This is a genomic window from Streptomyces sp. NPDC104106 (genome assembly GCF_055584345.1).
This window is the reverse complement of the sequence record NZ_JBVJMF010000031.1, coordinates 1-55,885: the sequence shown is the minus strand read 5'-3', so window position 1 is coordinate 55,885 and position 55,885 is coordinate 1. Positions and strand designations below refer to the sequence as shown.

Here is a 55,885-nt window from a genome sequence, read left to right as displayed (position 1 = left end):
CGTCGGTGTCGTGGCGCTCGCCTATCTGCCGTACCTGCTGGCATCCGGTTCCGCGGTCCTGGGTTATCTCCCCGGCTATCTGCGCGAGGAGGGGTACCAGCCAGGTGACGTTGGCCGGTTCGCGTTGCTGCGGCTGGCGCTGCCGGACGCGTGGGCCGGTCCGGCCGCCGTCGCACTGGTGGCGCTCAGCGCCTGGTACGTCCTGCGGCGCGGCGATCCGGAGCGGCCGTGGCACGGATCGCTGCTGGTCACGGGTACTGCGCTGCTGCTCACCTCACCCGCGTACTACTGGTATGCGCTGCTCGTCGTGGCCCTCGTGGCAATGGGCGGCCCGTGGGAGTGGCTCGCCATCGCTGCCGCGGGCACCGTGCTGTATGTCGCGGACGCACTGCAGTGGCACGGCGTTCAGGTCTCCGCGTACGCGGTGGCCGCCGTGACGGTGCTCGCTGGTGCAGTCGTCCGGGCGCGGGCGCGTGGCCGCGTAGACAGGCGGCAGGACGGTGCGTGAGCGCGGGTGCCGGCCCCATCGGGACGAGGGGTCATCGGTGGCGGCGTCTGAAGACGACCATCCGCAAGACGGTGAAGCGCACCACGGTCACCAGCGCGAAGCTCGGCCCGAGCACCAGGGTCTCCGCCGCTGGTGAGGCGGTGGGCCGGTAGTGGCGGAAGAGCAGGACAGCGCCCGAGGTGACCAGATACGCCAGGACGAACAGGCCACCCGCGGCCAGATGCGCCGGCAGGGCCCGGACCGCGGACCCGCGAAAGGTCAGCCGGCGGTTGGCCTCCGTGTTGAGGACGGTGACGACAAGAAGGGAGGCGAAATTTGCCAGGATGGGCGGTGACCAGTGGCGCAGAACCCAGTACAGCAGGGCCTGGGCCGCCGTGGAGGCGACACCGATCACGACGAACCAGAGCACTTGTCTGGTCAGCGTGGTGCGGCCGGGCCGGGGGAAGGCGAAGGCGCTGTGCCGTGCGCTGGGGCGTCGCACCCCACCATCATGAGGCCACCGTGCGACGCGTCGAGCCGTGCGCAGCGCCGGTTCAACCGTCCGGCTGGCGACGGACACTGCATGCACGTCAGGTGCCGGAAGCCGACCCTATCTGTGTCACTTTATGGCTGACGACCTGACAGGCACCGACGGCGCGGTGGGATTCGATCCACCCCTTTGGAGGTCGGCCCGGAACAGAGGAGGCGGCGGCCGATGGACAGTGGCGGACGGCCGATGGCCCCGGGCTCCGGCGGGCCGCAGGGCCCGAGATCGGACGAGGGCCATGCGCACAGGCGCCTCGAGCGGGTCCGCGCTGCCGCGGCGGCGCGGGCAGCCAAGGGGGCCGCTCGTGCCCGGGCCCTTGTGCGGCGGGTCGAGCAGACTCCTGCGCCCCCGGGGCCGTTCCGTCCCGGCTTCTGGCGCAGTCCCCTGCGCGGGCCCTGGCTGACGTCCGTGTTCGGCCTCGTGCTGCTGATCGGCATCCCGCTGCTCTTCGTCACCGGGATGCTCTCCTACGCTTCTTACAACCCGGGCCTCGGCGCGCTGAACGACCAGACCTCGGATAAGGGCCTGCTGGGCTTCTACGTCTTCGCCTGGCCCACCCATCCTTACTGGCTGTACCGGCTGACCCAGGGCGTGCACGTGACGCTCGGCGTGGTCCTCGTGCCCGTACTGCTGGCCAAGTTGTGGTCAGTGATCCCGAAGCTGTTCGAGTGGCTGCCGGTCCGCTCCATCGCCCACGGGCTGGAGCGGTTGTCCCTGCTCATGCTGGTCGGCGGGGTGATCTTCGAGTTCGTCACCGGCATCTTCAACATCCAGCTCTTCTACGTCTTTCCCGGCTCCTTCTACACCCTGCACTTCTACGGCGCCTGGGTGTTCATCGCCGCCTTCGTCGTCCACGTGAGCCTCAGACTCCGCCGGATGACCCGCGCCCTGCGCTCCCGCAGCCTGACAGCGGAACTGCGCACCGACCTCGCCCACACACGGCCCGAACCCCCCGACCCCGACGGCCTGGTCCCGACCGCTCCCGCGCCGCCGACGATGACCCGGCGCGGCGCGCTCGCCATGGTGGGGGGCGGATCGCTGCTCCTCCTCGTGGTCACCGCAGGACAGAGCATCGGCGGCCGGCTGCGCGCCACCGCCCTTCTCGCTCCGCACAACCGTACTCCGGGCAGCGGCCCGAACAGCTTCCAGATCAACAAGACGGCCGCTTCCGTCGGCGTCACCCCCGCGCACGTCGGCCCCGCCTGGCGGCTGGAGATCCACGGCCCCGGCCCGACACTCGTCTACACCCGCGCACAACTCCTCGCGATGCCCCAGCACGCCGCCGCACTGCCGATCGCCTGCGTGGAAGGGTGGTCCACCCCCAACCAGCAGTGGAGCGGCCTTCGCCTGGCCGACCTCGCCGCCCTGGCGGGCCTCCCCGCCGCCGGAAGCGTCCTGGTGGAGTCCGTCCAACCATCGGGCCCCTACAGCTCGGTGGTCCTGCGAGGCAACCAGATCCACGACCCTCGATCGCTGCTCGCCCTGCACGTCAACGGCGCGGACCTCTCGCTCGACCACGGCTACCCAGCCCGCGTCATCGTCCCGGCCAACCCCGGCGTGAACAACACCAAGTGGGTGCACCGGCTCACCTTCAGGACGTGACCATGCCACGCTTCGTCCGCTGGTACGGCTCCGGCCCCCTGCACCTTCTCGTCCTGATCGCCTCGTTCGCGATCACCGGCTACGCCATGGTGCGCCTGTTCGCCGTCCGCCCGCTCGAGGTCGCGGTCTGGTTCGTCGGCGCGGCGGTCCTCCACGACCTGCTCCTGCTGCCCCTGTACTCGCTCGCCGACCTGTCGGCACACGCTGTCCTGGGGCATCGCGCCACCCGCATGCCACAACCGCCGTGGATCAACTACCTGCGCGTGCCCACGTTTCTCTCGGGTGTGCTCCTGCTCGTCTGGTTCCCCCTCGTCTTCGCCCTCTCGATCCCCTACCCGGGTGCCACCGGGTTGTCCATGGACGTCTACCTCGGCCGGTGGCTGGCCATCACCGCCGTGCTCTTCGCCGCCTCCGCCGTGGCCTTCGCTCTCAAGCTCCGCCGCGTCCGGCGGGCCGCCCACGCCGACGAGGAACGACCTGCACCAGGTCACGACGCTGCATCGTGACGGCCGACGAGGACGGCTCGCCCTGCGCCGGAGGAGACCCTTATGCGCTCGCCCTGCGGACCGGCCACGGACCGGTGTACCTGCGGCTGGCGGACGGGTGCCGGATCCGGATGCCGGTGCACCGCTGGTACGCGCATCCCACCGGGGCCGACGAATCCGTGCTCAATCGCTGCGTCGGCCCCGTTCTCGACGTCGGCTGCGGCCCGGGCCGGCTGTGCCGGGCACTCCTGAGTCGCGGAGTCTTCGCGCTCGGCGTCGACGTCACCCCCCGCGCGGCGGCCCATACCGTCGCCCTCGGCGGGATCGCACTGTGCCGATCGGTGTTCGACCGGCTACCGGCCGAGGGAGGCTGGCAGACCGTCCTACTCATCGACGGCAACATCGGCATCGGCGGCGACCCACGCGCCCTACCGGGCCGCTGTATCCAGCTCACCGCCCCGACGGGGCTCCTCCTCGTCGAAGTCGACACGGCCGATGTCGAGGAGCGCTGCACCGCCCGGTTCGAAGACATCCAGGGCCACGAGGGCCCGCCGTTTCCCTGGGCACGCCTGGGAGCACCAGCCCTCCACAGGATCGCCCAGGACCTTGCCCTCAGCGTCACCGACCAGTGGAGATACGACCACCGACGCTTCCTCGCCCTCGCCCGCCAGGACTCGACCTCGGGACCTCGCTGATGAAGCGGGGCCGCCTCGCCACGCGGCTGCGGGCAGACATGACGTACGCCGACCGGACGGCGAGCGCAGGGCGCGGCACCAGACCGTGCCACCCGGTCGGGACAACTGCCGGCAACCGACACGTGCTATGCGTCGATCGTGCTGATTGGCTGGAGGTGAATCCGCTGTTCAGGGAGGCTGGAATCCATGACACCCGTCAGGCACCTGGAGAGACCTGCGGCACAGGCAACTACCCACGTTGTCCCGGCCGGGCCGCGTCCGGCCCCGGATGGACCGGCTGCCACGCATGAGCACGCGACCCATCGGTGACCACGCCCTGCTGTCCGACTGCCGCTCGGCCGCGCTGGTCACCTTCGACGGCTCGGTGGACTGGCTGTGCCTGCCCCGGTTCGACAGCCCGGCGATCTTCGCCCGGCTCCTCGACGAGAACGCCGGCCACTGGTCCATCCGCCCTGTCACCGGCCCGGTCGACATCAGCCGCCGTTACATCGAGGACACCCTCGTTCTGGAGACGGTCTTCCGCACGCCCGGAGGCACGGCGGTCCTGCGCGATGCCCTCGCCCTGGGACGGCGCGAACGCGGGCACGCGCTCGGCACCGCGTCCCCCGGAACGCTCCTGCGGCAGATCACCTGCACCGAAGGGCAGGTGGCCATCGAGATCGCCTACGCGCCGCGCCCGGAATTCGGACTCATCCATCCACTCCTCTCCGCCGTGCGAGGTGGGCTCACGGCGTACGGGGGCGCCCATGTCCTGCTGCTGTCGAGCCCCATCGACCTGCGGGTGAGCGGCTCCACAGCTCACGGCAGCATCCCGCTCTCGGCGGGGCACCGCCTCGGGTTCGCCCTGCACGTCGGGGCGGCGTGGGAAAGAGAGCCGGTGGGCTGGCGGGCAGGGCGGATCCGGCGCCGCATGTCCGACACCATCAAAGGCTGGCGCTCCTGGTCGAAGCTCCACCGCGGCTACGTCGGCCCCTGGCAGGACGAGGTGAGTCACAGCGGGCGCGTGCTGAGAGCCCTCACCTTCGCTCCCACCGGGGCCATCGTCGCCGCGGCCACCACCTCCCTGCCCGAGACACCGGGCGGGATGCGCAACTGGGACTACCGCTACACCTGGGTCCGCGACGCGAGCTTCACCCTGCAAGCGCTCGCCACGGCCGTCTGCGAGAAGGAGAAGAACCGGTTCTTCGACTTCCTCGCCCGGGCCGCGGCAACCCAACTCGACCGCGGCGCCGACCTGCAGATCATGTACGGCATCGGCGGAGAACGCGATCTGAGCGAACGGCTCCTACCCCACCTGACCGGCTGGCGCAACAGCAGCCCCGTTCGGATCGGCAACGACGCCTGGCGCCAACGCCAACTCGACGTCTACGGCGAACTCCTCGACGCCGCCCACGAATGCCTCCCACCCGGACAGCGCCTGGACCCGCCCACCCGCGCCTTCCTGGTCCAAGCGGCCGACACAGCCGCCCGACGCTGGACCGAGCCCGACCAGGGCATCTGGGAGAGACGCGGACCCAGCAGACACTTCCTGCACTCGAAACTGATGTGCTGGGTCGCCCTGGACCGCGCCATCACCATGGCCCCAGCCCTCCAAGCCCACGAACGCGTACCCCACTGGCGCCACGAGCGAGACCAGATCCGCCAAGCCATCGAAGAACGCGGCTGGAACCCCCGTACGGGCGCCTTCACCCAGGCATTCGGCAGCGACGAACTGGACGCCTCCGCACTCATGCTGCCCATCGTCGGCTTCCTGCCGCCACAGGACCCCCGCGTCCAGTCCACCGTCCTCGCCGTCGCCACACAGCTCACCGACCGCAACGGCCTGATCCGCCGCTACCTCGGCGACGAGATCGACGAAGCGGAAGGAGCCTTCCTGCTCTGCACCTTCTGGTTCGCCCACGCTCTCGCCCTGACCGGGCATGCCGTCCGTGCCCGGCAGGTGTTCCAGGCCGCCCTCGCACACGCCAACGACGTCGGCCTGCTTGCCGAGGAGACGGACCCCGCCACGGGAGAAGCCCTCGGCAACTACCCCCAAGCCTTCAGCCACATCGGACTCATCAACGCCGCCCGCGCCATCCGCGACGCCGAGCAGCAGCCCCCATCGCAAGGAGTCGAGTAAGACCGGTCCCCGACACGGATCAGGGACTGCCGCACATACGCCACTGGGGCGGACCAGCGTGGATGACTCACCCCGCGCACCCGCCTCTCTACAGTGGGCCGCATGCGAGGACACCCAACCCTGGCAACCGTCGCAGCCACGGCGGCACTGCTCGCGTGCGCTTCCTGCTCCGGCACATCACAGCCCGCCCCCGGCTCACACACGTCCTCCACGGCCACCACACGCCCCACCACTGTGCCCGCCGGACCCCTCACCCTCACCCGGGGACAGGGATTCGACCGCACCGGAGCTTTCACCTCGCTCATGACCTGCGACGATCCAAGGGATTACTCACCAGGTCTGAACTTCGCGAACGTGCCGACCGGAACACGGGAACTCGCCCTGACCATGGTCGACCTCAATAACCACAAGATTCACTGGCTCCAGCTCGGAATCCCCCCAAGCACCCACGCAATCAGCGCCCACCACCTTCTCCCAGGCGCCCGTGAGGCACTCAACGACTTCGGCGAGGCCACCTACGACGGACCATGCCCACCCCACGGCAGCACCCACACGTACCAGCTGACGCTGTACGCGCTCCACGAACCGATGCCCACCTCCTTCAACGGCAGCACACCGCCTGCCCGGACCCTGCAAGAGATCAAGCGGCGAGCCTTCGCCTCGGCGATGCTCGTGGTCCCCTACACACGCCACTGACGCAAGATTCAGCGATCAGGCAACCCCATACCGGGCGTCGTGAAGGTGCCTGAAAGATCGCGTAAGTCTGTAATGTGACAGACTGGCCGAGGCTCGGCCCCGGGCCCTGCTCACCCGCGCCCACGTGGCGCTGACGACCGCCGACACGGTTGTGATCCCCCAGGGCACCGACGCCGCGGTCTGGGCCGCCGCCATCGACGTGATCCGCAAGCCCGCGCCGCGCTACGAAGGGCGGTTCCTGCACCGGGACTTCCAGCCCACCAACGTGCTGTTTGACCTGCCGCCCGAGGACCCGGCCGGTGCCGCGGGCGCCCGGATCACCGGCGTCGTCGACTGGGCGGCGGCCTCCTGAGGCCCGGCGGACCTCGACGTGGCGCACTGTGCCACCAATCTCGCGCTGCTGCACGGCCCGGTGTGGGGCCTGCGCTTCACCGAGGCGTACCAGGAGGCCGGCGGGAGGCTGGCCGCGGCCGCGGACGAGCGGCTGTACTGGCAGGTGCGGGAGCCACTGGCGTTCTCGGAGGAAGGGCAGTCGGTGGCTCAGCCGTGGCGGCAGGCAGGACGGACCGAGCTGACGACACGAGCCGTGGAGGAGCGGCTTGATGCCTATGTCACCTCCCTGATGGACGCGCTGGGCTGAGCCCAAGGCGGTCCGGGGCGCGGCCTCGACCTCATCGTTTACCGCTCAACCAAGTGGGGAATCGAGCAGACCCTGGGGAATTAATTTCGGATTTCGGGCATCCCCATCAACACCTGACGTGTTCGCGGGCCGCAGCCGTTCAAGCGGGCAGGCTCAGAGAGTGTCCGGATCGACGCCCTGCGCACGCGCGAGAGCGAACAGAACCCGCTCAATCGTATCCAGACGGTCGGTGATCGACCGCTCCCCTGGTACGTCAGCAACGTTGGCAAGGAAGTCACGGAAGGCAGCGGTGGTGTCCTCGGACACGTGAGTCTCCCGCCGGATCACGAGGTGGAACGGCCGGCACGGCCAGGTCAGGTGGGGTTCAGCGGAGTAATGCCGGTGCGCGCGTACAGTTCGGGTTCCAGCGACAGGACAGTCAGTGGTTCTCCCGCCTTCACCGCCTGCCAGGCGATTGCCGCCGCGTGCGCCACCGGCCAGTCCACGTTTGTCCAGTCCATCGCGTCCACAGCGTGCGCCGCAGTGAATGGCACGTTCTCCGCGAACCGCAGGGACGCGGCATGCTTGCCCGCACCGGCCACTTGGCGTTCCGCCGCCAGGATGGACAGCGACGGGATGATGACGCGGCCGGTGCCGCGCGAGGCCTCGATATAGAGGCCGGTGAAGAACGGATCGGCACGGTACAGGGCGGCCAGAGCAGTATGGTCCAGGACGGCGGTCAGGTTCATGCGGTGGTGCCGCCCTGATGGGCGCGGATCTTCGCCCAGGCGTCCTGGCCGGCCTGCTGCAGATGCTCTGTGTATTCGACTCCGAGCTCCTGGGCGGCCTCCACGGCGCGCTGTTCCCGCTCGGCCAGCGTCAGCTCACGCCCCGCGAGTTCTTCGAGCAGCTCGGTGATGGTGGTTCCGCGTTCCTCGGCGAGCGTGCGGAGCCGATCGCGTACCCGCTCGCTCGTCTTGATGCTGGTCGGCTTGCTCATGGGAGGATTCTACCGCCGGTAGACACCCCGGGAGCCGGTATGGGAACGGCTGGTGTGAGTGAGCACGCTAGTTGGCCCATGTGCGCGGTAGATGGCCCGCAAGGTAGCGCCTGAGCAGGTGTTATAGGAGCTCTGGACGTTCTGCGCGGTGTCCTTGCGGCATGTTGGACGCTGACCTGGGATGCGTGTGGTCCCACCGGCGGCTTGCACCCTCTCGTGATGAGTCGATACCGGCGTACCGTGCCGGCCCAACGGTGGAGGCTTCATCCGGTGGCTCCGGAACACCGTGGCCGCATCGGGGGCCGCTTCCTACCCCTCGTCCTCGGTCCGGCCGCCTTCGAAGACGAACAGTGGCTTGGGGCCGTGGGCAGGTGCTTCGGCGAGCGCGACGGCTTCGGCGAAGCGTGCGAGCGGGAAGGGGCGCCCCTGGGGGATGCTCAGGACCTCGTCGGCGACGAGATCGCGGACCCGGGCCAGCGTGCGCCGCACGATTTCGGGTGAGGCGGTGCCGAACCAGCGGTTCAGCCAGAAGCCACGGACTGTTTTGGTCTCGTAGATGACCGAGCGTGCCTGCAGCGGGATCGTCAGTGCCGCGGGGTCGGTCTGCCGGTGGGTGGAGAGAGCGCCGTAAACCACCAGCTCTCCTCCAGGAGCCAGTGCCTGGGACACCTGGGCGCCGACGGGACCGGCGACACAGTCGACGGCCTTGCGCACGCCGGCCGGTCCCGCCGTCTCGGCCACACGCTGCATGAGGTCCTCGTCCTCGGTGCAGATGACCGCGTCACCGCCGAGCGCTGCGATCTCGGGCGTCGGTCACGAGGTATTCCTGCCAGGTGCCGGCGACGGGGGGCCCGGGTACAGCCGGAATCGCGGCGGCCACCACGCGCTCACCGGCCTTCAGTCCCTCGGTGTCCGGGCCCAGGGATTCGATGTGACCCACACATTCCATGTAGCCCCCGACAGCGGGGAACTCGGGGGAGAACCCGTAACGGCCGCGCAGCACGTGCAGATCACTGGCGTGCACAGGAGTCGCCTTCACCCGAATCAGTGCCTGACCGGCTTTCGACGTCGGCACAGGCCGGGATTCCAGCCGCAGTACATTGGCGGGTTCACCGGCCTCCAGGGCTACGAGCGCGCGCATCGATCGAGGCATGTGTGGCTCTCCGTCTCACAGCGCCCGAGACGGCTCGGCGTGCTGGTGTCGCGCGGCCTCGGCGGGGACGTGATCAGGACCGTTCGCCGCAGCGCACCCCCCTGACTCCGTCACTCCACGCTACGCCCGCCCCCGGGAAGATTCCCGGCGGCTGACCATCCTTCGAGAGTCGTTCCTCCCCGGGGGTGACCAGGACCGAAAATCAGAGGGCCAGGCGGCGGATCGCGACTGCGGCCGCGTCGTCGTTCAGGTGGCCTTGGACGTGGGCCAGCAGGTCGTCGTGGAGAGCGCGCCGGAACTCGTCGGGGTCGTCCTTGATCCACGCGGGCGCCCGTTCGGTGAGCGGGTAGAACAGGTGGGCGCTGTCGCGTGCTTCGATGACGCCGTCCGTGGAGAGGAGGAGAAGGTCGCCGACCTCGAACGGGAATGTCTGGACGTCGTAGGCGGTGATGCCGAAGGTGCCGCCGAGTCCGAATCAGAAGGTGGCTCGCCTCCGGCGTGAGGGGGGGGTGAGGTGAGTGCCGCGCAGGAGCAGCGGCGGTGGGTGGCCGCAGTTGATGAGGTGGGCGACCGGCTGGTGGTCGGGGATGTCGAGCGGGATCGCGGTGGCGAAGTCCTCGTCGGTGTCCTGCTCCATCTGCGAGCGCCACTGGCTGCTGTCCCAGCGGAACGCGGCGTCCAGGTGGACGGCGAGGCGGGGCAGGGTGGCCTGCCGATGGGCGGCCGCGCGGAAGGCGCCGAGCAGCAAGGCGGTGTTGTTGATCGAGGCCAGGCCGCTGCCGCGGACGCGCCGATGAGAAGCCGGGTGCTGTGGTGGTCGGTCCGCGCGGCCGCGTACAGCTCCCCACCCAGATCGGCCTCCTCCTCGGCCGGAATGTGTACAGGCCGACGATCCGCAGCGGGCCGGCGCGGCCGGGCAAGGGCTGCAGCAGCACGCTCTGCGCCGCCTCGGCGACGGACCGCACCCGGTGCGGCTGGCGCTCACGCCGGTCCGCAGCACGCAGATGCCGGCGCAGACGCCGGAGACGACGACCAGAGCGGTGATTTGAGCCTGGACGTTGGCGTGGCGGCATTCTTTCAGGGGGACGCCCGGGAGCGTAGATGGCGCCGCTCCAGCGCCGAGGGCGATGGCTCGGTGGGGAAGGGTCAGGGCAGCAGGACGATCTTGCCGCGACTGCGACGGGCGTCGACGTCGGCCTGAGCCTGCGCAGCTTCGGTGAGCGGGTAGGTGCGCCCGATTGGCAGGGTGAGCTTGCCGGAGGCGGCCAGGCCGGCCAGCTCGGGCAGTGCTTCGGGGGCACGGTCGGAGGGGTCGGCCCCGGTGAAGCGCACCCCGTACTGCGCGGCGTTCATGTCCGCGATGGTGATCACATGTTCCGGTCCCCCGGTCAGTTCGATGGACTCGGGCAGCACGCCGGCGCCGGAGGTGTCGAAGACTTTGTCCACGCCGTGGGGGGCGATTGCGCGGACCCGCTCGACCAGGCCCTGTCCGTAGGGCAGGGCGACGGCTCCCAGCGCGGTGATGCGCTGGAGGTCGTCTGGGCGGGCGGTGCCGATGACGGTGATTCCGCGGGAGACGGCGAGTTGGACGGCGATCACACCGACGCTGCCGCCGGCGCCGTGGATCAACAGGGTCTGGCCTGGCTGGAGGTCCAGGTGCCCCAGTGCGCGGAAGGCGGTCTCGCCGACCGTGGGCAGGGCGGCCGCCAGCTCCCATGACAGGCCCTGTGGCTTGTGCACGGGCGCGTGCATCAGGGCGTACTCGGCGTACGCGCCGGCTGGGGCCTTGCCGAAGACCTCGTCGCCCACCGCGACGCCGGTCACCAAGTCGCCGAGGGCGTCCACGACACCTGCGACGTCCTGGCCAGGGGTGATGGGGAACTCGGCCGGGAAGACGCCGACCAGTTCACCGCGGCGGATCTTGTTGTCCAGCGGATTCACGCCGGCGGCGCGGACCCGAACGCGCACCTCGTGCGGCGCGGGCTGAGGAAGGTCAACTTCAGAGACGGTGAGGACCTCCGGGCCGCCGAAGCGGTCGTAGGTGATGGCAGTAGGCATGGGGATTCTCCTGGGGTATTCGGCGGTGCGGGGCGCGGCCCAGCACAATCGAACAGGTTGTATGACTCCAAGGGTAAACACACAACTTGTATGATTGTCGAGTGACCGACGACATCTCTTCCAGGCCGGACCTGTCCAACCCCCGGGTGCGGCGCACACGCGCCCGGGTACTCGCGGTCGCACGCGACCTGCTGCCAGACGTCGGCCCGATCGGCCTGACGTACTCCTTGCTGGCCGAGCGGGCCGCCGTGACCCGGCAGACCCTCTACCGGCACTGGCCCACCCGGGAAGCCTTGCTCGTGGACCTGATCCTGGAAGGCAAGCCCACCGCCTACCCGCAGGCTGGCGCGGACCCGCGCGCGGTCGCGACGGCATTCCTCAAGAGCCTGCGCGAGGGGATGTCCGACTCGGCCACCGCCACCGCCCTGATGACCTTGGCCGCTCAGGCCGATCGTGACCCCGTGAGCGCACAGGCACTCGCCCGGATCGCCGAGGACCGTCGCGAGGCCCTCAACCAACTCCTGGAACCCTCAGGTCACCAGGTCAGCCCTGAAGAGCAGACCCTCCTCATCGGGCCGGTGATGTTCCGTCGCTTCCTCGATCGCCGCCCCATCACCGACGCCTACCTGGACGCCGTGGTCGCCCACTGGCTCAGCACCACAACTCGGGGTGAACGCGTCACGCCGCGCTCGCAGAAATGAGTAGTTCCGAGAGGCCGCGGCCCCCGCCGGACCGTGTCCGGTTTGCCTCCGATCTTCGTTCTCACAACCTCTCGTAAAACAGCTTTCGCACAATGGCCCCAGCGATAGCTTCTGCGACATACCAGACCTCGCCGAACCGGCCACCGCCGTCGAACAGTTCGGCTGCCCACCTGTTCCGTCCCCGCCGGAAGTACCTGGAGCACCCGCGGCGGCAAGGTCGCCCCGAAGTACACACCCCACGCTTCATGCTCGTACCCCAGCTCCGCGCCGAGCTCGAAGTCCGCACCCCCGCCGACCGCGGCACCGGCCGTGCGTGGGAGATGGGCCCGGCCATCGACGCCGCCGCCCCAGAGTCCGGGACGAAGCCCACGAGGGTGGGTCACGCCCGTTGCGGCACAGCTCAGCAAGAACTCCAGAGCCAGCTCGACGCCCTCCACGAGGCCGGGTGCGACCCGGTCTTCTCAGACCCACGCCGCCGACCACGTGCCCGTTGATCACGGAGGCTCACCGGGAAATTACGAGATCCCTTGAGAGTCAAGCCACGCGGAGGGCCCCGCATGCCACGCTCGTGCGGGGCCCGTGGTGCTTGCGGCTACAGTGCAGTCACCACTGCTGGTCCGCGGCCGACGGGTAGCTCCTCCGGCCCGCCGCTCATACGGCGTTGGCCTCTTGGTAGGTCGCGGGCAGCAGCTGTTTGTAGTCGCCGGGATTGGGTTTGTAGGCGGGCACTGTCGGGGCAGCGAGGACCCGGAATCCCGCCCCTCCGTTGTCCAGGATCGTCTTTCCTGTCTTGCCCGCCGCGACCCAGTCGATCTCGACAGCAATGCTGCAGTCGCAGGTGGTGTCCGCCGCGGTGAGTTCGAACACCTCCGGGTCGTTCGGCGAGATCTTGAACGGGAAGGCCACCGGCGGATGTCCCGGGTCGCCCGGCCCTCCCAGGTCCCTTTGCGCGATGACAGGCGAGTTGGGCTTGTCCAGATCGACCGAGAACGGCCTGACGCTCTGCCCTGCTCCGCACTCGCCGTCCCTGACGACGATGCCGGTGGCAGGAGGCGACTTCCGCTGCCGGACCAGCACGTGCATGCCGGTCAGCAGCACCGCCTCACTGGAGGACGTCTGGTTGGTGATGTCGATGACCCCCGGACCGACCCCCCAGGCCCCTGTCCTCCGGTGGTTCTGGTACTCCGCCAGCGTCTCCGCGTTGCAGTATCGATCTTGGTGGGCGTGAGTTCAAGGTCGCCGACTCGGTCGGGTGATCTCGTGGCTGGCGGGGCATGAAAGCGGGGCCTCCCGCACAGCTCGTGGGTGTCGAATCCCACCGAGCAACAGGAGGTGAGCTGATCCCGGTTTCGTGGAGTCCCTGAAGCCAGGCTTATGATCCTGGCCCGAAGGAGAACCACGAGCAGTGCCAGCACCACGTAAATACCCGGACGAGCTGCGTGAGCGGGCTGTCCGCGAGGTCCGCACCACGGGCCGGCCGATCGCGCACGTCGCCAGGGATCTGGGCGTCCACAAGGAGGCCCTGCGCGGCTGGGTCCGCCAGGCCGAGGCCGACGCCGGCGAACGCGACGACCAGGAGCGGGAAGCAGCTCTACCGCGCGCTGGTGGCGCAGTGGAAAGCGCAGCAGGCTGCGAAACGCCCGAAGACGGCGATGCTCGTGGGCAACGACAGGTTGCGTGAGTACGTGCAAGAGCGGCTTGAGGGGAGCGTCCGCCGACCCGACGGCACGATCGTCACGGGCCCCGAGACGCCCGCGTGGAAGGGCCTGAACAAGCCGCATCGGCAGGACAGGAGATGGGCGACGGCGTGGAGTCCGGAGCAGATTTCCCACCGGCTGAGAAGCGACTTCCCCGATGATGGCGCCGAAGTCCTAGCCCAGACACCAGCCGCAAAGTAGCGGGGTGATCACGCGCTCACCGTTGTGGCGGCCTGTTCATCGTGTTCGCGCAGCATCCGCATGACGGTGGCGGGTGAGGGGTGCTGGCCCTTCTTCGCGCCGGTGGTGATGACGAGCCGTTTGGCGATGTCGCGCAGGCTCATCTCCTGATCGCGCAGGTGGAGTGCCATGGACAGCATGGATTCGTCGGTGACGCCCGCGCCGCCGATGGTCTTGCCGCGCTTGCGGGCGGACTCGTGGCCTTCGAGGGTGCGGTCGCGGATGTACTCGCGTTCCATGCCGGACATGGCCGCGAGCACGGTGAACACGATGCCGGAGGGGTCGTGCGAGCCCTTCAGTTCCCCAGTGAGGAACTCCAAGCCGACGTCGCTCGCCTTCAGTTCTTCGGCGAGCATGGCGAGTTCGATGCCGCGGCCGAGCCGTTTGTGCTCGTGGACGACGAGGGTAACGGCGACGCCGGAGGAGCGGATCTCCCCGGCGAGTTTCACGGCGGCTTCCAGCTCGGGGCGCTTGGTGGCGCGGGTGGAGATCTTCTCCGAGAAGACACGCGTCACCCCGGCCTGGGCGAGGGAGTCGAGCTGTGCGTCGAGGGACTGCCGCGTGGTCGAGGCGCGAGCATAGCCAAGGCGGACATGCCCGACCGGCTCCGCGCCGGCACTCACGGGCCGGGGCAGCTCAGTCCATGCCGACCCCGGCTTGCGTACGGCGGGTGTCGGCACGCTTAGCCCCTTGGCGAGTTGGGGTACGAGTCGGAAGCGGGCGGTGTGGTATTGGACGGCCACTTTGCCCTTGCCGGTCCGGCAGGGGGAGCCCGCGGGGGCGGCGCAGGTGGACATCGGGCAGTCGTGCGATTCCACGCGCTTGAAGTCGTCGCTCACGACCCGGACTGTTTCATGAGTGCGTTTCAGACGTCCAGTCGTTTGCAACAACTCATGAAACATGATCGTCGCAGGTGGACCGCAGGGCGGCCGGGTGTTTCATGAGCGACCACCTATGAAACACGTCCTGTCCCGAGTGCCTGCGTGCTCATCTGACGGAGCGCCGAACCAGTTCGGCAGCTGGCTGAGCAGATCCTGCTGGTCTTCGCCGACCCACGCCACGTGGCCGTCCGGACGCAGCAGTACGGCGGGCACGTCCAGTTCCCCGCTGACGTCGACGACGTGGTCGACCCGGTCCGCCCAGGCCGCTACCGAAAGCTGGCCGGTCTGGTCGAGCAGCAGCCCGCGGCCGCCGTGCATCAGCCCGAAGAGACGTCCTCCCTTCAGCTCCACGTCCCGCAGCCGCCGGCCGAGCAGTTCATGCCTCTCTCCGAAGTCGTAGCGGACCCCGATCGCGGTGACCTTCTCGATCAGGTACCGGTTGACCTCCTCGAAGTCCATCAGTTCCGACAGCAGCCCGCGCACCGCCCGGGGGCCCGGCTCGGGGGAGAGTAGTTCGCTTTGCGCGCGGGTGTTGTCCAGCACGTCGGCGGCCACCGGGTGCCGCTCGGCGTGGTAGCTGTCGAGCAGCCCTTCCGGAGCCCAGCCGCCCACCTCGGCGGCCAGCTTCCAGCCGAGGTTGAACGCGTCCTGGATGCCGAGGTTGAGGCCCTGCCCGCCCAGTGGCGGGTGGATGTGCGCCGCGTCGCCGGCCAGCAGCACCCGGCCGACCCGGTAGTGCTCCGCCAGCCGCGTTGCGTCGCCGAAGCGGGACAGGAACCGCGGTGAGTGCACCCCGAAGTCGGTGCCGGCGACCTCCCGCAGCCGCCCGGTGAACTCCTCGAAAGTCGGCGGGATCGTGCGGTCCTCCGCCACCTCCTTGGCGCGCGCGACGAAGCGGAACACCCCGTCCTCGTGGGGTACGGGACCGAACCGCAGGCCCGCCGTGCCCAACTCGGCCGCCACGGCGTTGAGCGCCTCCTGCGGGAAGGCCACCTCCATCTCGCCCAGCAGCCACTCGGTTTGGGCGGGCTCACCAGGGAAGCCGATGTCGAGCAGCTTGCGTACCGTGCTGCGGCCGCCGTCGCAGCCGACGAGGTAACGGGAGCGCAGCCGGGTGCCGTCAGCCAGCTCGGCGCTCACCCCGTGCTCGTCTTGGCTCAGCCCGACCAGTTCGCAGCCGCGCCGGATCTCGGCGCCGAGCTTGGTGGCGTGGTCGGTCAGCAGGCGCTCGGTGACGGTCTGCGGGATGCCGAGGATGTGGGGATGCGCGGTGTCCAGCCGCTGCGGTGGCGGCTTTCGGATGCCGGCGAACATGCCGCCGATCGGGTACAGCTTGCCGTGTGCGAGAAACCGTCCCAGCAGGCCGCGCTGGTCCATCACCTCGATGCTGCGCACGTGCAGGCCGAGCGCCCGGACCTGCCTGGTCGGCTCCGTGTCCCTCTCCAGCACCAGCACCTGCACACCGTGCAGCCGGAGCTCGCCGGCCAGCATCAAGCCGCTCGGTCCGGCGCCGACCACGATCACGTCGATCATCAAATCCCTCATTCACCACCATGCATTTTCGGGCCGGCGAGGCTCCCCGCCGACCGCTCCCTGGGGGTACGGATTCAGCGGCGCAGGGAGGTCTCCTGCTCCAGGCGTGACAACTTCTCGGGGTTGCGCACGAAGTACAGCCCGGTGATCAGGCCGTCCTCGGTCCGTACCGCCAGGACGCCCTCGACCTGGCCGCCGATTCGCATGATCAGTGCCGGGTGTCCATTGATCTGCGCCGACTGCACCGCTGCGGTGCCTGCGATCCTCCCCAGCCCCGCTGCCAACAGGGCCGCGACCAGATCGGCGCCGACGACGGGCTCCAGCGCGGCCTGGACGACTCCGCCGCCATCGCTCAAGAAAACGACGTCCGGGGCGAGTTGGTCGAGCAGACCCTGCAGGTCGCCGGTTTCGACCGCGCGTCGGAACGCCAGCAGAGCGGCGCGGTTCTCGGCCTGGGAGACAGATGCGCGCGGGCGCCGCGCGGCGACATGGTTGCGGGCCCGGTGTGCGATCTGCCGGACCGTGACCGGCGTCTTGTCGACGGCCTCGGCGATCTCGTCGTAGTCCAGGCCGAACACCTCCCGCAGCACGAACACCGCGCGCTCGGTGGCCGTCAGCGTCTCCATCACCAACAGCATCGCCATCGAGACACCCTCGGCCAGTTCGACATCCTCGGCCACATCGGGCGCGGTCAGCAGTGGTTCGGGCAGCCAGGGGCCGACGTAGGTCTCCTTGCGCCGGCGAAGCGAACGCAGCCGCATCAGCGCCTGACGGGTCGTGACTCTAATCAGATACGCGCGCGGATCGCGCACGACGCCTTGATCGACATCCATCCACCGCATCCAGGTCTCCTGCAGGACGTCCTCGGCGTCAGCCGCCGAGCCGAGCATCTCGTAGGCGACGGTGAACAACAGGTTCCGGTGGGCGACGAAGGTCTCGGTGGCGTGATCAACGCGGTCGCCGTCGGCGGCCGGTTCGGTCCTGTGCGTGGACCCGTCACTGCGCTCCCTCATCACTGGCTCCCACCCGTTCTGGATCTTCCTCTGCCGCACACAAGATGCCGGTCCCCCCGGCTCCGTGACATTCGATTTCGGTGACGTAGGTCACATAACCGTCGGTGTCACGCCGCTCGGGCCACCGGCATCTCCTGTTCGACCTCCGCCAACGACGACGCACACGGAGCACACCATGACCACTCGTTTGAGCCTGTTCGGCAACCCCGACGCGCCAGCGGCCAAGGCCGCCGCTCACTTCGGCACCGCGAGCAAGACGATCCTCCAGGACTCGACTCTTCCCGCCGCGCTCCAGAAGCTGGTGCTGCTGCGGGCCAGCCAGATCAACGGCGACGGCTACGCCACCGACGTGTGGGCCAAGAACGCCGCAGCCGCCGGCGAGAGCGCCACCCGCATCCACCTGGTCGCCGCCTGGCGCGAGTCCACGGTCTTCACCGACGCCGAACGCGCGGCGCTGGCGCTGACCGAGCAGGGCACCCGCATCGCCGACGCGGCCGGCGGCGTCGACGACGAGGTCTGGACCGACGCCGCCAAGCACTACGACCGGGACCAGCTGGCCGACCTGGTGATGCTCATCGCCCTGATCAACGCGACCAACCGCATGAGCGTCATCGTCCGCCAGCGCGGCGGCGACTACGAGCCCGGCCGCCTCGGCTAGCCGACGGCCGGTGTCCGCGATCCGCACTACGCCGCGCGAAGGATCCGCGCGGTACCCAGACCCACGAGGCAAGGACAAACACCATGGGACCCCGATTCGATCTGCTGGCCAACGACCTCGGTGCCAAGATCGCCAAGCGGATCTACAACGTCGCCCTCGCGATCCTCGACTCGCCGCTGCCCCAGACCACCCAGAACCTGGTGATGCTGCGCGCCAGCCAGATCAACGGCTGCGGCTTCTGCGTCGACTACCACACCAAGGACGCCACGGCCGCCGGCGAGACCGCGGACCGCCTCCACCTGGTCGCCGCCTGGCACGAGTCCACGGTGTTCACCGACGCCGAACGCGCGGCGCTGGCGCTCACCGAGGAGGGCACCCGGATCGCCGACGCCCACAAGGCGGTGTCGGACGAGACCTGGAACCGGGTGCGCGAGCACTACGACGACGACCAGATCGCCGCGCTGGTCTCACTGATCGCCATGATCAACGCCAACAACCGGCTCAACGTGATCGTGCGCAACCCCGGAGGCTCCTACCAGCCCGGCCAGTTCGCCGGCATGGCCAACTGACCAGCACACCGACCACCGCCCGGCCCGGGGATACCCACCCGGGCCGACACCAACGACCGCATCGAAGGAGGAGTCATGAACATCTCACTCTGGATCGCCGCCGGCCTGCTCGCCCTGATCGCGCTCACCGGCGGCCTCACGAAGTCCTTCATCCCGAAAGCGAAGCTCGCCACCATCCACGGCGCCGAATGGACCACGGGATTCGGTGCAGGCGCCATCAGAGCCCTGGTAGCCCTCGAACTCCTCGCCGCGGTCGGCCTGATCCTGCCCAGGGCGCTCGACATAGCACCGGTCATGGTCCCGGTGACCGCCGCTTGCTGGAGCGCCCTGGTGCTCGGCGCGATGGTCACTCACGGCCGCCTCGGCCAGTACAAGCTCGTGACGGTCAACGTCATCTACCTCGCGGTCGCAGTCTTCATCGCGGTGGGACGCTTCTAGATGATCGATTCCAAGGGCTGTTGGGCTTGCTTCCAGTGGACGACGATGACTGGCTCGGTGCGTTGCGGTGGGGTCAGACACCTACCGCATGGAGCTGTCGTCGCGGCTACGTGAGCCGTTCGTGGGGGACGCGTCGGCGAGGAAGCCATCGACGATCGCGTTGAACACCTTGGCAGCCGTCATCGGCATCCCGTGTCCGGTATGGGGAACGACGACGAGGTACGCACGTGGGATGGCGTCGACCAGGAGTTGCGCGTCCGGCAGGCACTCCTTGTCGCGCGCGCCGCACAGGATGAGCGTCGGGGCGGCGATACGAGGAAGGAGATCGGCGATGTCGGCCTTCTCCGCTGTGTTGACCATGGCCAGGAGGGTCGGGCGATCGTGGAGATCGGAGACGGCTTTCATGTACCACCAGCCGGGTCGGGAGCGATAGAAGCGGATGGCACGTCGACCGCGCTCGGCTGGGCGGATCGAGGCGCCTTGCAGGATCAGGCGGCTGACACTCGCGGGGTGGTCGGCGGCGACCTGCGCGGCGACAAGGGCTCCCAATGACATGCCGCACAGGTGGACCGGCTGGTACTTGCCGATCAGGTCGGCGACCGCGTCGGCGCACGCACGGAGGGAGAACGGTCCCGGGGACCTGCCGAAGCCGGGCAGGTCCGGGGCGATGACGTGATACTGCTCGGACAGGCCGGACAACTGCTTCTTCCCCATGCGGGACGCCGCGCCACCGCCGTGGAGGAGGATCAGAGCCGGGTTCGAGGGATCGCCGACTGTCTGCGCGTACAGAGTCCCTGCCATGGGTTCAGTCTGCCAGTGCGGCGAGCGTGCATGTTTGATGACAGGTTGTGAACTCTGACATCCAGAGGATCGATCCCAAAGGTTGGCTGCGCGCATGTGACGAGGGAGTCCACAGTCGGGCGGTGACACCAGACATGGACTTTCTTGCGACCGCACTCTACGTCAGGACCGACCTGCTGCAGGGTTCGCCGCAGCTCGCCCCGTGGCGGCCGGTGGTCGGCCTCACACCGCAGCTCAGCGATGTCGAATTGGTGACGCTGTCGATGATGCAGGCCATGCTCGGCTACACCTCCGAGGTCCGGTGGCTCCGGCATGCCCGAAACCACCTGCGGCATCTGTTCCCGTACCTGCCGAAGCAGCCCGGCTACCTTGCCGACGACCCCGCCTTCGGCCGTGCCCACCACCTGACCTCCGGTTCTCGACACCCCGCCATAGGGAGGAACATGATCAGCGTTCTCGTCACCGGTGCCACTGGCGCCCAGGGCGGAACCACGGCTCGCGGCCTGCTCGCCGCTGGGCAGCGTGTCCGCGCTCTCGTCCGTAACCCCGCCGCCCCCGCCGCGCAGGCGCTCGCCGCCGCCGGCGTCGAGCTGGTCCGCGGCGACATGGGCGACCCCATCTCGCTCCACGCGGCCACCCGCGGCGTCGACGGCGTCTTCAGCGTCCAGCCCACCCTCGGCTACCCCGGCACCCCGCCAGGCTTCACCATCGACGACGAGCTCCGCTACGGCCGCAACGTCGCCGACGCCGCCGCCGCGGCCGGCGTCCGCAGCTTCGTGTGCGCCTCCGTCGGCGCGGCCGACGCCTCGCACGGCATCACGCGCTGGCAGACCAAGCACACAGCGGTTCATGATCCCTCGAGTCGGTTTGTCCCTCCCCTCACAGCGTGGCGACCGTGACTGCAGGGGAAGTTGGGAGGCATGACGGGAAGGGTCGGAAGTTCGACCGGAGTTCCGGGAGGGGGCGGTCCGTATCGTGGCGGAGTGGCGGTGGCGCGTTTCCTGACCGGAACTGGGCAGGGAGGCCGTCCAGGCGGTCAGGACCGGCCGCGGCGGCCACGGCAGGGGCCGTCTCGGCCAGCCAGGCGCGGAAACCGCTCGGCGGCTTCCCGGTAGGGGACTTGCGCCAGGACACGGTGCTCACCGGAGGGACAGAAGTCGACGGCGACAGTGAGCAGGCAGGAACGGGGCTCGTTCTGACTGCCCGTCCAGGACACGCGCAGGACACCGCAGGGCTTGCGTCCGCGGGGGGCGCGGTGGGTCGAGCGCAGTGATCGGCAGGCTATGTGGGCGGTCCATGCGGCGAGGTGCGGCAGGGGCAGGGTGGTGCGTGCGCGGCAGCCGGGGCAGCGGTGCCAGTGGCGGAGCTAGGAGCTGTCCGGGCGATCATATGACTGCCGCTTGATCTGCTCGTTTGTTGGAAGCATGGGGCGGGTTGAACGCGGTGATCTGTCGGATGCGGAGTGGGAACGGCTGAGGCCGTTCCTGCCGGTGAGCAATGGTCAGTGCGGACGGTGGCGTGATCACCGGCAGGTGATCGACGGGATCCTGCACCGGGTATGGGCCGGCGTTCAATGGCGTGATCTGCCGGAGCGGTTCGGACCGTGGAAGACGGTATACGAGCGCCACCGGCTGTGGTCGGCGGACGGTACCTGGAAACGTCTTCTGCAGCAGGTTCAGGCCGCGTCCGACGCGGCGGGCCAGATCGACTGGGACGTGGCGGTCGACTCCACCATCGTGCGCGCGCATCAGCACGCGGCCGGCGCCCGGACCGACCCGCCGCCCGCGGCGGTCGCTTCAAAGGGGGATGCGGCGCCAGAACACCAGAACGAGATGCCGGGGCAGAGCCTGTTCGACCGCCTGGTGGAGGTGGCGCGGGAGGCGAGGGCCTGGGCCGCTCGCGTGGCGGCTTCACCAGCAAGATCCACCTGAGTGCCGACGGGCGCTGCCGCCCGCTGTCCCTACTCATCACCGCAGGCCAGCGCGCAGACTGCACCCAGTTCGTGCCGGTGCTGGAGAAGATCCGCGTTCCACGCCTCCGCCCGGGCAGGCCTCGTAAGAAGCCCGACAGCGTTGCAGCGGACAGGGCATACAGCAACGGCCCCTGCCGCGAATATCTGCGGTGTCGGGGCATCCGGCACACGATTCCGGAGAAGAGCGACAGCCAGGCTGCTCGCCTGCGCAAGGGCTCACGAGGCGGACGGCCACCGGGTTTCGACGAGGAGCGGTACAAGAAGCGCAACACCGTCGACGGGCCATCAACAGGCTCAAGAACTCCCGGGCCGTTGCGACGCGGTATGACAAGCGCGGCTACGTCTACCTGGGCACGGTGACCGCAGCGTCGCTGGCTGTCTGGCTGCGGTCATGACCGCTCGACAGCCTGAAGCTACTGGTCGGCGGGCCCGTGAAGCCACGCGCGGTACCAGGAGCGAAGCGCTTGACCCTCACGTGGCGTCATACCGCACTGTCGGTGGCATGGAGGAACACCTGACCGTGGGACGTGTGGCCGAGCTGGCTGGCGTGAGTGTCCGCACGCTGCATCACTACGACGAGGTCGGCCTCGTACGACCGTCCGCGCGGACCGCGGCCGGATACCGGGCCTACTCGGCGGGCGATGTAGAGCGGCTGCGGGAGGTGCTCGGCTACAGGCGGCTGGGCTTCGGATTGCGCGAGATCGCAGATCTGGTGGACGACCCGGCCACCGACGCGGTCGCGCACCTGCGCCGCCTGCGCGGCCTGCTGCAGGAACAGCGCGACCGCGCTGCCGCCATGGTGACGGCCATCGACAAGGAACTGGAGGCACGAGCAATGGGGATCAGGACGGCGCCGGAGGACCAACTGAAAGTGTTTGGCGCGCAGTTGTACGAATCCATCGGGTCCGCTTACCCTGCGACGCGGCGCACCGAGCCGCGGATCGCCGCGAGGATCTGGGAGGCGCTCGGGGACGCCCGGACGGTACTGAACGTCGGGGCCGGCACCGGCTCCTACGAGCCCCCGGACCGCGAGGTCACGGCGGTGGAACCGTCGGCGGTGATGCGGGCGCAGCGTCCCGCGGATGCGGCGCCGTGCGTGGCCGCCAGTGCGGAGCGCCTGCCGTTCGCTGACCAGTCCTTCGACGCCGCGATGGCGGTCAGCACCGTTCATCACTGGCCGGACCCGGTCGCCGGTCTGCGCGAGATGCGGCGGGTGGCCCGCCGCGTGGTGGTGTTCACGTACGACGCCAGTTCGACGGGCTGGCTTCAGCGGTTCTGGCTCACCCGCGACTACCTGCCTGAGTTCGCTGACCTTCTCGTCGACTGGCCTTCACTGGCCGACATGACCCGCGCGATCGGGGGCCGCGCGGAGCCTGTGCTCATCCCGTGGGACTGCGCTGACGGCTTCTTCGAGGCCTACTGGCGCCAGCCCGAGGCGTACCTGGACGAACGTGTGCGCCGCGCGGTATCGGTGTGGACCAGAGTCGGCCCGCAGGCCGAGCAGCGGGCGGTGGACAGCCTCCGCGACGACCTTTCCTCAGGCCGGTGGGCCGAACGCAACCGGGACCTCCTCGCCCTCGACGCGGCAGAGCTGGGCCTGCGCCTGCTCGTGGCCTGAACCATCGTGCGTGAGAGCGCCGCAAAGGAGCCGACCCGCCGGAACCAAGACATTGCCGCAGCGACGCTTGGCCTCGAAGACGCGCTCGACCTGGAGGTCCTCGCCGTACAGGTCGAGCATGGACCAGTCGGTCCAGCCCATCAGCCGCATCAGGGGACCCTCGGAGCGCGCTACCACGGCCACCACGGCCGCGCTGGTCACCTGGCTCCGCACGTGATCGACCGGACAGCTCCTAGCCGACGCGGTCTACAAGGACCAGGTCGTGCGGCTGACGAGCGGCGCCCGCGAACGGAACCACTGGGGCGAGTGGGACGTGGGGCCTTGTCTGTGCCCTGTTTCTCCCGAAGCTGCCGCGAAGTGACAAGTAGCTCTCTGTAGCGGATCAGGGGTGGGCTTGATCCGCGCGCCTGGCAATGCGCCGTGCGGCCCTGAGGCACGACGAGAACCCGCCCGGGCGACAGGACCGGGCGGAGACGGTCACGCGCGGCCGGACTCCGAGCCGTGTCCGGCCGCGCGGTGTCTCCTCGTATCACCGCGTCCCGCCACTGCCCGTCGAGGAACCCCACGGCGCGCATCACGCCTTCGCGGGTGAACCCGGCCTTCTCCAGGGATAGTTGCTCGGCGAACTTGCCAGTCTCGGTGTCCGCTTCGAACCGTACGACGGGAGAGTGCGCGAACAGGGAGTCGACGAGGAGGCGCTGCGCGGCGGTGCCGATGCCCCGGCCGCGCGCCTCGGGCCGCAGTTGCGCGCCGACGTTCCAGTACAGGGTGCGCCCCGCGCTGGTCCGGCGCCAGGCGACGATCCCGAGCGCGCCGCCGCTGAACATGCCAGCACCTCAGAAGATCTGAATAGATGTGATGTTCGGCGGCTGGTTGGGGTAGGTCACGATGTTCCAGCGACTGATCCTGATGGTAGCGCCGTTGGCGTCGTTCATCTGGATGTCGTTGTTCCCAGTGGAGATCTTGTCCACCCAGGCGCCAGCTCCGAGTCCCATGGTCCCCGCGTTGGCGGCGCAGTATTCGAAGGGCCCGGAAGGGCCGATAATGAGCGGACGACTATAATGGCCCCATATGTGCAACAAGTCGCCAGTAGTGCAAGGCGTCTGATTCATGGCGGGCGCGGCATTCGCCGGAGTTGCAACGCTGAGGCCTACGGCCAGTAACGCTACAGCGAACAGGCTCCGGGCGGTCTTCCTGACGGTGGGCACGATGTGATATCTCCTTGAGGGTGGGCGTCACGCTGCGTGAGCCAGGGTTGCTTCCGACCGGTGAGGCAACTGCCCGGTCGGGCTTGGCAGTCGGCCCTTTTGCGTTTCAATCCTGGCGCAGCGCTGTGCCGGCCAGGAACGGCGCGCGGGGTTTGTTGCCTGCCCGTTACACGGACCCCTGTGCCCGCGCGTTCTAGAGCCCTGAGTGATGGGGTCGTACGTCACCGTCCTGATTCCCGTGGCGCTCCTCCTCGTGACGGTGTTCTGGGTCTACCAAGACGCCGCGCTCCGCGCCAGGAGGCGTCACGCACCGGGACGGCAACGGTATGGGCCGGGACCTGGCCCGGCTTGCGGCTGGAGCGGCGACAACGAAGACCGTGCCCGGCGCCTGCTGCGGGATATCGATGAAGACCACCCGGGACTGTTCGTCGTCGGACCAGCCGGCGGCCACGCCGCGCGGCGCCGGGGTGACGCGCTCGCGGATCACCTTGCGCACCTGATCGAGGTCGACCACCGACCCGGTCCACGGAAGCAATCCGGTCGAGCACCTCCTCGCCGTGCTCCAGTCGCGTGGTGATCCCGAGAACGAGGAGCCCACCGCCTCCGTTGGCGAACGCAGTGACGTCCTTGGCGAGTTCTATCACCTTGGCCGGGTCGCGCAGTTCGTACGGGGCGCCCTTGGCATCCAGCCACTGGCCCTCCCACAACCCCAGCAGCGCGGTGGGCGTCTGGGCGCGCAGCACCGACCGGGCGCCCTCGAGGTCTATCTGCGACATTCCCGAAGTATCCCGTCCGGCGCATCCCGGCGTGGACCCTTTCTCCCGGCCCCAATCTGGGCTTGCTCTCCAGTTCCGGTCTCCGCTGCAGAGGGTCTCGGCGGGCCGGGGTCTACGGCCGACGTGCGCGCTTCAGCCACCGCCGCAGGGCCGACCGTCGGCGACTGAGGGAAGCCCTGTTCCGGGCTTCGCACAGGCCCGGGACCGGGCCCCTGCCAGGACCCGGGACGTCAGGAGCCGACCCAAGGCCGACCGGCCCCGACGAGAGTGGGGCGCAGCAACCCGCCGGGCACCGCAGTGCGGCGACCCGCCACCTCCTACCGGCGCCGCACGGCGGCCCCCTCCCCAACGTGGGGCCGGCCGTCGGCCGGCAATGGCGCGCCCCCTGCCGGGGGCTACGGATGGGTGGTGTAGGCCGGGCCCCTGACGGGAGCCGGGCGAGTGCAGCCCGACCACGCAGCCAAAGTGCCCCGGCCGCCGGCCGAAGCTCGGCCGTGGGCGCAATGAAGCGCCCCGGGGCCTCGAGCCGCACTGTCCGCTCACCACACGGGCCCCGCGTCCGGCCGGGTCAGTCCTCGCCCAGCTGCGTGATCGTCATGACCGGCTCAGCGTTGTCGCCCGGCCCGATGCAGGCAGCGAGCTGGAGGCGGCGGGACGCGGCTGCTTTCACCGCTCGGTACCACGTCGAACGGCGGCCCGTCTGGAGTCCTCAGGGGCGGGCGTGGAAGAGCGGCTGGGCCGGGCCTCCTGCGGCGTACGCCGCCAAGCGGTCGAGGATCTGCGCCCAGGTGTGGCTGGTGTGTCCGAGGTCGGTCTCCTGGTAGCCCTCCCCGAAGCCGTAGTGACGGAAGAGCACTCCGGTCCCGGAGTCCGAGCGGGTCGCGGGGCCCAGTTCCCACTCCCATGTCGAGCGTGTCCAGCCCGGCCAGCCCCTGGTCACCCGCATCCTGACGAGCTTGTCGGGTTCGGTCGTCACATCGACCTCGAGGTCAACGGGGGCCTCAGGAAAGCCGAAGCGCGCGCGTTCGCCGGTGACGTCGCAGTCATCGGTCCAGAAGGCACGCTGACCGCCGGTGGTGGACAGGATTTCGAAGATGCGCGAGGCGTCGGCGTCTATGTCGACGGCCAGGGTGATCGGAGCGTTCATGGCGCCCTTCCTCATAGGAGACGTTGTTTTGGCAGTTGATAAATCGAGCGTGTACAGCGCGCACCCGATGCGCGCGTGGCGCGGTGCGCGTGCGCGCCGGCCGGTGCGGGGTGCCCCCCACCGGCCTCCAGCTGGCGGAGAACGTCGGCGACGTCCTCCTGGTCCTCGGTGCGGGCGATGCCCTCCGCCTCGTCCGGCCCGACCTGCGCCAAGGTCCGCCAGGTGGACATGCTCCTCGCGTCAGCGGGGCTGTTTGCCGGCGATTTCGAGGTAGTCGGTGAAGTCGACGGGGCCCTCTGCGAGGTAGGGGCGGTAGGCGGACTCGAATCGGCGCACGGCCTCGGACTCGCCGTGGGCCCGGTGGGCGGCCTCGTTCTCGAAGATGAACAGGTGGACGAACTTCGTCGGGTCGTCGACCTGCTGCCAGGCGGTGTACATCCGCGTGCCGGGTTCGTTCTTGGTCAGGTACTCGACGAACTCGGCGATCGCCGCCTTGACGGGTTCGACGCCTTCCGGGCGGATCGTGTAGTGAGCGGTCTGGTAGACGGGCATGGCTACTTCTTCTCCTTGCGGTTGGTGGTGATGGCGAAGAGGGTTGCCAGCACGAGGCCGAGGACGGCGGTGCCGGTCACGAGGTCGAGCGCGTTGCGGTAGCCGGTGAGCGCGCCGGCAGGGGAGACCGTCCCGATCACAGCGGCGGCGACGGAGACGATGACGGCCCCTCCGAGCTGCAGCGAGCTCTGCAGGATGGCGGCACCGACACCCTGTTCGTGTTCGCAGACTGTGCGTGGCCTGAAGGTTGAGCGCCGGGAAGCAGATCCCGATGCCGACGCCGATGAGGATCATGGCCGGCAGCAGCGTTGTCGTGTAGTGCGGGGTGCTCGCCAGGTGCCGCACGGTGAGATAGCCGATGGTCATGACCGCGAAACCGGCCGCGATCATCTGCTGGGTGCCGATCCGCCGCAGGAGTGCGGCCGCACGGCCGGCGCTGAAGGCGATGCCCAGGCCGAGCGGCAGATACGCCAGCGCCGTGCGCAGCGGTGACCACAGGTGGGTCGTCTGCAGGTACAGCGTGAGCGTGAACTGGTAGGCGACGTACGCGCCGAAGAGCATGAAGGCGCCTGTCGTCGCTTGCACGAGCGGGGCGGTGCGTCAAAGACCCGGCCGGACCAGGGGCTGCGGGTGGCGGCGTTCGATCACGACGAACGCCGAGGCCGCCACCAGGGCCAGCGCGAAACCGGTGAGCGTCGTGCCGGAGAGCCAGCCGCGGGACGGTGCTTGCACGATCGACCACACCACCGCGAGCATCGCCGCCGTCAGCGTGATCGCCCCGCCGACGTCCAGCCGCCGCGCTGCCGCTGCCGCAGGGACGTCCCTGGGCACGGCGCGCCGCCCGATCACGAGCAGGACGGCCGCGACGGGCGCGGCGATGGTGAACGCCCACCGCCAGCTCGCCTCGGTGAGCAGGCCGCCGATGATCAGCCCGGAGGAGAATCCGGTGGCACCGACCGCGGCGTAGATCGCCATGGCGCGGTTGCGGGCGGGCCCTGCCGGAAACGACGTGGTGATGATCGACAGGCCAGCGGGGGCCGTGAACGCGGCCGCGGCGCCCTTGGCGAAGCGGGCCGCGATCAGGACTGCTGCCGTGCTGGTCAGTCCGCTCAGCAGGGAGACGGCCCCGAAGACGGCGAGTCCCACGAGCAGCACCCGGCGACGTCCCAGCAGGTCGGCGGCCCGGCCGCCGAGCAGGAGCAGCCCGCCGTAGCCGAGCACGTAGGCCGACCCGATCCACTGCAGCTGGGAGGCGTTCAAGGCGAGGTCGCGCTGGATGGACGGCAGCGTCACACCGGCGAGTGAGACGTCCAGGCCGTCCAGGGCTGCACCTCACCCCCGGGGCGCTCGACGAGGTGCAGGCATGGATCACCGAACAGGCGGCGTTCTGGACGCCGCGACTGGACGCCCTGACCAGTCGTCTCGAACGAAAGCGCAACGACACATGAGCGTGACCCCGCAGATCACGATCACACGACGGCTGCCCGCCACACCGGATCAGGTCTACGCCGAATGGCTCGACCCCGAGGCGCTGCGCGAGTGGATGTGCCCCCACCCGGCCCGCCCCACCCATGTCGCCGTCGATCCCGTCGAGGGCGGCACATTCCGCTTCGACATCCAAGACGGCACCGCCACGATGGTCGTGACCGGCCGCTACCTCGTCCTCGAACCCGGCAGGCTGCTGAAGTTCACCTGGAGCTGCGACGCCTGGGCCGACCCCGCCGTGGAATCGGTCGTCACCGTCTCACTCGCTGCGAACGGAGACGACTGCGACATGACCCTCACCCACGAACGACTGCCTGCCGAACAGGTCACCAACCACCGCAACGGCTGGATGGCGATCGCGGAGCAACTCGACGCGAAGTTCACCCAGCGGAGCCAGGAACGGCGGTGAAAGAACTCACCGCAGCACGATGCGTTCAAGCACGGACCCGAACGAGACCTATCTCGCGGGTGCAGGTGTAGGTGACGTCGGCTTCCCCGCCGAAGAGCTCCGTAACCGCGTCGGCGCACCCGTGGGCGCGGCCGCCACGCTTCTCGGCCGGACCGCGCTAAGCACGCCCATGGCAGCACCGGTGATGAGGCGCACCACCTGCCCTATAGGCCCTGCGGGTCGCTCGCCGAAGGAGGTCTCGGCCGCGCGCGAGAGTCACTGGGGCGGGTCGGTATGTGCTTGCAGGTGCTGCCAGCAGCGCTGGACGTGCTGTTCTGCCTCTCGAACAACGCAGAGCGCAACGTCGTCCGCCGGCGAAGACGTCGGGAGCGGCGCCGTGTCGGTGCCGGGCGCGGGTCGGCGGCGCAACGGGCGCGCCGAGCCGGCGGCGCGTTCTCGACCGTGGCGCAGGACTGCTGCCCGGGCGATGAGAGTCATGGCGATGACGGCTGCGGCTGTCAGCGTGGTGGCCGCGTTCTGATCAGACATTTCGGGACGCTCTCGTGGGCGTGCCGGCGGGGCCGGCACGCGTCGTACCAGCCCCCGGCTCTTACAACGAATCAGCCGGGCCAGGTGCCGGTCAGGCGGCGAACGGCCGCCGCACCGGCACGGTCGACGGCCGCCCTGACGCCTGCGAAGATCGCGCCCTGCAGCGTGGCGGCAAGGAGCACCTCGCCCCAACCACGATCCTCGTCGGTGGCGCCGGGGGCGTCCTCGTCGTGGCCGAGCATCGTCCACGTCCGGTTGAACAGCGTTCCGGCGGCCATGCCACTGACCGCGCCGAGCGCCAGGCCGACCGGCTTGTAGGCGAGCTTGGACGCTTTCATGACCTCACCCGTTCCGGCGCCGGCACACCAGCCAGACGGCTACGGCCGCACCGGCGGCTGCCAGCCACAGACGACGGTTGTCCCGAGCCGCCGTGCCCGCCTGGGAGGACTTGACCCGCACCGACTCGGGCGCCTTCTCCTGCCACAACTGGCCGGCCTCGGCCGCCTTCACACGAACCTGCCCCGCCGCTTGGGCGGCCCTGTCCTTGACCGGGTCCGGAACCTTGTCCTGCACCCGGGAAACGGCCTGGGCCGCCTTCTCCTTCAACTGCCCCGCCTGCAGCGCGGCCTGCTCCTTCAACCCCCCGGCCCTGGCGGCGACCTGGCCCTTGACCTCGGCGGCCCTCTCCTGGGCGCGGGCCTTGACGTCGGTCTTGGCCGCGAGCGCCTCCACTGTCTGGCCGAGCTCCTCGCGGGTCTGCTCTACCTGCCCGCGCAGCTCCTCGGTGTTCTTCACGGTCGGCTCGTCGTGAGGCGGTTGGGTCATCGGTGCGCACTCTCCTTGATCTCGGCCACGTCGGCCTTGACGTTCTGAACCGTCTGCTCAGGCGCAGGCGGGGCAGCCTGGTCGACCTGCGTCTTTCCACTGATGGCCAGCACGGCGGCGATCACACCCAGCGCCGCGGTAACGATCAGCGCCGCCGCCCACACCGGCAGCGCCACCGCCAGCGCGGCGACCACGGTGGCGACCAGCGCCTGCGCCATCAGCAAGCCGACGACGCCGGCACCTCCGAACAGTCCACCGCCCTTGCCGTAGTGCTTGCCCTTGTCTTTCATCTCCACCTGCGCCAGGCGCAGTTCGCCGCGCACCAGCTCGGTCAGCTGCTGCGATGCCCGCTGCACCAGCTCCCCCACCGGCTCGGCCGCCGGCACCTGCTGGCGCGGACCGTGGTGCGGCTGCGTGGATGACATGGCGATCACCTCCCCTGTACTGGCTTCTCCCGCCCAGAAAGGCACCGCGGCACCTCCTGGTGACCGCGCGGGTACCCCAAACAAGCCAGTCCAGGACAACGATGTGGGCTCGCATTCATGCACCGTCACAGTGCCTGCCAGTGGTGACCGGCAGGAACGCACTCGCCGAAGGGTCTCGCCAACTCAGCGAAGAGGCCCAGAGCGCTCACGACAGCCGCCGCAGCGCCAGCAGGGGGCTGTGGCGGACGAGCCAGGCGGCCACGAGGCCGATCACGGCGCCGGCGGCGACGTCGCTGGGGTAGTGCGCGCCGCTCTGCACACGCTCGATCGCCACCGTGGCGGCCGGGACCGCGCACGCCATGCCCGCCACGGGCCATGTGGGCCAGGCGGCCGCGGTGAACGCTATAGCCGCTGCGGTTTGCCCGGAGGGGAACGACGAGGAGGCGGGGCGGTCCTCGACCTCGTCATGCGGGATCCACTCCTTGGGCGGCCGGGGCCGGTCGGCCAGCTGCTTGCACAGCCCGTCGGAAATCAGCTGCGCGACCGTCAGCGCCGCAAGGCCGGCCGCCGCCGCGCGCCGCCCGCGCCAGCCGCCGGCCCAGGCCATCACCGCCGCCGCCCCGCACCACAGCTTCGTGCTCTCCGCGCACTCCTCCACCACCGACAGCGTCCCGTGCACGCCCGGCGCCGTGCAGGCGGCAAGCCTCTGGGTCACACGCCGATCCGCCTCACGCAAGCCCGCCAACAGCCTCATGACCTGCAAGTATCCCGAAGATCACCCCATCATGCCCCTGCTATTTTCAGACGGGGAGACCTGGCAGGTGGCGGCCGCAGGCGGCATCGCGCCCGACCGCGCAGGATGATCCTGTGGTTGCCGTGCCTGCAGGCCCTGGCGGTCAGACGTCGTCCAGTCGGCGCACGTCGTCCTCGTCCCACTTCTGGGTGTCGCGGGGCTGGGTGTAGGGCTCGGCCTCGGGCGGGTGCCCGCCTGCGACGGCGCGCTGGCGCACGGCCTCGGCGTCGAACTCCAACCCGAGCAGGACGGCGAGGTTGGTGATCCACAGCCAGACGAGGAAGACGATGACTCCGGCCATGGTGCCGTAGGTCTTGTTGTAGGAGGCGAAGTTGGCGACGTAGAACGCGAATCCGGCGGAGGCGATCATCCAGATCAGCAGCGCGAGGAAGCTGCCCGGTGTCACCCAGCGGAAGCCCTTCACCTTCGCGTTCGGGCTCGCCCAGTACAGGATCGCGATCATCAAAGTGACCAGGACGACCAGCACTGGCCACTTGGCGATGCCCCACACCGTCACCGCCGTGTCCCCAAGGCCCAGCGTCTGCCCGGCCTTGCTTGCCAGGCTGCCGGTGAAGACGACGATCAGCGCACTGGCCACCGCGAGCACCATCAGCCCGATCGTGACGCCCAGGCGCACCGACAGGATCTTCCATACCGGGCGGCCTTCGGGCATGTCGTAGACGGCGTTGGCGGCGCGGATGAAGGCGGCCACGTACCCGGATGCCGACCACACCGCCAGCACGATGCCCACCAGCGCCATCAGCGATCCGGTGCCCGTGCTGCCCTGCAACTGCTCCACCGCCCGGGTGATGATGTCCCGCGCGGAACCGGGTGCCAGTTGCTTGAGGTTGGCCAGCACCCTGTCGGTGGCCGATTTCCCGGTGATCCCCAACAAAGAGACCAACACCAGCAGGGCCGGGAACAGCGACAGCACCCCGTAGTAGGTCAGCGCCGCCGCCCGGTCGGCCAGTTCGTCATCTTGGAACTCCTTCAGACTCCCCTTCAGCACCGCACCCCAGGCCCGCTTCGGCAGCTTCGTCGGCGCACCCGGCGCCGCCTGCTCCACCTGCTGATCCGGCCCAGCCTCCCGCGGCGACGGCACCCGGGAAGCCCGAGCCCGAGCACCATTGTGATCGTCCTTTCGCCCTGAAAGATGCAGCTTCGCCATACAAGCGCGGGTATCCGCGCCGCGCAGACTCAAAGCCCCGCCGGGCGCCGCCCTCCAGCAGCAATCTTCACCTCACCCTCACAACGCCGCGGTGCCCGCCTCCTGCGAGGCGGGCACCCGAGGTGCTATCGCCATCGAAGAAGGGACGCGACGCTGTGGTCGTCATAGCGGTACTGCTCCTACCGGCGCTGGGACTGCTGTTGCTGGTGATGGACCGATTCGAGGACTGGCTGCCCATCCCCTCCTCCAGCCCGCAACACGCGCGAGAACGCCGCCACCTGAAGCTCATCCCCGGCGAAGCGAGCAACGCCGCCTCCCCCTCGACAGCAGCACAGTCCGAGCAGCACCCACACGCCGCATGAACGCGACGCAGACAGATGCGGGCGCCGCGGGGGCGGGCCGCAGCGTCCATCCTGATCCGGGGCGCTCCTGGGACACGGCACGTGACGATGCCCAAGGATGGGCGCAGACGACCATTGCCGGATTGCACATCCGTGCGGACGGCCGGGCCGGGATGCGGCTGCTCGGCTGGGAAGGCGTCCTGCCGCTGTCAGTGGTCCAAACGGTCTTCCCCCTCCAGGCGGATCGCCCCCTACATCCGGCCCAGGATGACGTCATGAGCAGATAGCGCCGCCACTGTCCCGTGCCCCTTAACATGCCGGCTCGCTTACCAGTCGCTCACTCCCGGGGTCCCTGGCCGGCGTCATGCAAGAGGGCCATCGCGCTGGGCCGCGTTGGGGAGTGCGCGGGGAGATCTGACGCTGGACGAGGGACGGGGCGCCCTCGAGCACCGGCCGGAGGAAGCCGCAGGGCCAGCAGGGCGACGTCGTCGGGGGAGCGCTCGGCGAGGAGGCTGGCGAGGAGTTCGTCGCACAGCACCGGCAGGGGTTCGCGGGCGAGGGCGGCGGCGTGCTGGCGCAGCCGGGGCAGGCCGGCGTCCAGGCTCTCGCCGCGGCGGTCGATCAGCCCGTCGGTATACAGCAGGACGGTGGAGCGGGCCGGGAGCGCGACGGTGGCCTGGCTGCGGGGGCGGTGGGGATCGACGCCCAGGGGCAGATCGTGGCTGTCGTTCAGGTACCGGGTGTCGCCCTCGTGGGTGACCAGCAGCGGCGGGAGGTGGCCGGCTTTGGAGTAGTGCAGTTCCCACAGGCCGCCCTCAGGGCCGCGGATGATGCTGTAGATGCAGGTGGCGGTGGTGGCGAGCAGCGTGTGCTGGGACAAATCCAGACGGCGCAAGATGACGTTGGGCGGTTCCTGACGGTCGCAGGCGATGCCGCGCAGCATGTTGCGGACCTGGCTCATGGCGACTGCGGCACGTACGTCGTGGCCGGTGACGTCACCGATGATCAAGGTGGTGACCCCGGTGGGCAGGGTGAAGCTGTCGTACCAGTCGCCGCCGATCTCCGCCGCCTCGCTGCGGGCCGGGTTGTAGCGGGCAGCAAGGCAGCAGGGCGCGTTGCAGGGGGCTCGCAAGGGCGCCAGGGTGATCAGCAACCGCTACGCGGTGTCGGTGGCGCAGCGCGTGGTTCACCTGGTCAACGGCCGGCATCCAAACAAAGCCAGCGGTGCCTGACCTCCCTCCCGCCCAAGTGCGCATGCGTGCGATCGGAGCCGTCCACCGCACCGCCACGTGCACTGGCCAGCACGGCAGCGCCGCGGCCAATTGGGGCTCGCTGCGGGCGCGGGATGCCGTCCAGGCGCGTGCGCGTCTTCGATGAAGGAGGGGCGTGCGACAGTGCGTCAACCGTCCTTGCCCATGGCCTTGCGGACAGCGTCCCTGGTGCGGTCCATCACCGCCGCCATGGGCCCGAGCACGACGTTCTTTGCCATGGACTCGGTGCCCGGGTGTGGATGAGTCGGTGCCATTGCCTCGGCCGCCTTGACCGCCTTGGCCATGTTCGACAGCTGGTCGGGCGAGACATTCGCGCGCAGCTGCTCGAACTCCATCCGCTCTTCCGCCTCCGCGTGCTCGAGCACCGACTCCTGGAGTGAGCGGAGCAAAGGAAGGAATTCCGGGTCCGGGAGATCCATATCGTCCAGACGGCTGAGCATCTCTTTCGCCTGACGCTCTTCCTGCAGCCGCTCGTCCACCACCCGATCCCCGGCTTCCCCCAGCGCCCGACGGGCGTAGGGGTGCACGACCTCCTCTTCAGCAGTCTCGTGCACGGCCAGCATCCGCACCAGGTCCCGGAACGCTTCCCGTTGCTCGTCTCCGCTCGCCGTCAGCACCCGCTCGAAGAGCCGGCGAATCCGCACATGCTGCTCTTTCAGCAGCGTCACCACGTCGTCGGTGGACCCATACTGTGCCTGCTCGGTCACGGCCACTCCTTTCCCAAGCTCGGTGACGAACAGTGCGGCTACCCCTACCATCCGTCACAGATCACAAACCTGACCCTGCCACCCAGCTCGCGGACCCGCGACCGGGACTCATGCTCATGTGGTGAATGAATGTGCAGAGCGGAAAAGTGACGAAGACCGGCAGGCTCCCCCGAGCAGCCCGAGCTCACGCGCCATGCCGCCTATCCACCGCCCGACCACCGCTCGACTCGACCGCCGCCACCCGCAGCTCGCGGGGTCGCCGTTTCCTGGGTGGCGCGGCAGACCGGAGACCGAGAGAGCTGGACGACCGAGATGTATCTCCGCCGTCGGACGGCGGTTGAGGTGACGTCGATGACAGACCGCGGTGGTGCCGGCGCTGGCTGCGATGCCGGGACGGTGATGGTCAACGCTTGTTCACCCGGTCACCGGTCGGTCTCGCCGTGCTGGACAGCACCAGCGAGCCGCGCTGATGACACCGACCCGGCCGCCTTCCGCCCCGGCGGGCGCACCACCACAGCGCAGTCACTCGGAGATCAGCAAGCAGTGGGATGGTCTTGTCCTGTGAGTGATCAGCACGATCCGGTGTGGGGGTGCCTGGTTGGCCCCCTGGTCACCGTGATGATCCGGACCTGCTGGAATGGGATTACGGCGGCTACGAAGGCCTGACTGTCGAGCAGATCCGCGCGTCAAGGCCAGGCTGGGTCCTGTGTGCGCGACGGCGTCGTTACCGGCGACGCCGACCACCGCGGCGAGCAGCTCCACCAGGTGGCCGCGTGCACGGACGCTGTGCTGGACCGCATCCGGCCGCTGCTGAGCGACGGCGACGTCGCCGTCGTGGCGCACGGCCACCTGGCCCGCGCACTCACCGTGCGCTGGCTCGGCCTCGACGCCTCCGTGAGCCGGCTACTCGGCCACCCGCATCCAGGCACTCTCAGCTTCCTGGCCACCGAGGACGGGCAGCCCTTTATCTCCGCCTGGAACGTCCCGTAGCGCAAACCCGCCGCGTCGCGAGGTGTCACGAGAGGCGCCGGAAGTAATGAGTGCCGCGGCGATGCCGACGAAGGCTCGGTAGTGCTCGGCCCTCCTTTCAGCAGGGCCCGATCACCGTGCTGCCGGCGGGGACGACTGTGCTGCCGCCGCCGCAGCGAGCCAACTCGCGTCGCAGTTCGAGGTTCTCGCCGTGGGCCTGAGCGAGGGCGTCCCGCAGAGCCTTGTCGGTTTCGCGGAGTGCCTCTTCAGCCGCGTGATCTCCGAAGTGAGGGCGAGGACAAGGTTGTTGTTCTCGCTTCACGCGCTGCGGCTCGCCTTGCAGATCACCGCTGTCGGGTGAAGACTGGTGCATACCGGCCGTGCCGCGCCGTGGACAACGCCTTGTTCTCCACTGGGCTCTACCGCCCGCCGGATTGCCTCAACGGTTTGCCTTGACAGTCTTGTCATGCCTTGACGGCCCTGCGCCGAAGCCTCCATGAATCCGGCGTGGCCGGCCGGTCGCCATAACGAGGACGAGCCGACTCCCATTGGCGCCTTGCAACCCGACTAGGGAGGAAAACCATGGCAACAAATGTTTCGGGAGCACCTCCGCGGCCGGATCAAGAGACCGCCACGAGGCCCAGCGTCACGACCGCCCTGGAAGGCGGTGTTGTCGACCGCTCAATCCTCGAATCGGTTCGCACGCTCGAACCGACGTTCCTTGACGTGCCAACGGAAGGTGGCGGCGCGGACAAATTCGTGGACAACGGGGGAAAAGTTCTGCAGGTTACGCAACTTTTCCTCATCTATTGGGGAAGTGCCTGGACGTCCACCCCCGCACCGACGCCGACCTCCGCCCAGATCACTGCCGCCTGCCAGACCATAATGGCCGGCCCCTACATGGCCGGGCTCGCCCAGTACCGCGGCATAGGGCGTGGTTTCGTCCGCGGCTCCACAGTGATCGCATCGTCCAACCCGCCGAACAACTTCACCGACGCCCAGGTCAGCACCTTCCTCGACGGTCAGATCACCGCGGGCACGGTGCCCGGGCCCGACATCGACAACCAAACGCTTTACTGCGTGGTGATGCCGACCGGCGTGAGCCCGAGTAACACCAGTTTCAGCGGCGAGCACACGTACTACACGCGATCGGGTCAGCGGATTCACTTCGCCTGGGTCACCAACTCCGGGAATCTGGACAGGATTACCACGATCCTCAGCCACGAACTCGTTGAATCCGCGACTGATCCTGAGGGAACCGCGTTCCTTGGCGTGACGGGAACGTGCAGTCAGGGCGGCTGGTGCGAGATCGGCGACGTCTGCTCGGCGACGTCCAAGCTCGACGGGGTGACGGTGCAGTCGTACTGGTCGAACGCCGCAGGCCAGTGTCTTGTCCCCGCCTGGCCAGCGCGGACCTACCCCCGGGTGGGCGTCCAGTGGACCGGCACCGTCGCCCCGCACTCATCCGGCCGATGGTTCACCTTCAACTGGCCTGAATGGGAACGGGTCGAATGGCGGATGCTGCCGGTCGTCCCTCAGCCGGGAGCCGCTCAGCTCAGCTGGAACGTGGAGATCGAGCGCGCGTCCGGAAACAACCTGACCTACTGGATCAAGGTCACCAACCTGACTGGCCAGAGCGTCACCTTCGAAGGACGCTACTGCGTCCTCGGCCGTACCTGAATCCACCTCGACACCCCCGACAAGGAGGCCGCCGTGATCACCGGAGTACAGTTCCGCGGCACGCTGAACCCCAATCAGACAGGCCGCTGGTTCACCTACAACTGGTCGGCGCCACAGCACGTTCTGTGGGAGGTCGTGCCCGACAGCGCCCGTCCGGGCGCCGCGCAAGTCGACTGGGACGTCGCCATCGAGCGCGCCGACGCGGACCACGTCACGTACTGGATCACCGTCAAGAACCTGACCGCCGCTGCGATGCAGTTCGAGGCGCGTTACGCGGTCCTTGCCTGAGGAGAGGCCATGCGACTTGTCCTCGAAATTCCCGACCACATCCTCACCGCCGCCAGTTCAGCGCCGGGCAGTGCGGAGAGCGCCGGCGGATACGGTGGCGTGGCCAGCTTCGCCGCAGCCGATGCCATCTCCGCCGGCCCCGCCCCGTACATCACGGGAACAGGGTCCGCCGGGGCCACATCGTCCACCGCATCCGATGGGGAGGCCCCGTACAGCGGGGCGGCCACATCCGCTGACGGTGACACCGCCCGCGACGGCGGACCGGCTCCGCGTTGACCGACCACGACAGGCAGAGGACGCTCTCCTGGCACCACCAGGGGTACGGGAGAAGGCAGACCAGGCATACCAGCTTCTCCGACACTGGCGAGACCTGCTCAAGCCAGATGGCTCGCTGACCTCGACGGAGTGGGACACGGCACGACACGAGTTCCACGAAGCACAGATGGATCTTCTGTCTGCAATGAGCACGTCTCTCTGAGTCGCAGGGACTCTGTGCCGATGGCGTTCGGGATGAGGCGGACGGATAGGAAACTGGCAGCGGAGCCAGAACCGACCACGTCCGCCGACGCGCGCTCACCCAACTTCCCCTGAACAGGGAAAACGTCCAAGCGGTGGCCACGCGGTCCGCCTTGGTCGCCACTCTCCTCGGTGTCAGCCCACGAACCTCGCCGACCACATCCCCGACCTTCCTTCGCGATCTCCCGCAGGCTCATCGCGCCGGACTCATACAAACCGCGAAACCGCCGAAGCTCCAGCCAGCGATGCGGATCCAAGACCACCGTCAGCCGCCCCTCTGCCACCTCGAACCGACAGCAGCAGACTCGCGACCCTTGCCCCTCACCGCATCACGAACGGTGCACTCTCATCCGTACGAGGTGGTGCACGTTCACTTGTACGCGGACAGGATGTGCAGATCGTCGCCGGTCTCGCGTCGGCGGCGCAGATCTCGGTCTACTTCACCAATTGGGACCAGAAGGGCTGGATCGATCTGCTCGACCAGGTTCTCCAGGACAAGCCGGTGGCCCTGTCGATCAGTTACGGGTGGCCCGAGGACAGCCCCGACTGGGCGGACGTCGGCATCACCGAGATCGACAAACGGCTGGCCGCAGCGGCAGAGCTGGGTATCACCGTCTGCGTCTCCTCCGGCGACGACGGCTCGGGCGATCAGGAGGATGACGGGCGTTGCCACATCAACTACCCCGCCACCAGTGCCTTCGTTCTCAGCGTGGGCGGTACGGTGATCAATGGTGCCGATGAGGAGGCTTGGTGGGTAGCGCCCGGTGAACGCGCCGGTGGGGGCGGTGCGACCGGCGGCGGTGTCAGCACCGTCTTCGACCGTCCGAGCTGGCAGCAGAACGTCCGGCTGGACTCCCTGAACCAGGGTGCCAAGGCCGGGCGGGTGGTACCGGACGTCGCAGCGCTGGCCGGTCCGCCGATCAGCCCGGCGTCTGCCCGAGGCTCGCGCTGTCCACTCGCCGATGCGGGCGAGGGCCCTTGGACGGTACGGCGCCGCCGCCGAATGATCGGGCGCCACCTCGTTGGTGGCCGATCCCAGCCAGGGACGGCCTCCCCGCACGCCCAGCTTCCGCCTCGGCGACCGGGCGGCGTGAACACCCACATCGCCCCCGCCCCGGCGTTGCCGCGCTACGCCGTCCCGGTGGCCGGACCCCTCGGCCGGACCCACCGAGACGGCGCCCGGGCGTCATCGGTGCGTCAATGAATCGAACGTGTACGCGTCTCGGCGAAGGACACCCAGCATGCCGCAACCAGGTCCGGTGAGCCATGTCGTGATCATGGTTCAGGAGAACCACACCACCGACAACTACTTCCTCTCCATGGCCGCCTACGGCGCCACTATCGCCATCGGATGGCCCCTGACCCCAATCCCCCGCTGGCAGACCCGCCCCACGACCGCCACGCCTACTACCGCTGGCTGAACCGTTCCGACTTCTCTGCCGCTCCGTTGTGAGCTGTCAGAGAGGATGGGACACGTGCCCAAGAAGATTGACGCAGCCCTTCGTAGCCAGGCCGTGAGGCTGGTGACAGAGCATCGTGCGGAGTACTCCTCCGAGCGTGCACTGCACGTCCAGGTCGCTGATTCCCTTGGCGTCTCCCGGGAGTCCGTGCGGCGCTGGGTCACCCAGCACGAGATCGACAGCGGCCAGGCAGCGGGCGTGAGCACGGACGAGCGCGAGGAACTGCGCAGGCTGCGGGCGGAGAACAGACGGCTGCGCGAGGTCAACGAGGTACTGAAGTCCGCGACGATTTTCTTCGCCGGGGAGCTCGACCCCCGAAACCGCTGATCGTGGCGTTCGCCGATCAGATGCGGGCCACCGGGTATGCCGTCCCGGTCTCCGGCACCTGTTCGGGCTCGACCAGGGTGTGCTCGACGGTGCGGCCGTTGCGCAGCCAGGACAGGAACCCGGCGACCGCCGGGACGCCGAGATCGCCCCACCTTCCGGTCTCGTCACGCTGTTCCAGGAACGTCCACCACTGGGCCAGCGAGGTCGCATATCCGCGGACCGTGTTCGGTGACCACAGCTGCCGATGAGCCTCCAGCCAGTCCTCGACCGGCGCGACGGTCCGGTACTTCTCGTCGATCACGGTCCAGTCCGCTGCCCGTTCGCGGGCCGGACCGCCAAGCTGTGTGCCACTGATGTCGTTCCGTCTCGTTGAAGAACTCCCGTTGATAGCAATGCATCAACGACGCTGAACGCTCACGGTGACGCTCGTTGCAGACAGAGAAGAGAGGGGCTCAGCCCCGTTGATAACGACGGGTCCGAACCGAATGACGGACTCGCCGGAGTGGAGCCAGCGTAGGGCCGCGAGGTCGCGGATCTGGGCAGCGGGCAGTTTCGGGGAGGCGTTGAAGTCGCAGCCCTCCAGGGTGGCCTGCTGCTCGAACTTGGCGGATCTGGCTCTTCTCGTCCACGCAAAGAACCAGCGCCTTCTCCGGCGGGTCGAGGTAAAGACCCACGATGTCGCGAACCTTATCGATGAACTGGGGGTCGTTGCTTGGCTAGCAGGGTGCCTACTTCTCCGATTGCACGGGTGATGGTGGAGCGGTCGACCCCGAACAGCAGCCCCAGGACGACGTGCGGAAGGTCGTGTCGCAGATGAATGAGCGTGGCCGTCAGCCGGTCGACGAAGACCAGTTGATGACGGGCTCCGGCCCCTGCGGCCCGGTTCCTGACCCCGCCTCGCGCAGCATGGCGACGTCCCTCGAACCCCGGCCTGCCATGGCATGGCCAACTCATCGGTCAGAAAGGCCAGATGACGCCGAGAGATCCCCGTGAACAGCCGATGCGCGAGACCGCCCGATTGACCATGATCGCCACAGTCGGACTCATGCCACCAGCCAAGTGCGACACCTCACCCGCTATCACGCACCAGCTCGTAAGGGCTCGCAGAGAATCAACATGCTGATTTGATCTCCGTGGGGCTGCGGTTCTCGAGGAACGCCGTGACGTCAGCGGGGGTGCGGAACCTGACTGTCGGGCGGGATCGTGTAGCCGTGCGCCGCCAGGAGGGGCTGAACTTGGTGGACGGCCCTGGTAAGGGTGCTGCCGGTGACTCCGAAGAGCTGGGCAAGCAGATCTCTGGTGCCGAGTTTGCGCAGGTAGAGCACGGTGGCCAGGACTCTGTCGGCGGTGGTCAGCTTGTCCTTGGCCCCTGCACCGCGAGCACGGATGCGTTCGCCTCCTCGCTGTTGGAGCCGCCCTTGCTCACGTAACTCGTCCAAATCCACGGCTAGTTGGTTGATGAGTTCGTCCAGCGCGGGTTCGGGCATGCCGGTCAGCTCCGGGTCTCGCAGACCCCTTGTGCGGGGCTGCGGGCACGGGCCGCCGGCTGACCGTGGGTTCTGGACTGCGCCAGAGGTGTCGCGGGGGTGAGGGTGGAGGGTGTAGTTCCAGGCACCGTGGAAGCGGTGGCGGTGCATGGGCAGGGCGTCGATGTCGCTGTCGGTGACCTTGATGCCGGTGTCGTAGGTGCCCGGGTCGAGTTCTGCGTGGACCTTCAGGCCGGTGCGGGTGGTGGTCGCCGCGATGCTGTTCACGATGACGTCGTGGCTGGTCAGCGGTCGCCCGCGCCAGTTCATGGAGATGTGGGAGAACAGCCGGTGCTCGATCTTGTTCCACTTCGAGGTGCCCGGCGGCATGTGGCAGACCGTGACGTCCAGGCCCGTCTCCGCGGCCAGGGCGGCGAGTTCGGTCTTCCAGGCCCGGGTGCGGTAGCCGTTGGACCCGCCCGCCTCCGCAGTGATCAGCAGACGCGTGGCGGCCGGATAGCCGTGCCGGCCCCGGCCCTGCCACCAGCGGCGGATGGAGGCGACAGCGAACGCGGCGGTGTCGTGATCGGTGCCGACACTGACCCAGCCGGTGCTCGCGGCGATGTCGTAGATCCCGTAGGGGATCGCCTTGCCCGGTCCCTGCCGGTCCAGGAAATCGTGCGTCTTGACCAGTACCGGCTCACCGGCAGGCCGCCACTGGTGGCCCGCGTTCTTGTAGTCGCCGACGAGTTCCTTCTTCTTCGCATCAACGCTGATCACCAGCTGTCCGGCATCGATGTGCTGCCTGGCCCGCTCATTGAGCGGTGTGCATCGTGAAGTCGCAGGTCACGGGTCTTGCGTGTCGTTGTTTCGGGGTGCTCGCGCTGATCGTGCGGGGCAGTCTGGGGAGTAGATCGTCTGGCGGGGCGGCTTTCCGGGTTCCCGCCCGTGGTCGAGGGTGTCGCTTCTACGATCCGGCGCATGATGGACCCCGAGGTGCTGGAGCGGATCACCGCGCGACGTGCGGAGCTGGATGAACTCGAAGAACAGCTGGCCAAACAGCTGGTGGAGGTGCGGGCGGAGCGGGACGAGCTCGCCGTAGCCGAACGGGTTCTGCAGCGGCTGAGCGAGCAGATCGCCGACGAGCAGACGCAGGCCGGGGCGTCGGTCGTTCAAGTAGCGGGCCGGGCAGTGCGGTTGGTCCCGGACCGAGCGCCGGGCGTGGCCGAGTCCGCGCTGCCGGCGGAGTACCAGCGCATCCTGGCCGCGGTGCGGCAGGCCGACGGTCCGGTCGCGGTCCGGCAGATCGGCGAGGTGCTGGGCCTGGACACCGGGGTGCGGGGCAAGCTGGAGCCGCTGCGCGGGAAGCTGACGAAGCTGGCTGACCGTGGCTGGCTGCACAAACGCCCCGACGGACGCTTCACCGCACGCCGGTAATCGCACGGAATGGGGCGTAACTGGCGGACCCCGGCGGAAGTTGAGGTTGGTGTGAAGAAAAACAACCCTCACGCCGAGGGCCCCGACCCGCTTGTCTACACCGCCCGTCTACCGCTGTCGAGCACCACCTTGAACTACCTCGCCGACCTGATCCGCGGCCACTGCAAGAAGATCAGATCGCGGTGGCGGGCGCTGTCCGCCGGGAAGATCGCGGGCATCGTGGTGGCGGTGCTGCGCTGTGACCAGCGGCCCGGCGATCTGGCCGGCGGGAACGGGATACACCGCACCACTGTCACGCGCTGGGTGCGCGAGGTGGTCGGGCTGCTGGCTGCCCGTGCCCCGCGCCTGGACCGGGCGTTGAAGAAGATCACCCGAAAGGGCGGCGGCATCGTACTGCTGGACGGTTCCCTCATCCGCACCCGGCGGCGCACCGGGAGGGAGAACCGGAGGAACTACTCGGGCAAGAGCAAGTGCCATGGCCTGCTCGTGATCGCGCTCACCGACGAGAGCGGCCGGCTGATATGGATCTCCGCAGTGCGGCCCGGACGCACGTCGGAGATCACCGCCTGCCGCCATGACAGGCTCACCGCTCACCTGCGGGCGGCCGGGCTCGGCGCCATCGCCGACCTAGGGTTCGTCGGCCTCGACGACAGCGGTCCGGACGCCGACCCGACGGTGATCACCGGCTACAAGGCCGCCCGGAACCGGCCCCTGACCCGCGGTCAGAAGCTGTCCAACACCGCACTCGCCGCGGTGCGGGCGCCGGTCGAGCACGGCTTCGCCCACCTGAAGAACTGGCGGGTGCTCGGCAGGCTCCGCACCGACCCGAGATGGGCGACTGCCCTGGTCAGGGCGCTGCTGGTCTTGACGTACCGCGAGGTCTCCCGGTGACCGGCGATGCCCCCGACCAGGCCGAGCACCCCGAAGCCCACGCACACCAGAGCCATCACCAGCAACTTGACGATGCACGCACCTATTCACCGTTTGGCTGCGAAGCTTCGAGGTCGGCCGGCGCCGATGGTGCTTGGTGGGTTCTGGCCCGGGGGTTTTCCGCACCTTGAAGCGGGGGTTGGCCGGTTGGGCGATCGGGTGGGTTGCCGACACGCTTGAGAGACCACATCAGGAGGGCACGGGAGCAAGGGGGAGAGGGTGGACCGACCGATGGAGCAGGGACTCGCGCGTCGTGTGATGCTGGGCGGGGCGGTCGCGGCTGGTGCGGCGATCCTCGGCGGAGGGGCGGCCTTTGCCGAGGGGAACGGGCAGCCGGTGGCGAGCAGGCCGGTGCATCCCGATATGGCCCAGCTGGAGCGCGAGTTGATCGCATTGCGGCGGGATATCCACCGACACCCCGAGGCGCCGGGGCAGGAGTATCGCACCGCCGAGCTGGTGGCCCGGCACCTTCAGCACGCGGGGCTGAGCGTCACCACAGGAGTGGGCGGCAACGGCGTCGTCGGTATCCTGCACGGCTCGCTGCCGGGCCGGACGGTCGCCTACCGGGCCGACATGGACGCGGTGCCGCCGCAGAGCATCATCGGTGGCGGGCCCGCGACCGCTCATGTCTGCGGGCATGACATCCACACCACGGTGGCCGTAGGCATCGCACGGACCCTGGCCCAGATGCGTCAACGACTGAGTGGCACCGTGGTGTTCCTCTTCCAGCCCGCCGAGGAGTCGCTGGCGGGGGCACGCAAGGTGCTGGACTCGGGGATCCTGGAGCGCACCGGAGTCCAAGAGATCCACGCGTTGCACTGCGGACCATTCCCGGTGGGACAGTTCGCTGTGACCCCGGGTTACGGGCTGCCCGGACAGGACCACGCCGGGATAACCCTGTCCGGTCTGGGCGCGCCCGCGGCCGCACAGCGGCTCGCCACCGAGATCGGCGCCCTATCCACGGTGAAGCCACCCACAACCGAAGCCGAGCTGGCACAGCTGGTAGCGGAACTGCAGACACCGGGCGGCCCGCTGACCCGATTCGTGGTCGCCCAGGCACGGGCACAGGAGTCCACGGTGAGCGTGTCCTCTCGCTGCTGGCCACCGGACCGCTACCAGGAGGTGCGCGAGAACATCCGCCGACTGGCCGGGCGGTACGAAGGCGCCCAGGTCACCTTCCCCGCCGAGCCGTTCCCCGCCACGGTCTGCCCGGTGGGCGATGCCCGCGCCGTCGCACGTCAACTGCGCCGCACGCTAGGCACGGACGCCGTGACCGTGATGCACGCGGCGATTCCCTTCAGCGGCGAGGACTTCGCCCTCTACCTGAACCGCATCCCGGGTACGTACACATTCCTCGGGGTCCGTACCCCCGGCGCCGCCGTCACGACCTCCTACCCGCACTTCCCGGACTTCACCCCGGACGAGCGGGCCATCGGCCTGGGCGTCCGCGCCATGGCGGCCTGGCTCGCCGAACGGGCCCGCTGTTAGCGGCGGCGGACAACGCCTCTTGCCGTCAGGCCGGGGTGTGCGCACAGTGTCCCAGCCACTTCGGTCGTGAACCTGGCGCCATTCGCGAAAGGCCCTTCGACGAGGCCCGTGCGGCCGGACACGAAACCGGGCCCCGTGAGCCGCAGACTCACGCTCTGAGTTGATCTGCTACCCCTGCGGCCCGGTACCCACGCGCCGGCTTCTTGTGAAGGCGAAGGCTGGCGACGGACGGTTGTCGCTGACTGTCACGTGGCTCGGGGCCGGTCGTCGAGGGAGAGCAGGAGCTTGCGCAGCAGGTTGCCCAGGAGGGCTGGCCAGCTGTTCTTCGAGTCCGTCCAGCTCCGCACGTCGCGCGGTGATCCGCTCCAGCACCTCGGGGTCCATCATGCGCCGGATCGTAGAAGCGACACCCTCGACCACGGGCGGGAACCCGGAAAGCCGCCCCGCCAGACGATCTACTCCCCAGACTGCCCCGCACGATCAGCGCGAGCACCCCGAAACAACGACACGCAAGACCCGTGACCTGCGACTTCACGATGCACACCGCTCATTGATGTAACGGAACTGGGCGTCACGGTCCGGGTGCTGCTTGCCCTCGATGGTCTTGGCACCGGCCTGCAGGCTGAAGCCCTCCTCACGCAGCAGGTCCCCGACCGTGTCCGCGCTCACCCTGTGCCCCTGACGGGTCAGCTCGGCCGCGAGGCTCCTGGTCGACTTCACCGTCCAACGCAGCGGCGACATCGGATCGCCCCGCTCATCGGGGCTGCTGGCCGAACTGCGGGCGACCGGCGTACTGGATCTGTCCCGGGCGTCGGTCGACCGAGCCATCTGCGGGCGATGAAAGGTGGTGCGGCCACCGGCCCGTCCCCGGTGGACCGGGGCAAGACTGGCAGCAAGCACCACGTGATCGTCGAGGCCCACGGCATCCCGCTGGCCGCCACGCTGACCGGCGGCAACCGCAACGACGTGACCCAGCTGATCCCACTGATCCGAGCCGTCCCGCCGATCCGAGGCAAACGCGGCCAACCGCTGCGACGCCCGAAGCACCTCTACGCCGACCGCGGCTACGACCACGAGAGCTACCGCGATCAGGTCCGACGGTTCCAAATCACCCCGCACATCGCCCGACGCGGCACGGAACACGGCTCGGGACTCGGCGTGCACCGCTGGGTCGTGGAGGGCGCCATCGCGCTACTGCACTGGTTCCGCCGCCTACGCATCCGCTGGGAGATCCGCGACGACATCCACCAGGCCTTCATCACACTCGGCTGTGCCGTCATTTGCTGGTGACGACTGAGGACCCCGCTCTGATTCCAGGCCAGCGTAAGGTGGAATCCCGTGTCGCGGACTCGCGCCAAGCACAAGGAGGCGCAAATGCTCGCCAACTCGTCGGCGCTGGCGGCCGGAAGGCGTCATTCGGTCGGACGGCGCTGGGATGGAACCGTTCTCGCTGTGGGCAATACCGCAGCCGCTGAATGTCGTGTCGAGCGATGGGAAGACGTCGTCGCGGTGGCAGCCGGCAACGTCCATGCAGCGACGAATACGGGCAGGTCTCATACGGTGGGACTCAGGTCGGACGGCACGGTGCTGGCAACGGGGTGGAACGGCGATGGGCAATGTGATGTCGCCGGATGGCGAGGCGTCACGGCCGTGGCCGCGGGCTGGCGCCGCACGCTCGGGCTACTCGCGAATGGTCGCGTGCTGGCAGTTGGCCGGAGTTCAGAAGGACAGTGCGACGTGCAGTCCTGGCGCGAGATGGTGGTCCTCTCGTGTGGTGACTGGCACTCGGTCGGCGTCCGGTCGGATGGTTCTGCGCTGGCCGTGGGGAACAACCGACGAGGGCAGTGTGCCGTTGAGGGGTGGCGTGACCTGGCCGCCATTTCGGCCGGGTATCTCCATACCGTCGGTCTCAGAGCCGACGGGCGGGCAGTAGCGACCGGAGAGCGGGCAGCCGGGGCGTGCGCGGTCGATGAGTGGGAAGACGTCGTGGCACTCGACGCGGGCAGCTACCACACCGTCGGAGTCACAGCGTCCGGGCGGGTTCTCGCAGTGGGAGACAACAGCTACGGACAGTGCGAAGTCGGCGATTGGCACAACGTTGTCGCCGCGGCGGCCGGTTCAACGCACACCCTCGGCCTGCGTGCCAACGGCACAGTCGTGACCGCAGGGAACAATGCCGACAGACAGTGCGAAGTCGATGCCTGGTCCGGAGTACACCTTCCATAGGCCCCGGGCCGCGCCAACGCCAACTGACCCACCGTCATTCTCGAGCCCCAGAGACCTCACTCTGATTCCAGTCCTAACTCCCTTCCCGTTCTCCCCGGACGCCCACAGCGGCCGGAGACGCGCGCGGCACCACCGACGCGCGAGAGGGAGACCGCCGACGCCCCCGGATCCCCCGAGGCGCTCCCGCCCGCCCGTTCCCTTCCACCTTCTTCTCCAAACAGGAGCGGCGCAGGGTGCGCTGAGGGAATGTGAGACCCCCGACCACACCGGTTTAGGCATGGTGACCTGTGCAAATGCGCGGACCTCCGGAAGGCTCGCGCAACATATGCCGCAACATCCTTGCCGAGGCTGGCCCGTGTGGGTGATGGCAGCCGGCGACGTCTCGCGGGACGCTGCCCACAGCAGGGGCGCTGGCACCGAGCAGCGCGACCGTCAGCGGCTGGGTGAACCGCGGGAGGCGGTGGGCGGCGTAGGCGAGCGCGCTGATGAACAGCAGGACGACCAGGACCAGCAGCATGACGACCAGCAGAGCGAGCGTGGGTACGACGATTTCACCCTCGGGGGTCAGGCACGCCCAACACAGGCGTGCGGAACGGACGGTGGAGCCTGGGAGCCCCCCGGCCCTTGGCGGGCGCCACCAAGGTCGGGGCCCCGGGGGTTAGCCCGGCAACCGCCCACAACTTCCGTACGGCCGCAGCCCGCAGCCCACCAACGAAAGGCGCCGTACGGCGGCCTGACGGTCCGACGCACCGCGCCCCGCCCGGGGGAGGAGTCCTGGGCGGGGCGAAAACGCGGGAGACGGCCGTACAGGCCGCTTCCTGGCGGTTGTAGGATCTCACCGCGTCCGACATGTCGATCTTTTGCCACCTGGGCTTTCTTGGTTGTCTCATGGCCGTGTCACCATGATCAGTCTCAAGTCCGTGGCATTTGTGCACTCGCCTTCTGGCGCGCACCGGTCGGCAGCGGGCGCGGCCTACGGGCGAGTGCGGGACGGCCCCGCCATCGAGGACGGTGCGACTGTCGTGTGGTGGCCGGCCGGTCCGGTTGGGCCGCCGCGGCTGGTGAGTAGGCGGGGGGCGACGGCGGCGCCTGCGGTAGCCGTGGCTGCAGCGGTCGCGACGACGGTCCAGGCGCCTGGTCCCAGGGGTGTGCAGCCGAAGAACTGGCTGATGCCGGGTGTCTCGACGATGAGGAAGAGGACGGTTGCGGAGGCTGCGCAGGTCGCGATTACGAGGGGGCTGTGCCAGCGAGTGAGGAGGGTTTGGCCGAGTTGGGCGCCGACGAGTGCGGCGAGGCCCATCGTGGAGGCGCGCCGTCCTCCACCGGGGATGAGGCGTGTGAGGTGTCCGATCTGCCAGGACGCGAGGGCGGCCAGGGCGGTTGCGGTGCCGCGGATCGCCAATGCTTGTCCCATGTCGCTGCCGGTGAAGCCCTGTGCGGGGCCGCCGGTCAGGTCGACCGCGGTGTCGGGGTCGGTGCGGTCGGCGGGGGTGATGGCCACAGCGAGGGAGGGCAGCATGTCGGTGAGCATGTTGACCACCAGCAGTTGCCTGGTGGTCAGGGGTGCCTCGCCGCCGAGTGCGGTGCCCAGGACGGTGAAGGCGACCTCGCCGGCGTTGCCGCCCACCAGGATGGCGGCTGCGTCCCGGACGCTGCCCCACAGGGCGCGGCCTTCCCGTAGCGCGTCGAGGATGAGGGTGTTGTCGGGTGCGGTGAGCACGAGGTCAGCCGCGTTGCGGGCGGCTGTGGAGCCGCGGCCGGCGACCGCGATCCCTACGTCGGCGCGGCGGATGGCAGCCGCGTCGTTGGCGCCGTCGCCGGTCATCGCCACCACTCGTCCGGCGCGGCGGAGGTCTTTGACGATGCGTACCTTCTGCGCGGGTGAGACCCGGGCGAAGACGGCCGTCCGCTCGACGGCGGCGAGGCGTTCCGCCGCGGGCAGGGCATCGAGTTCGGCACCGGTGAGCACCTGGTCGGCGTCGGGAATGCCCAGTTGCGCGGCGACGGCCGCGGCGGTGGCCGGGTGATCACCGGTGATCATGGTGACCCGCACCCCTGCCTTGTGCAGTTGGTGCACGGCTTCCTCAGCGTGCGGGCGAGGCGTGTCGGCGATGCCGATGAAGCCGAGCAGGGTGAGCTCCTCCACATGGTCGGCGACGGCTCCGGCCGCCTCCAGGGTGGTGGACAGGGGTCGCTCGGCGACGGCGAGTACCCTCAGGCCGCGCCCGGCGAGTCGGCGTACGGTCGCGGCTGCGGTGCGACGGCGGGCGGCGGTCATAGGGACGTCTTGCCCCGATGCGTGCAGTTGGGTGCAGCGCGTGAGCAGTACTTCGGGCGCCCCCTTGACAGTGATCACCGTGTGCTCGCCGTCGCGGCCCAGTGAGGCGGAGTAGCCGCGGGTCGTCTCGAAGGGCAGTTCTTCCTCCAGTGCCCAGGCGGTATCCGGGGGCAGGTCGCGGGCGGCTGCCAGTACGGCACGGTCGGTGGCATGGGGCACCTGCCGGCCGCCGTCCGGACCGGGTGGCGGGCAGGCCCTGACCGCGGCGCGGACGATGCGTCGGCCGTCGTCGCTGTCCAAGGGCAACGCCTGCGTGGGGCCGGCGGCGCGGACCAGGCGCAGGCGGCCCTCGGTGAGGGTGCCGGTCTTGTCGAAGCACAGGGTGTCGACCCGGCCCAGAGCCTCCAGGGCGTTGGTCGAGCGCACCAGGACGCCCAGCCGGGACAGGCGGCGCGCGGCGGCCAGCTGGGAGACGGTGGCCACCAGCGGCAGTCCCTCGGGCACGGCGGCCACTGCTACTGCGACGCCCGACTCCAGCGCGCGTCGCAGCGGCAGCCCGCGCAGCATGCCCAGGGCGGTGACCGCCGCACCACCGATCGCGGTGGCCGGCAGGGCCCGTCGCGTCAGCTCAGCAAGCCGTGCGTGCATGCTGGAGCCTGTCTCAGGGGCGCCGGCCAGGGCGGCGGCCCTGCCGGTCTCGGTGGCCTCGGCGGTGGCTACCACGATCGCCACCGCCTGTCCGGCGACGACGGTCGTGCCCTCGTAGACCATGCAGTGCCGCTCTGCGGGATCCGCGCCGGGTGCTGGTTCGACCCTCTTGGCCACAGGCAGGGATTCGCCGGTCAGCGTCGCCTCGTCCACCTCCAGAGCGTCCGCCCACAGCAGGCGGGCGTCGGCGGGTACGACATCCTCGGAGCGCAGCACGATCACGTTGCCGGCGGACAGCTCATCGGCTGGGATCACCTGGGTGGGCAGGGCGGTGATGCGTTCCATGCAGTCATCCGCGCCCTGGCAATCCGCGAGAGCACCGGCGGGGACACGGCGGGCCCGGACCTGCTGGTCCAGCAGCAGTTCGCCCAGCGCCTGCTCCGCACGCATACGCTGCGCCCCGCTGATGAGGGCATTACCCGCCATGACCGCGGCGACCAGTACGGCGTCCACACTGGATCCGACGACGGCGGAAGCCGCAGCGCCCAGAGCGAGTACCGGCGTGAGCGGATCATCCAGCTCCTGGCGGGCGGCCACCACCAGCCGAGCCGTCCAGCGCGCCGGGTCGATGACCGTGCGCCGCAGCAGCGGCACCCCGGCCAGCCGTGCCTCAACCTGGCGCATGCGGTTCTTCCACCCTGCTGTACCAGGCTGCTCGCTGCGGGTGACCTGGGCGGCCTCGCTCGCGCCGAGCCGCTGCCAGACCTCACGGCCGGTCAGCGCATGCCAGGCGTCGCGGATCACGGGCCGTGGCGGCGGGCGATGGTTGATCCGCCGCGCGGCGACCGCGTTGGCACACATGGCTGACATCGAGGCCATGTAGACCGGGGGAACGTCCTGCCATGAGATCATCGCTCGCCTCAGCAGCCCCCTGCCCGCGCGTCGGCGCCGACGGCGCCCCGCGATCAAGAGCGTGGCCAGTGCGGATGCGCTCAGCGCCAACTGAGCCGCACGGGCGCTGGCCCGATGGGCGACCGGCACAGCCGTCAACAGCCGCCACACCTCGCGCAGTCCGGGCCCACAGACCAGGTCGGCGCGCCAGTCGGCCGGCCCGCCGGCGCCGCCCAGCACACTGACGCCGACATCCGCCGCCTCCAACGCGTCGTCCTCGCCACGCACCACTGCAAGCACGACATGCCCCTCTTGCTGCAAGTCATTTACTGCAGAGAGGAGTTGGGTTGCGGGTACTGGCGAGTCGTCACCCCAGGGCAGCAGTTCTCCGGTGCTGGCGTGTTCGCTGAGCACCACCTTGCGGGCGACCTGGTGAGCGGTGGCCACCAGCGCCTCGGCCAGGGGGTCCAGTGAGGACCCCACACGCACCCGGCCGCAGCGTCGCCCCTCACCGTCGACCAGATCCAGAACAGTGCCCTGCGGGTCCGCGGGGCCACCCGGCGGGGCGTCTGCCGCCCGTACGAGGTGCCACCCGGCTTCCGCGGTCGCGTCGGCCGCCGTCCGTCCGGGGGCGGGCCAGGGTCCGGGACCGGTCAGCTCCTGCGGCCCGTGGCCGTCGAGCAGCTCACCGGCTACCCGCCACACTCCCGCGTCATCGAGCGCGTCCGCGGTCGAGACGGCCGACAGCAGCCGCAACTGGCCGTCGCACAGTACCCGCGAGTCGATCACGACCGCGCTGATACGGTCCAGCCGCCGCAGCGCACCTGGATCCAGCAGCACGACACCGCGGCGCGCGAGGTCATGAGCGAGCACGCACGCGAAGGCCTCCCGTCCATGGCGGGCCGCCTTGGGCACTGTGGCCAGCACACCCTCCGCCGCCACCGAAACATCCCCAGTGGCGGCCAGGACCCCGAGTCCGCCCACCAGGTGGGCGAGCGCCGTCCGGTCAGCAGCCTTTTCCACCGGCCCGTCCGGCAAGGGACAAGGTCGCACGGCGCGCTCGCCACGCTCCTGCGGCTGGCGCCCGGGGACGGTGAGTTCGCGCTCCCGGCGCTGCCATGACTCGCGGCGGGCCGCGATCTCATACAACTGGAAGCTGCGGTGCACCGCATCGGCCGCCAGCGGCGCCAATCCCTGCCCGGCTCCCTGCACGACGGCGTTCACCGACGCGAGCAGTGCGTCGGCCCGTGCGTGGCCCAGACGCCGCTCCAGCTCACCGCGCACCCATGGCACAGAATCAGCGAGCGCCACCACGGCCCGTACCGGGCTGGGCACCTGCGGCAGGCCGGCCACCCTGCCGATGACAGCCGCCGCGGCTCCCGCACAGTCGGCGGCCAGCGCCGCCAGCGCCGAGGCTTGTGCGAGATCATCGTCAGGGCGTCGGCAGTGCGTCCTGTCGTCCCCGTTCGCCACATGCGAGCGGTGCGCCTCCTCTACGGCTTCGACGGCGCTGACAAGCTCGTCGATGTCCACCGTGCCCTCGGCGTAGGCGACCAGGACATGCCCGGTCACCGCGTTCACCTCCGCCCAGTGCACGCCCTCCAGTCGGCGCAGCGCCCGAGTCAGGGCCGCGACATACCGGTGGTGAGGCTCGCCGTCACCCCCCAGACCACGCACCTCTATGTGTGCACGCCCACCCGATGTCCACACCGCCCGACTACGTCCAACGGCGCAGATCAGCCTCGTAGCGGACACACCACGGGCGACCGCAGACTCCCCGTCCAGTCCCGGCACGACCGCGCGGGCCCACCGCAGTGCAGAGACACCGTGCTCACCCACCTGACCGGCTGCCCGAGCAGTCGTGCGCATACCGGTGACGGCGCTGTACACCACAGCCGCCGAGGCCATCTCCACTGCCGCCACCGGCACAGCCAAAGCCGACCTGACCCAGGAGCCACCCGGAAAATCCACGCCGTCCACCTTCACCCGCGCACGCGAAGCGCACACCGTCACATCGCCCTTGCCTTGAGAAACGCCTACTACCCCCCGACCCCCTTGCCATAACCGGCCATCGGCGGGGCGAGCATTACGGCGGCCTGGTGAGCGCACTGCAAGCAACATCTCGGCGCCGAGCCGTGCACGGCGCCCCATGGCGACAGCTTTCCGGGCTGGACAGCACCTGACCGGGCGCAGCCCCGCACCCCCGGCCTGGAAGCACCGGCGTCACACAGCGGCCGGACTGCGAGCGCGATGGACGGGGAGCGCACCGAGCACATCGTGGCCGCGCTTCGCCGCAGGGTTCGGGCCCGCCTGGCCGGACCGAGTGTCTGCCCGCAGGAGGTGCGCGCCTCGTACTGCCGGATGCCCAGCGAAGGCGACTGGGCTCTGTCAGGCGATGGAGAGAGCTGCGATGAACGGCTCGCGGACGGCTGGATCGCACCAGGCTTCCTCAGTGCCCGCTTGTCCGCATCCGCACTGATGCCGGTTCCAGGGCCGCAGGACGGCGGCATAGAGCTGGCTCCCCAGCGCGGCCCGGAAGGAAACGATGTCCCCGTCGCGTAGGTGGGTGCCGGTTCGGGTGAGGACGTCGGTGATCGTGGACGCGCATCAGCCGGGTCACGCGCTTGCGGTTGATCCTGCGCCCTCTCGCACGCAGTTCAGCATGGACGCGCGGAGCCCCATACGCCCCCTGGTGTTCGGCGTGGATGGCGCGGATCTCGCTCACGGTCCGCTTCTCCTCGGCCTGGCGCTCGATGCGGGTCTGCTCGGTGGCCAGGTGCCGGTAGTAGCCGGCGCGGGACGCTCCAAGCACCCGGCAGATCCGTTTGACGCCGAAGTCGGCACGGTTGTCGGAGATGAAGTCCCAGCGGCGGGGGCTCACTTCACCTCCCGGGCGAAATAGGCCGCTGCCCGGCGCAGGATCTCGCGTTCCAGCTGCCACTCCTGCTCTGCCTTGAGCAGCCGGGCGTTCTCCGCCCGCAACCGGGCCAGTGCCTCGGCCGCGCTCACGCTGCCGTCGCGGCCCTCGGGCACGGCCTGTGAGTCGTCCTTGCGGACCCACGTCCGCAGCGACTCCGCAGTGATCCCGAGATCCGCGGCCACCGCCGCGTACGTCCGCTTCCCGGCTGCGGCGCGGTAGAGCGCGACAGCGCCTTCCTGAACTCCTCCGGATACGGAGACTTGCGTCCCACCTGGACATCCCTCCCTGGACCATCAAGATCCATTGTCAGGGTGTCCACTCCCAAGGATCAGCCTCAGCCGGGCCCTCACCCCGTTACAGATGCAGCCGACGAGAGGCGCTGGTGCCGGGTCGGGGGCAGCCGGAGGGCGAGCAGGGCGACGTCGTCGGGATAGCGCTCGGCGAGGAGGCCGGCGAGGAGTTCGTCGCACAGCACGGGCAGGGGTTCGCGGGCGAGGGCGGCGGCGTGCTGGCGCAGCCGGGTCAGGCCGGCGTCCAGGCTCTCGCCGCGGCGTTCGACCAGCCCGTCGGTGTACAGCAGGAGGGTGGAGCGGGCGGGCAGGTCCACGGTGGCCTGGCTGCGGGGGTGGTGGGGGTCGACGCCCAGGAGAAGGTCGTGGCTGTAGTTGAGGTAGCGGGTGTCACCCTCGTACGTGACCAGCAGTGGCGGCAGATGGCCGGCGTTGGAGTAGTTCAGTTGCCACGGGCCGCCCTCGGGGCCGCGGACGATGGCGTAGATGCAGGTGGCGGTGGTGGTCAGCAGGGTGTCCTGGGCCAGGTCGAGGCGGCGCAGGATGGCGTTGGGCGGTTCCTGGCGGTCGCAGGCGATGCCACGGAGCATGTTGCGGACCTGGCTCATGGTGACCGCGGCGCGTACGTCGTGGCCGGTGACGTCGCCGATGATCAGGGTGGTGTCCCCGGTGGGCAGAGTGAAGCTGTCGTACCAGTCGCCGCCGACCTCCGCCGTCTCGCTACGGGCCGGGTTGTAGCGGGCGGCGAGCTCGAGAGGGCCCACGTGGGGCAGGTCGGGCAGCAGCGCCCGCTGCAGGTGCTCGGCGGTGGCCTGAACCTCCGTGTGCAAACGGGCGTTGTCCGTGTGCAGGGC

The 55,885-nt window shown here is 69.4% G+C and carries 53 protein-coding genes and 13 pseudogenes (1 of these 66 cut by a window edge); 30 read left to right on the top strand and 36 right to left on the bottom strand.

What is annotated here, in order from left to right:
• Nucleotides 1–508: the end of a glycosyltransferase 87 family protein gene (locus ACZ60X_RS41465; RefSeq protein WP_469610585.1), read on the top strand. The gene continues 863 nt to the left of window position 1, outside the view; the window shows 508 of its 1,371 coding nt (coding positions 864–1,371); its start codon lies beyond the left edge, outside the window; it ends in the stop codon at nt 506–508.
• 31 nt (nt 509–539) lie between these two features.
• Here ACZ60X_RS41465 and ACZ60X_RS41460 read toward each other — a convergent pair whose 3' ends face one another.
• The gene (locus ACZ60X_RS41460; RefSeq protein ID WP_469610583.1) at nt 540–989 is read right to left on the bottom strand and encodes a GtrA family protein; all 450 of its coding nucleotides are present in this window, start codon (nt 987–989) and stop codon (nt 540–542) included.
• Between the two features lie 213 nt (nt 990–1,202).
• Here ACZ60X_RS41460 and ACZ60X_RS41455 point away from each other — a divergent pair, with 213 nt between their 5' ends.
• The 6 genes and pseudogenes from ACZ60X_RS41455 to ACZ60X_RS41430 form a co-directional block, all read left to right on the top strand.
• Nucleotides 1,203–2,636: a molybdopterin-dependent oxidoreductase gene (locus ACZ60X_RS41455; protein WP_469610581.1), complete on the top strand. Its 1,434-nt coding sequence runs from the start codon at nt 1,203–1,205 to the stop codon at nt 2,634–2,636.
• A gap of 2 nt (nt 2,637–2,638) precedes the next feature.
• A complete protein-coding gene (locus ACZ60X_RS41450) occupies nt 2,639–3,142 on the top strand; it encodes a hypothetical protein (protein ID WP_469610621.1) in 504 nt (167 codons plus the stop codon).
• A complete protein-coding gene (locus ACZ60X_RS41445) occupies nt 3,139–3,816 on the top strand; it encodes a class I SAM-dependent methyltransferase (protein WP_469610580.1) in 678 nt (225 codons plus the stop codon). The genes ACZ60X_RS41450 and ACZ60X_RS41445 overlap by 4 nt, the downstream gene beginning before the upstream one ends.
• Before the next feature lie 286 nt (nt 3,817–4,102).
• Complete coding sequence (locus ACZ60X_RS41440) at nt 4,103–5,935, top strand: glycoside hydrolase family 15 protein (RefSeq protein ID WP_469610578.1); 1,833 nt, start codon at nt 4,103–4,105, stop codon at nt 5,933–5,935.
• A 102-nt stretch (nt 5,936–6,037) separates the two neighbouring features.
• Complete coding sequence (locus tag ACZ60X_RS41435) at nt 6,038–6,631, top strand: YbhB/YbcL family Raf kinase inhibitor-like protein (RefSeq protein WP_469610576.1); 594 nt, start codon at nt 6,038–6,040, stop codon at nt 6,629–6,631.
• Nucleotides 6,632–6,746: 115 nt separating this feature from the next.
• A pseudogene (locus tag ACZ60X_RS41430) lies at nt 6,747–7,271 on the top strand (phosphotransferase); the annotation flags it as partial.
• A gap of 153 nt (nt 7,272–7,424) precedes the next feature.
• On the opposite strand, the gene ACZ60X_RS41425 reads toward ACZ60X_RS41430, so the two are convergent.
• The 7 genes and pseudogenes from ACZ60X_RS41425 to ACZ60X_RS41395 form a co-directional block, all read right to left on the bottom strand.
• Entirely contained in the window at nt 7,425–7,577 is a 153-nt protein-coding gene (locus ACZ60X_RS41425; RefSeq protein ID WP_469610574.1) for a hypothetical protein, read from the bottom strand.
• A gap of 47 nt (nt 7,578–7,624) precedes the next feature.
• Nucleotides 7,625–7,999: a PIN domain-containing protein gene (locus ACZ60X_RS41420; RefSeq protein WP_469610572.1), complete on the bottom strand. Its 375-nt coding sequence runs from the start codon at nt 7,997–7,999 to the stop codon at nt 7,625–7,627.
• Nucleotides 7,996–8,250, bottom strand: a complete 255-nt coding sequence (locus ACZ60X_RS41415; protein ID WP_469610570.1) for a hypothetical protein — start codon at nt 8,248–8,250, stop codon at nt 7,996–7,998. Before ACZ60X_RS41415 ends, ACZ60X_RS41420 begins: the two co-directional genes overlap by 4 nt.
• A 309-nt stretch (nt 8,251–8,559) precedes the next feature.
• Nucleotides 8,560–9,000 carry a zinc-binding dehydrogenase gene (locus ACZ60X_RS41410; protein ID WP_469610568.1) on the bottom strand — a complete coding sequence of 147 codons (441 nt, stop codon included), beginning with the start codon at nt 8,998–9,000 and terminating at the stop codon, nt 8,560–8,562.
• A 31-nt stretch (nt 9,001–9,031) separates the two neighbouring features.
• Nucleotides 9,032–9,391, bottom strand: coding sequence for an alcohol dehydrogenase catalytic domain-containing protein (locus ACZ60X_RS41405; protein WP_469610567.1), 360 nt, complete (start codon nt 9,389–9,391; stop codon nt 9,032–9,034).
• Between the two features lie 214 nt (nt 9,392–9,605).
• Nucleotides 9,606–10,151, bottom strand: a pseudogene (locus tag ACZ60X_RS41400) (PP2C family protein-serine/threonine phosphatase).
• A gap of 398 nt (nt 10,152–10,549) precedes the next feature.
• Complete coding sequence (locus ACZ60X_RS41395; protein WP_469610566.1) at nt 10,550–11,461, bottom strand: NADP-dependent oxidoreductase; 912 nt, start codon at nt 11,459–11,461, stop codon at nt 10,550–10,552.
• Between the two features lie 101 nt (nt 11,462–11,562).
• Between ACZ60X_RS41395 and ACZ60X_RS41390 the strand changes: the two genes are divergently transcribed.
• Nucleotides 11,563–12,162: a TetR/AcrR family transcriptional regulator gene (locus ACZ60X_RS41390; protein ID WP_469610564.1), complete on the top strand. Its 600-nt coding sequence runs from the start codon at nt 11,563–11,565 to the stop codon at nt 12,160–12,162.
• A gap of 651 nt (nt 12,163–12,813) precedes the next feature.
• Here the strand turns inward: ACZ60X_RS41390 and ACZ60X_RS41385 are convergent.
• A complete protein-coding gene (locus tag ACZ60X_RS41385) occupies nt 12,814–13,260 on the bottom strand; it encodes a hypothetical protein (protein WP_469610562.1) in 447 nt (148 codons plus the stop codon).
• Nucleotides 13,261–13,567: 307 nt separating this feature from the next.
• Between ACZ60X_RS41385 and ACZ60X_RS41380 the strand changes: the two are divergent.
• Both ACZ60X_RS41380 and ACZ60X_RS41375 read left to right on the top strand, forming a co-directional pair.
• Nucleotides 13,568–13,729, top strand: a pseudogene (locus ACZ60X_RS41380) (transposase); the annotation flags it as partial.
• A pseudogene (locus tag ACZ60X_RS41375) lies at nt 13,725–14,021 on the top strand (IS30 family transposase); the annotation flags it as partial. The pseudogenes ACZ60X_RS41380 and ACZ60X_RS41375, both read left to right, overlap by 5 nt.
• A 47-nt stretch (nt 14,022–14,068) precedes the next feature.
• Here ACZ60X_RS41375 and ACZ60X_RS41370 read toward each other — a convergent pair.
• The 3 genes from ACZ60X_RS41370 to ACZ60X_RS41360 form a co-directional block, all read right to left on the bottom strand.
• A complete protein-coding gene (locus tag ACZ60X_RS41370) occupies nt 14,069–14,938 on the bottom strand; it encodes a recombinase family protein (RefSeq protein WP_469610561.1) in 870 nt (289 codons plus the stop codon).
• A gap of 99 nt (nt 14,939–15,037) precedes the next feature.
• Entirely contained in the window at nt 15,038–16,513 is a 1,476-nt protein-coding gene (rox, locus tag ACZ60X_RS41365; RefSeq protein ID WP_469610558.1) for a rifampin monooxygenase, read from the bottom strand.
• 74 nt (nt 16,514–16,587) lie between these two features.
• Nucleotides 16,588–17,526 (bottom strand): RNA polymerase sigma-70 factor, encoded by a 939-nt coding sequence (locus ACZ60X_RS41360; RefSeq protein ID WP_469610557.1) that lies wholly within the window; start codon nt 17,524–17,526, stop codon nt 16,588–16,590.
• 175 nt (nt 17,527–17,701) lie between these two features.
• Here ACZ60X_RS41360 and ACZ60X_RS41355 point away from each other — a divergent pair, with 175 nt between their 5' ends.
• The 3 genes from ACZ60X_RS41355 (at nt 17,702) to ACZ60X_RS41345 (ending at nt 19,191) form a co-directional block, all read left to right on the top strand.
• Nucleotides 17,702–18,184, top strand: coding sequence for a carboxymuconolactone decarboxylase family protein (locus tag ACZ60X_RS41355; RefSeq protein ID WP_469610555.1), 483 nt, complete (start codon nt 17,702–17,704; stop codon nt 18,182–18,184).
• Nucleotides 18,185–18,267: 83 nt separating this feature from the next.
• Nucleotides 18,268–18,753: a carboxymuconolactone decarboxylase family protein gene (locus ACZ60X_RS41350; RefSeq protein ID WP_469610553.1), complete on the top strand. Its 486-nt coding sequence runs from the start codon at nt 18,268–18,270 to the stop codon at nt 18,751–18,753.
• Nucleotides 18,754–18,828: 75 nt separating this feature from the next.
• The gene (locus ACZ60X_RS41345) at nt 18,829–19,191 is read left to right on the top strand and encodes a DoxX family protein (protein WP_469610552.1); all 363 of its coding nucleotides are present in this window, start codon (nt 18,829–18,831) and stop codon (nt 19,189–19,191) included.
• 81 nt (nt 19,192–19,272) lie between these two features.
• Here ACZ60X_RS41345 and ACZ60X_RS41340 read toward each other — a convergent pair whose 3' ends face one another.
• Nucleotides 19,273–19,992 carry an alpha/beta fold hydrolase gene (locus tag ACZ60X_RS41340; RefSeq protein ID WP_469610550.1) on the bottom strand — a complete coding sequence of 240 codons (720 nt, stop codon included), beginning with the start codon at nt 19,990–19,992 and terminating at the stop codon, nt 19,273–19,275.
• 134 nt (nt 19,993–20,126) lie between these two features.
• Between ACZ60X_RS41340 and ACZ60X_RS41335 the strand changes: the two are divergent.
• The 4 genes and pseudogenes from ACZ60X_RS41335 to ACZ60X_RS41320 all read left to right on the top strand — a co-directional run.
• Nucleotides 20,127–20,360 (top strand): annotated as a pseudogene (locus ACZ60X_RS41335) (IS982 family transposase); the annotation flags it as partial.
• Nucleotides 20,361–20,435: 75 nt separating this feature from the next.
• Nucleotides 20,436–20,891, top strand: coding sequence for an NmrA family NAD(P)-binding protein (locus ACZ60X_RS41330; RefSeq protein ID WP_469610619.1), 456 nt, complete (start codon nt 20,436–20,438; stop codon nt 20,889–20,891).
• Between the two features lie 525 nt (nt 20,892–21,416).
• Nucleotides 21,417–22,359, top strand: a pseudogene (locus ACZ60X_RS41325) (IS5 family transposase).
• Nucleotides 22,360–22,466: 107 nt separating this feature from the next.
• Nucleotides 22,467–23,582 (top strand): MerR family transcriptional regulator, encoded by a 1,116-nt coding sequence (locus ACZ60X_RS41320; protein WP_469610548.1) that lies wholly within the window; start codon nt 22,467–22,469, stop codon nt 23,580–23,582.
• An 836-nt stretch (nt 23,583–24,418) separates the two neighbouring features.
• On the opposite strand, the gene ACZ60X_RS41315 is transcribed toward ACZ60X_RS41320, so the two are convergent.
• The 7 genes and pseudogenes from ACZ60X_RS41315 to ACZ60X_RS41285 all read right to left on the bottom strand — a co-directional run.
• Complete coding sequence (locus ACZ60X_RS41315; protein ID WP_469610546.1) at nt 24,419–24,790, bottom strand: beta/gamma crystallin domain-containing protein; 372 nt, start codon at nt 24,788–24,790, stop codon at nt 24,419–24,421.
• A gap of 193 nt (nt 24,791–24,983) precedes the next feature.
• Complete coding sequence (locus tag ACZ60X_RS41310) at nt 24,984–25,304, bottom strand: hypothetical protein (RefSeq protein WP_469610544.1); 321 nt, start codon at nt 25,302–25,304, stop codon at nt 24,984–24,986.
• Between the two features lie 971 nt (nt 25,305–26,275).
• Nucleotides 26,276–26,713 carry an SRPBCC family protein gene (locus ACZ60X_RS41305; protein ID WP_469610543.1) on the bottom strand — a complete coding sequence of 146 codons (438 nt, stop codon included), beginning with the start codon at nt 26,711–26,713 and terminating at the stop codon, nt 26,276–26,278.
• Nucleotides 26,714–26,724: 11 nt separating this feature from the next.
• Entirely contained in the window at nt 26,725–26,943 is a 219-nt protein-coding gene (locus ACZ60X_RS41300) for a hypothetical protein (RefSeq protein ID WP_469610541.1), read from the bottom strand.
• A gap of 10 nt (nt 26,944–26,953) precedes the next feature.
• Nucleotides 26,954–27,265 (bottom strand): putative quinol monooxygenase, encoded by a 312-nt coding sequence (locus ACZ60X_RS41295; RefSeq protein ID WP_469610618.1) that lies wholly within the window; start codon nt 27,263–27,265, stop codon nt 26,954–26,956.
• 2 nt (nt 27,266–27,267) lie between these two features.
• On the bottom strand, nt 27,268–27,405 hold the full coding sequence (locus ACZ60X_RS41290; protein WP_469610623.1) for a hypothetical protein: 138 nt from the start codon (nt 27,403–27,405) through the stop codon (nt 27,268–27,270).
• 142 nt (nt 27,406–27,547) lie between these two features.
• Nucleotides 27,548–28,558: pseudogene (locus ACZ60X_RS41285) on the bottom strand (MFS transporter); the annotation flags it as partial.
• A 151-nt stretch (nt 28,559–28,709) separates the two neighbouring features.
• Here ACZ60X_RS41285 and ACZ60X_RS41280 point away from each other — a divergent pair.
• Nucleotides 28,710–29,159: an SRPBCC family protein gene (locus ACZ60X_RS41280; protein WP_469610539.1), complete on the top strand. Its 450-nt coding sequence runs from the start codon at nt 28,710–28,712 to the stop codon at nt 29,157–29,159.
• 599 nt (nt 29,160–29,758) lie between these two features.
• Here the strand turns inward: ACZ60X_RS41280 and ACZ60X_RS41275 are convergent.
• From ACZ60X_RS41275 to ACZ60X_RS41255, 5 genes are all read right to left on the bottom strand, one after another.
• Nucleotides 29,759–30,025: a DUF4235 domain-containing protein gene (locus ACZ60X_RS41275; protein ID WP_469610537.1), complete on the bottom strand. Its 267-nt coding sequence runs from the start codon at nt 30,023–30,025 to the stop codon at nt 29,759–29,761.
• Nucleotides 30,026–30,029: 4 nt separating this feature from the next.
• The gene (locus ACZ60X_RS41270; protein WP_469610535.1) at nt 30,030–30,512 is read right to left on the bottom strand and encodes a DUF3618 domain-containing protein; all 483 of its coding nucleotides are present in this window, start codon (nt 30,510–30,512) and stop codon (nt 30,030–30,032) included.
• Nucleotides 30,509–30,937 (bottom strand): phage holin family protein, encoded by a 429-nt coding sequence (locus tag ACZ60X_RS41265; protein WP_469610532.1) that lies wholly within the window; start codon nt 30,935–30,937, stop codon nt 30,509–30,511. The genes ACZ60X_RS41270 and ACZ60X_RS41265 overlap by 4 nt, the downstream gene beginning before the upstream one ends.
• Nucleotides 30,938–31,142: 205 nt before the next feature.
• Nucleotides 31,143–31,652: a phosphatase PAP2 family protein gene (locus ACZ60X_RS41260; protein ID WP_469610529.1), complete on the bottom strand. Its 510-nt coding sequence runs from the start codon at nt 31,650–31,652 to the stop codon at nt 31,143–31,145.
• Between the two features lie 181 nt (nt 31,653–31,833).
• Nucleotides 31,834–32,898, bottom strand: a complete 1,065-nt coding sequence (locus tag ACZ60X_RS41255; RefSeq protein ID WP_469610526.1) for a YihY/virulence factor BrkB family protein — start codon at nt 32,896–32,898, stop codon at nt 31,834–31,836.
• A 155-nt stretch (nt 32,899–33,053) separates the two neighbouring features.
• Between ACZ60X_RS41255 and ACZ60X_RS41250 the strand changes: the two genes are divergently transcribed.
• Nucleotides 33,054–33,260 carry a hypothetical protein gene (locus ACZ60X_RS41250; RefSeq protein WP_469610523.1) on the top strand — a complete coding sequence of 69 codons (207 nt, stop codon included), beginning with the start codon at nt 33,054–33,056 and terminating at the stop codon, nt 33,258–33,260.
• Nucleotides 33,261–33,576: 316 nt separating this feature from the next.
• Here ACZ60X_RS41250 and ACZ60X_RS41245 read toward each other — a convergent pair whose 3' ends face one another.
• The gene (locus tag ACZ60X_RS41245) at nt 33,577–34,371 is read right to left on the bottom strand and encodes a PP2C family protein-serine/threonine phosphatase (RefSeq protein ID WP_469610520.1); all 795 of its coding nucleotides are present in this window, start codon (nt 34,369–34,371) and stop codon (nt 33,577–33,579) included.
• A 267-nt stretch (nt 34,372–34,638) separates the two neighbouring features.
• A complete protein-coding gene (locus ACZ60X_RS41240) occupies nt 34,639–35,217 on the bottom strand; it encodes a hemerythrin domain-containing protein (RefSeq protein ID WP_469610517.1) in 579 nt (192 codons plus the stop codon).
• 708 nt (nt 35,218–35,925) lie between these two features.
• On the opposite strand from ACZ60X_RS41240, the gene ACZ60X_RS41235 reads away from it, so the two are divergent.
• The 6 genes from ACZ60X_RS41235 (at nt 35,926) to ACZ60X_RS41210 (ending at nt 40,457) form a co-directional block, all read left to right on the top strand.
• Nucleotides 35,926–36,207, top strand: coding sequence for a histidine phosphatase family protein (locus tag ACZ60X_RS41235; RefSeq protein ID WP_469610514.1), 282 nt, complete (start codon nt 35,926–35,928; stop codon nt 36,205–36,207).
• 561 nt (nt 36,208–36,768) lie between these two features.
• Nucleotides 36,769–37,866 carry a hypothetical protein gene (locus tag ACZ60X_RS41230; protein ID WP_469610511.1) on the top strand — a complete coding sequence of 366 codons (1,098 nt, stop codon included), beginning with the start codon at nt 36,769–36,771 and terminating at the stop codon, nt 37,864–37,866.
• Nucleotides 37,867–37,899: 33 nt separating this feature from the next.
• Nucleotides 37,900–38,154 (top strand): hypothetical protein, encoded by a 255-nt coding sequence (locus ACZ60X_RS41225; protein ID WP_469610508.1) that lies wholly within the window; start codon nt 37,900–37,902, stop codon nt 38,152–38,154.
• A 907-nt stretch (nt 38,155–39,061) separates the two neighbouring features.
• Entirely contained in the window at nt 39,062–39,874 is an 813-nt protein-coding gene (locus ACZ60X_RS41220; protein WP_469610505.1) for a S8/S53 family peptidase, read from the top strand.
• 37 nt (nt 39,875–39,911) lie between these two features.
• Entirely contained in the window at nt 39,912–40,091 is a 180-nt protein-coding gene (locus ACZ60X_RS41215; RefSeq protein ID WP_469610502.1) for a hypothetical protein, read from the top strand.
• A 102-nt stretch (nt 40,092–40,193) separates the two neighbouring features.
• Entirely contained in the window at nt 40,194–40,457 is a 264-nt protein-coding gene (locus tag ACZ60X_RS41210) for a transposase (protein ID WP_469610500.1), read from the top strand.
• Nucleotides 40,458–40,473: 16 nt separating this feature from the next.
• Here the strand turns inward: ACZ60X_RS41210 and ACZ60X_RS41205 are convergent, their stop codons facing one another.
• The 5 genes and pseudogenes from ACZ60X_RS41205 to ACZ60X_RS41185 all read right to left on the bottom strand — a co-directional run.
• On the bottom strand, nt 40,474–40,758 hold the full coding sequence (locus ACZ60X_RS41205; protein WP_469610497.1) for a hypothetical protein: 285 nt from the start codon (nt 40,756–40,758) through the stop codon (nt 40,474–40,476).
• A gap of 96 nt (nt 40,759–40,854) precedes the next feature.
• On the bottom strand, nt 40,855–41,040 hold the full coding sequence (locus ACZ60X_RS41200; protein ID WP_469610616.1) for a hypothetical protein: 186 nt from the start codon (nt 41,038–41,040) through the stop codon (nt 40,855–40,857).
• 22 nt (nt 41,041–41,062) lie between these two features.
• Nucleotides 41,063–41,170, bottom strand: a pseudogene (locus ACZ60X_RS41195) (IS630 family transposase); the annotation flags it as partial.
• Nucleotides 41,166–41,483 (bottom strand): annotated as a pseudogene (locus ACZ60X_RS41190) (helix-turn-helix domain-containing protein); the annotation flags it as partial. The pseudogenes ACZ60X_RS41190 and ACZ60X_RS41195, both read right to left, overlap by 5 nt.
• Nucleotides 41,484–41,623: 140 nt before the next feature.
• Nucleotides 41,624–42,745, bottom strand: a pseudogene (locus ACZ60X_RS41185) (ISAzo13 family transposase); the annotation flags it as partial.
• Nucleotides 42,746–42,904: 159 nt separating this feature from the next.
• On the opposite strand from ACZ60X_RS41185, the gene ACZ60X_RS41180 reads away from it, so the two are divergent.
• The 3 genes from ACZ60X_RS41180 (at nt 42,905) to ACZ60X_RS41170 (ending at nt 45,778) form a co-directional block, all read left to right on the top strand.
• Nucleotides 42,905–43,360 carry a hypothetical protein gene (locus ACZ60X_RS41180; RefSeq protein WP_469610494.1) on the top strand — a complete coding sequence of 152 codons (456 nt, stop codon included), beginning with the start codon at nt 42,905–42,907 and terminating at the stop codon, nt 43,358–43,360.
• A gap of 51 nt (nt 43,361–43,411) precedes the next feature.
• A complete protein-coding gene (locus tag ACZ60X_RS41175; protein ID WP_469610492.1) occupies nt 43,412–44,251 on the top strand; it encodes a transposase family protein in 840 nt (279 codons plus the stop codon).
• Nucleotides 44,252–44,521: 270 nt separating this feature from the next.
• Nucleotides 44,522–45,778: a M20 metallopeptidase family protein gene (locus ACZ60X_RS41170; RefSeq protein WP_469610614.1), complete on the top strand. Its 1,257-nt coding sequence runs from the start codon at nt 44,522–44,524 to the stop codon at nt 45,776–45,778.
• A gap of 543 nt (nt 45,779–46,321) precedes the next feature.
• Here ACZ60X_RS41170 and ACZ60X_RS41165 read toward each other — a convergent pair.
• A pseudogene (locus ACZ60X_RS41165) lies at nt 46,322–46,540 on the bottom strand (ISAzo13-like element transposase-related protein); the annotation flags it as partial.
• A 1-nt stretch (nt 46,541) separates the two neighbouring features.
• On the opposite strand from ACZ60X_RS41165, the pseudogene ACZ60X_RS41160 reads away from it, so the two are divergent.
• Nucleotides 46,542–47,068 (top strand): annotated as a pseudogene (locus ACZ60X_RS41160) (IS5 family transposase); the annotation flags it as partial.
• An 84-nt stretch (nt 47,069–47,152) separates the two neighbouring features.
• Complete coding sequence (locus ACZ60X_RS41155; RefSeq protein ID WP_469610489.1) at nt 47,153–48,004, top strand: RCC1 domain-containing protein; 852 nt, start codon at nt 47,153–47,155, stop codon at nt 48,002–48,004.
• 973 nt (nt 48,005–48,977) lie between these two features.
• Here ACZ60X_RS41155 and ACZ60X_RS41150 read toward each other — a convergent pair.
• From ACZ60X_RS41150 to ACZ60X_RS41140, 3 genes and pseudogenes are all read right to left on the bottom strand, one after another.
• Entirely contained in the window at nt 48,978–53,393 is a 4,416-nt protein-coding gene (locus ACZ60X_RS41150; RefSeq protein ID WP_469610486.1) for a cation-translocating P-type ATPase, read from the bottom strand.
• Nucleotides 53,394–54,354: 961 nt separating this feature from the next.
• Nucleotides 54,355–55,012, bottom strand: a pseudogene (locus ACZ60X_RS41145) (IS3 family transposase); the annotation flags it as partial.
• Nucleotides 55,013–55,087: 75 nt separating this feature from the next.
• Nucleotides 55,088–55,885: PP2C family protein-serine/threonine phosphatase (locus tag ACZ60X_RS41140; RefSeq protein WP_469610483.1), on the bottom strand; the 798-nt coding region annotated here is incomplete at its 5' end.

Coding starts and splice junctions, on each gene's coding strand:
- ACZ60X_RS41455 (WP_469610581.1), top strand. CDS start 1,203: ATGGACAGTGGCGGACGGCCGATGGCCCCGGGCTCCGGCGGGCCGCAG.
- ACZ60X_RS41450 (WP_469610621.1), top strand. CDS start 2,639: ATGCCACGCTTCGTCCGCTGGTACGGCTCCGGCCCCCTGCACCTTCTC.
- ACZ60X_RS41440 (WP_469610578.1), top strand. CDS start 4,103: ATGAGCACGCGACCCATCGGTGACCACGCCCTGCTGTCCGACTGCCGC.
- ACZ60X_RS41435 (WP_469610576.1), top strand. CDS start 6,038: ATGCGAGGACACCCAACCCTGGCAACCGTCGCAGCCACGGCGGCACTG.
- ACZ60X_RS41420 (WP_469610572.1), bottom strand. CDS start 7,999: ATGAACCTGACCGCCGTCCTGGACCATACTGCTCTGGCCGCCCTGTAC.
- ACZ60X_RS41415 (WP_469610570.1), bottom strand. CDS start 8,250: ATGAGCAAGCCGACCAGCATCAAGACGAGCGAGCGGGTACGCGATCGG.
- ACZ60X_RS41410 (WP_469610568.1), bottom strand. CDS start 9,000: ATGCAGCGTGTGGCCGAGACGGCGGGACCGGCCGGCGTGCGCAAGGCC.
- ACZ60X_RS41405 (WP_469610567.1), bottom strand. CDS start 9,391: ATGCGCGCGCTCGTAGCCCTGGAGGCCGGTGAACCCGCCAATGTACTG.
- ACZ60X_RS41395 (WP_469610566.1), bottom strand. CDS start 11,461: ATGCCTACTGCCATCACCTACGACCGCTTCGGCGGCCCGGAGGTCCTC.
- rox (WP_469610558.1), bottom strand. CDS start 16,513: ATGATCGACGTGATCGTGGTCGGCGCCGGACCGAGCGGCTTGATGCTG.
- ACZ60X_RS41360 (WP_469610557.1), bottom strand. CDS start 17,526: ATGAGGGAGCGCAGTGACGGGTCCACGCACAGGACCGAACCGGCCGCC.
- ACZ60X_RS41355 (WP_469610555.1), top strand. CDS start 17,702: ATGACCACTCGTTTGAGCCTGTTCGGCAACCCCGACGCGCCAGCGGCC.
- ACZ60X_RS41350 (WP_469610553.1), top strand. CDS start 18,268: ATGGGACCCCGATTCGATCTGCTGGCCAACGACCTCGGTGCCAAGATC.
- ACZ60X_RS41345 (WP_469610552.1), top strand. CDS start 18,829: ATGAACATCTCACTCTGGATCGCCGCCGGCCTGCTCGCCCTGATCGCG.
- ACZ60X_RS41340 (WP_469610550.1), bottom strand. CDS start 19,992: ATGGCAGGGACTCTGTACGCGCAGACAGTCGGCGATCCCTCGAACCCG.
- ACZ60X_RS41330 (WP_469610619.1), top strand. CDS start 20,436: ATGATCAGCGTTCTCGTCACCGGTGCCACTGGCGCCCAGGGCGGAACC.
- ACZ60X_RS41320 (WP_469610548.1), top strand. CDS start 22,467: ATGGAGGAACACCTGACCGTGGGACGTGTGGCCGAGCTGGCTGGCGTG.
- ACZ60X_RS41305 (WP_469610543.1), bottom strand. CDS start 26,713: ATGAACGCTCCGATCACCCTGGCCGTCGACATAGACGCCGACGCCTCG.
- ACZ60X_RS41300 (WP_469610541.1), bottom strand. CDS start 26,943: ATGTCCACCTGGCGGACCTTGGCGCAGGTCGGGCCGGACGAGGCGGAG.
- ACZ60X_RS41295 (WP_469610618.1), bottom strand. CDS start 27,265: ATGCCCGTCTACCAGACCGCTCACTACACGATCCGCCCGGAAGGCGTC.
- ACZ60X_RS41280 (WP_469610539.1), top strand. CDS start 28,710: ATGAGCGTGACCCCGCAGATCACGATCACACGACGGCTGCCCGCCACA.
- ACZ60X_RS41275 (WP_469610537.1), bottom strand. CDS start 30,025: ATGAAAGCGTCCAAGCTCGCCTACAAGCCGGTCGGCCTGGCGCTCGGC.
- ACZ60X_RS41270 (WP_469610535.1), bottom strand. CDS start 30,512: ATGACCCAACCGCCTCACGACGAGCCGACCGTGAAGAACACCGAGGAG.
- ACZ60X_RS41265 (WP_469610532.1), bottom strand. CDS start 30,937: ATGTCATCCACGCAGCCGCACCACGGTCCGCGCCAGCAGGTGCCGGCG.
- ACZ60X_RS41255 (WP_469610526.1), bottom strand. CDS start 32,898: ATGGCGAAGCTGCATCTTTCAGGGCGAAAGGACGATCACAATGGTGCT.
- ACZ60X_RS41230 (WP_469610511.1), top strand. CDS start 36,769: ATGGCAACAAATGTTTCGGGAGCACCTCCGCGGCCGGATCAAGAGACC.
- ACZ60X_RS41215 (WP_469610502.1), top strand. CDS start 39,912: ATGCCGCAACCAGGTCCGGTGAGCCATGTCGTGATCATGGTTCAGGAG.
- ACZ60X_RS41180 (WP_469610494.1), top strand. CDS start 42,905: ATGATGGACCCCGAGGTGCTGGAGCGGATCACCGCGCGACGTGCGGAG.
- ACZ60X_RS41170 (WP_469610614.1), top strand. CDS start 44,522: ATGGAGCAGGGACTCGCGCGTCGTGTGATGCTGGGCGGGGCGGTCGCG.
- ACZ60X_RS41155 (WP_469610489.1), top strand. CDS start 47,153: ATGCTCGCCAACTCGTCGGCGCTGGCGGCCGGAAGGCGTCATTCGGTC.